The organism is Acidobacteriota bacterium, assembly GCA_016196035.1.
GTDB lineage: Bacteria > Acidobacteriota > Blastocatellia > RBC074 > RBC074 > JACPYM01.
In genome coordinates this window covers 57672-115342 of the sequence record JACPYM010000054.1, presented here as the reverse complement: position 1 = coordinate 115342, position 57671 = coordinate 57672, and the positions used below count along the sequence as shown (strand labels likewise).

29 protein-coding genes and 1 tRNA gene (2 of these 30 cut by a window edge) are annotated in these 57671 nt (G+C 58.7%); 8 read left to right on the top strand and 22 right to left on the bottom strand.

Annotation, left to right across the window (positions count from 1 at the left end):
• On the bottom strand, nucleotides 1-509 hold the beginning of the coding sequence (locus tag HY011_16410) for a TonB-dependent receptor (GenBank protein ID MBI3424517.1). 3328 nt of this gene lie to the left of the window's left edge; 509 of the gene's 3837 nt are visible here — the first part of the coding sequence; it begins with the start codon at nucleotides 507-509; its stop codon lies beyond the left edge, outside the window.
• Nucleotides 510-943: 434 nt separating this feature from the next.
• Nucleotides 944-4174 carry a TonB-dependent receptor gene (locus HY011_16405; protein ID MBI3424516.1) on the bottom strand — a complete coding sequence of 1077 codons (3231 nt, stop codon included), beginning with the start codon at nucleotides 4172-4174 and terminating at the stop codon, nucleotides 944-946.
• 254 nt (nucleotides 4175-4428) lie between these two features.
• Between HY011_16405 and HY011_16400 the strand changes: the two genes are divergently transcribed.
• The 3 genes from HY011_16400 (at nucleotide 4429) to HY011_16390 (ending at nucleotide 9418) form a co-directional block, all read left to right on the top strand.
• On the top strand, nucleotides 4429-7422 hold the full coding sequence (locus HY011_16400; protein MBI3424515.1) for a PD40 domain-containing protein: 2994 nt from the start codon (nucleotides 4429-4431) through the stop codon (nucleotides 7420-7422).
• A gap of 216 nt (nucleotides 7423-7638) precedes the next feature.
• Nucleotides 7639-8775 carry a cellulase family glycosylhydrolase gene (locus tag HY011_16395; GenBank protein ID MBI3424514.1) on the top strand — a complete coding sequence of 379 codons (1137 nt, stop codon included), beginning with the start codon at nucleotides 7639-7641 and terminating at the stop codon, nucleotides 8773-8775.
• A gap of 61 nt (nucleotides 8776-8836) precedes the next feature.
• Nucleotides 8837-9418 carry a hypothetical protein gene (locus tag HY011_16390; GenBank protein MBI3424513.1) on the top strand — a complete coding sequence of 194 codons (582 nt, stop codon included), beginning with the start codon at nucleotides 8837-8839 and terminating at the stop codon, nucleotides 9416-9418.
• 189 nt (nucleotides 9419-9607) lie between these two features.
• On the opposite strand, the gene HY011_16385 is transcribed toward HY011_16390, so the two are convergent.
• The 6 genes from HY011_16385 to HY011_16360 form a co-directional block, all read right to left on the bottom strand.
• On the bottom strand, nucleotides 9608-10159 hold the full coding sequence (locus tag HY011_16385) for an HAD hydrolase family protein (protein MBI3424512.1): 552 nt from the start codon (nucleotides 10157-10159) through the stop codon (nucleotides 9608-9610).
• A gap of 52 nt (nucleotides 10160-10211) precedes the next feature.
• On the bottom strand, nucleotides 10212-10532 hold the full coding sequence (locus HY011_16380) for a hypothetical protein (protein ID MBI3424511.1): 321 nt from the start codon (nucleotides 10530-10532) through the stop codon (nucleotides 10212-10214).
• A 28-nt stretch (nucleotides 10533-10560) separates the two neighbouring features.
• Nucleotides 10561-12996: a tetratricopeptide repeat protein gene (locus HY011_16375; protein ID MBI3424510.1), complete on the bottom strand. Its 2436-nt coding sequence runs from the start codon at nucleotides 12994-12996 to the stop codon at nucleotides 10561-10563.
• Between the two features lie 75 nt (nucleotides 12997-13071).
• The gene (gene kdsA / locus HY011_16370; protein ID MBI3424509.1) at nucleotides 13072-13884 is read right to left on the bottom strand and encodes a 3-deoxy-8-phosphooctulonate synthase; all 813 of its coding nucleotides are present in this window, start codon (nucleotides 13882-13884) and stop codon (nucleotides 13072-13074) included.
• 19 nt (nucleotides 13885-13903) lie between these two features.
• Entirely contained in the window at nucleotides 13904-20077 is a 6174-nt protein-coding gene (locus HY011_16365; protein ID MBI3424508.1) for an SBBP repeat-containing protein, read from the bottom strand.
• A 24-nt stretch (nucleotides 20078-20101) separates the two neighbouring features.
• A complete protein-coding gene (locus tag HY011_16360; protein MBI3424507.1) occupies nucleotides 20102-21760 on the bottom strand; it encodes a CTP synthase in 1659 nt (552 codons plus the stop codon).
• A 929-nt stretch (nucleotides 21761-22689) separates the two neighbouring features.
• Between HY011_16360 and HY011_16355 the strand changes: the two genes are divergently transcribed.
• The 3 genes from HY011_16355 (at nucleotide 22690) to HY011_16345 (ending at nucleotide 27055) form a co-directional block, all read left to right on the top strand.
• Nucleotides 22690-24495, top strand: coding sequence for a CHAT domain-containing protein (locus tag HY011_16355; protein MBI3424506.1), 1806 nt, complete (start codon nucleotides 22690-22692; stop codon nucleotides 24493-24495).
• A gap of 802 nt (nucleotides 24496-25297) precedes the next feature.
• Nucleotides 25298-26590, top strand: coding sequence for a DUF3298 and DUF4163 domain-containing protein (locus tag HY011_16350; GenBank protein MBI3424505.1), 1293 nt, complete (start codon nucleotides 25298-25300; stop codon nucleotides 26588-26590).
• 15 nt (nucleotides 26591-26605) lie between these two features.
• Nucleotides 26606-27055 carry a GNAT family N-acetyltransferase gene (locus HY011_16345; GenBank protein ID MBI3424504.1) on the top strand — a complete coding sequence of 150 codons (450 nt, stop codon included), beginning with the start codon at nucleotides 26606-26608 and terminating at the stop codon, nucleotides 27053-27055.
• Nucleotides 27056-27218: 163 nt separating this feature from the next.
• Here HY011_16345 and HY011_16340 read toward each other — a convergent pair whose 3' ends face one another.
• From HY011_16340 to HY011_16275, 14 genes are all read right to left on the bottom strand, one after another.
• On the bottom strand, nucleotides 27219-31547 hold the full coding sequence (locus HY011_16340; GenBank protein MBI3424503.1) for an IPT/TIG domain-containing protein: 4329 nt from the start codon (nucleotides 31545-31547) through the stop codon (nucleotides 27219-27221).
• 559 nt (nucleotides 31548-32106) lie between these two features.
• Nucleotides 32107-39147 carry a hypothetical protein gene (locus tag HY011_16335; GenBank protein ID MBI3424502.1) on the bottom strand — a complete coding sequence of 2347 codons (7041 nt, stop codon included), beginning with the start codon at nucleotides 39145-39147 and terminating at the stop codon, nucleotides 32107-32109.
• A gap of 614 nt (nucleotides 39148-39761) precedes the next feature.
• A tRNA-Thr gene (locus HY011_16330) sits at nucleotides 39762-39837 on the bottom strand.
• Nucleotides 39838-39986: 149 nt separating this feature from the next.
• Complete coding sequence (locus tag HY011_16325; GenBank protein ID MBI3424501.1) at nucleotides 39987-41825, bottom strand: ABC transporter ATP-binding protein; 1839 nt, start codon at nucleotides 41823-41825, stop codon at nucleotides 39987-39989.
• Nucleotides 41826-41852: 27 nt separating this feature from the next.
• Nucleotides 41853-42077 carry a YgiT-type zinc finger protein gene (locus tag HY011_16320; GenBank protein ID MBI3424500.1) on the bottom strand — a complete coding sequence of 75 codons (225 nt, stop codon included), beginning with the start codon at nucleotides 42075-42077 and terminating at the stop codon, nucleotides 41853-41855.
• A gap of 8 nt (nucleotides 42078-42085) precedes the next feature.
• A complete protein-coding gene (locus HY011_16315; GenBank protein ID MBI3424499.1) occupies nucleotides 42086-42409 on the bottom strand; it encodes a hypothetical protein in 324 nt (107 codons plus the stop codon).
• An 8-nt stretch (nucleotides 42410-42417) separates the two neighbouring features.
• A complete protein-coding gene (locus HY011_16310) occupies nucleotides 42418-44175 on the bottom strand; it encodes an ABC transporter ATP-binding protein (protein ID MBI3424498.1) in 1758 nt (585 codons plus the stop codon).
• Between the two features lie 78 nt (nucleotides 44176-44253).
• Nucleotides 44254-44592: a hypothetical protein gene (locus HY011_16305; GenBank protein ID MBI3424497.1), complete on the bottom strand. Its 339-nt coding sequence runs from the start codon at nucleotides 44590-44592 to the stop codon at nucleotides 44254-44256.
• 288 nt (nucleotides 44593-44880) lie between these two features.
• A complete protein-coding gene (locus HY011_16300) occupies nucleotides 44881-45786 on the bottom strand; it encodes a methyltransferase domain-containing protein (GenBank protein ID MBI3424496.1) in 906 nt (301 codons plus the stop codon).
• A gap of 175 nt (nucleotides 45787-45961) precedes the next feature.
• Nucleotides 45962-49390, bottom strand: a complete 3429-nt coding sequence (locus HY011_16295; protein ID MBI3424495.1) for an SWIM zinc finger family protein — start codon at nucleotides 49388-49390, stop codon at nucleotides 45962-45964.
• A gap of 97 nt (nucleotides 49391-49487) precedes the next feature.
• Nucleotides 49488-50390: a prohibitin family protein gene (locus HY011_16290; protein MBI3424494.1), complete on the bottom strand. Its 903-nt coding sequence runs from the start codon at nucleotides 50388-50390 to the stop codon at nucleotides 49488-49490.
• 146 nt (nucleotides 50391-50536) lie between these two features.
• Nucleotides 50537-52276, bottom strand: coding sequence for an aldehyde dehydrogenase family protein (locus tag HY011_16285; protein MBI3424493.1), 1740 nt, complete (start codon nucleotides 52274-52276; stop codon nucleotides 50537-50539).
• 6 nt (nucleotides 52277-52282) lie between these two features.
• Nucleotides 52283-52702: a clan AA aspartic protease gene (locus tag HY011_16280; GenBank protein ID MBI3424492.1), complete on the bottom strand. Its 420-nt coding sequence runs from the start codon at nucleotides 52700-52702 to the stop codon at nucleotides 52283-52285.
• Between the two features lie 13 nt (nucleotides 52703-52715).
• Nucleotides 52716-53060, bottom strand: a complete 345-nt coding sequence (locus HY011_16275) for a BMC domain-containing protein (protein MBI3424491.1) — start codon at nucleotides 53058-53060, stop codon at nucleotides 52716-52718.
• A gap of 510 nt (nucleotides 53061-53570) precedes the next feature.
• Here HY011_16275 and HY011_16270 point away from each other — a divergent pair.
• Both HY011_16270 and HY011_16265 read left to right on the top strand, forming a co-directional pair.
• Complete coding sequence (locus HY011_16270; GenBank protein MBI3424490.1) at nucleotides 53571-57437, top strand: carboxypeptidase regulatory-like domain-containing protein; 3867 nt, start codon at nucleotides 53571-53573, stop codon at nucleotides 57435-57437.
• Between the two features lie 165 nt (nucleotides 57438-57602).
• On the top strand, nucleotides 57603-57671 hold the 5' end (the start) of the coding sequence (locus HY011_16265) for a hypothetical protein (protein ID MBI3424489.1). The gene runs 2079 nt beyond the window's last position; the window shows 69 of its 2148 coding nt (coding positions 1-69); its start codon is at nucleotides 57603-57605; its stop codon lies off the right edge, out of view.

The following is a 57671-nucleotide window of genomic DNA, read 5'->3' as shown; positions in this document are numbered from 1 at the left end:
TGCAGCGCGACATACGAGAAAGGGTTGTGCGTGATGTTCGGCAGCGTTTGCACGACGCGTTCGTTGACGCTGCCGCCCACAGTGGCGCTGGTCGTTTGCAGCGTTGCCGCATCCGCCGTGATGGTCACGGTGTCATTGGTCGCGCCCGCCTGTAACCTGATTTCGAGTTGCAGGGTCTGCGCGGTCAGTACGTTGACGCCCGTGCGGCTGGCGCGCGAAAAACCCGACGCGGCTTTTTCGACGTTGACCGTATACGTGCCCGGCGCGAGATAAGGCACGTTGAAATTGCCTGTCGCATCGGTGACAGCGGTAGTCGAAACATTGGTTTCGGCATTAATGACAGTGACAGTCGCGCCGGGAATGACGGCGCCCGTCGGGTCAGTCACGGTGCCGGTGATCGCACCCGATTTGATCTGGGCGAACGCGCTGCCAGCGCACAAAAGCATGGCACACAGCACGGCCAAGCTGCCTGCCGCTGCGCCGAAAGGATTCTTTCCAAGGCTCGTCATTTTGTTTTCCTCGTGAATGGGTCTGCGCTACCGGCCTGACCAAATTCGTGCAGATGACTCAGGTCAAGCCGTTCCTGGATTGATTGGGAATTGGTTTTACCACTTGATAATGTTTTTGCCAACCATCAATCGGCATTGTGGCTGTTGTCAGCAGAGGCTTTTTGTAATGGCGCTTGCGGTTGCCAGGTAATGCTGGAACGGTACCGCGCGCGTAAGCAAGCGGCGCATCAATTTTGCGTCATTGGTTGAACCGTTAAACCTCCGCTTGCTCACGCGCGCGGTACCGTCCCGCTGCGGGTGTTTTCCGCCCACCGCAGTGAAAACCGATCTAAAAAGTCAGTGACGTTCAGCGATACTCGCTTGGGCGAACCGCTGAACGCCGCTGGCCGACCTGTTGAATTGATACGCCGCCGCTCAACCTCACCAGTCTGGCCTTAAAACTCCAGCCGCAAACTCATCTGCAAATTGCGGCTGTTCTTGGCCCGCTTGATCGTACCCGCCGTCGCCACGTCAACGTTATTTTCCGGCAAGCCGAAATTCGGATGGTTGGGCAGGTTGAACGCTTCGAGCCGGTATTGAAAAGCTTTGCTTTCGCCAAAGCGGAAGCGGCGCGAGAGCGAAGTGTTGATGATGACGGTGCCGGGGCCGTCCAGAATGTTGCGGCCTGAATTGCCGAAGCGATAGGAACCCGTCGGCACGACGACAAAGGCGCTGCGGTCGTACCAGCGGTCTACGGTCGGATTGTCTACTTTGCCGGAAGCCAGGCGGTCGGGGCGCGTGGCTTCGCCGTTGGCGAAATTCACCGTGGCGACGCGCGGCGTGAAGGGCTGCCCGCTGTAGATATTGCTGGTGCCCGCCAATTGCCAATCGCGCGCCAGCCAGTGTTTCGAGAACGTCGGCGACCAAATGAAGCTGCCCGCAAAGGCGTGGCCGATGTCGAAATCGGAGCGCCCGCGTTCGAGCTTCAAATTGCGCGAGTCCTGCGCGGCGGAAAAGTTGAAGGCAATCGTGCCGCCCGTGTTGGACGATTCGTCAATGGATTTCGACCAGGTGTAAGAAGCCCGCAGGAAGAGCTGTTTTGAGACCCGCCGCCGCACCGTCAACTGGCCGGAGTTGTAAATCGAATTCGAGCCATCGTTGATAATGTTGATCGAACTGAAGGCCGGATAGGGCCGGATGGTGCTGGTCGCCTGCGTGCGGCCCGCTTGGTTCAAATCGTAGCGCCGTTGCAAGTGCGTGCCCTTTGATCCGGCATACGCCACTTCGACTACGGTGCCGCGACCAAGTTCGCGTTCCAGCGCCAGGCTCCACGATTGCGTGTATTGATTGACGGGCGCAGTGCTTTCCTGCCCGAAGCTGCTGGTCACGCCGCTGAAGCCGCGCCGGTCGGTCGGGAACGGATTTGACAGCGTCAAACGGCGCGGATCGGTCGTGACGCGGCTGAACGTTTCGGTCACGCCGAACGGATAGGTGTCGTTGTATTCGTCCATCCGATAGAGCGAACTCGAGCCGTAAAAGATGCCGTAGCCACCGCGCAGCACCGTCTTGTTATTGCCGAAGACGCGCCAGGCAAAGCCGAAACGCGGTGCGAAATTGTTCTTGTCGGTGCGCACGATGGTGTCGGGCAAGCCCACGTCAGCGGTTTTGACGATGTAGGGCGTCAGGTTCGCCGCCGCGATGCGCGCGTTGAAATCGGCTTCGGATAACTGGCCCGTGCCCGCGACGACAATCTTGCCGAGCGCGGGAATGAATTCGGCCAGCGCGTTGTATTTCTCTTTCGGCTGTTTCATCAAGTCATAGCGCACACCGAGATTCAGCGTCAGGTTGCGGCTGACCTTCCAATCATCCTGCACATAGCCCGCGTAATTCGAGACCAGATGATAGGGGCCGGTGGCGTCCAATTGGCGACGGTCGCTGTCAATCCAGCCTAGCAGGAAATCGGCGATGGGGTTGCCGCTGAACCGTCCGAGGAAATTGACGCGCCCGCGCGTGTCGCCGTAACTGCGCGAGAAATACTGCATGCGCAAAAAGTCCGCGCCGAATTTGAACGAGTGCTTGCCGCGAATCCAAGTCAGCGCGCCCGCGTATTGATAGTTGTTGAAGGCCCAGATTTTCGGAATGTCATACGCCGGGCCAAGCGGCAGGTAGCCCGTAAAGACCAGGTAAGGCGGCCCCGCCGCGATCGGATTTTTCGTGCCGCCGTTGAAGCCGGTTTCCGCCGCCCAGTCGCTGTTGTCGGCGCTGTAAGGCCAGACCTCGCGATTGTCGCGGCGCGAATAATTGGCGCTCGCTTCCAGATACATCGTCGGCGTGAAAGTGCGCAGATAACGAATGTAGGTCAGCACTTCGTTCGGCGTATTCGACGAACCGAAAAGGGGCAGCGGCGAACGGCTGCCGTTGACAGGCGTCCAGGTGCTGCGCCCGCGCCAGAACGCGCCCGCCGTCAAGCGGTCTTTGTCGCTCAGGGTGTGATCAATTTTGGCGCTGAAGCTGTCGAAAGAAGACCGCGCATTGCCTTGTGTGACAAAGTTGAACGGGCCGCTACTTAGGTTGGGCGCGGGGAAATACTTGAGCAGTTTCAGCGCGACCGGGTCCATGCGGCTGAGCGGAATCTGGTTATTCGCAAACGGCACTTTGTTCACCGTGTCGGTCAGCACCAGCGGTTTGCCAGCGGCATCGGTGACTTTGGAAAAATCGCCGCGCAACATTTCCGGCGTCGGCGTCAACGCGCGTTCAGCATTGCCGTCAACCTGCCGCAGCGAATCCCAGGCGAACAGAAAGAAGGTGCGATTGCGCCCGTTGTAAATTTTCGGAATCCAGACCGGCCCCGAAACCGTCGCGCCGAATTGATTGCGGCGCAGCTTCAAGCGTTCGGGGTCGAAATAGCCTTTGGCGTCAAACACATCGTTGCGCATGAATTCATAGAGCGCGCCGTGAAAGCGATTGCTGCCGCTCTTGGTCACGGCGGTGAGCATGCCGCCCGCATAACGCCCGTATTCCGCCGAGAAACCCGAGGTCAGCATTTTGAATTCCTGAATGCTCTCAAGCGGCGGATTGATGACCGCGCCCGTGTTGCGCCGTTGCGTGTTGTTCATCCCATCCAGCAAAAAGCCCGTGTTGTCGCCGCGCCCGCCATTCACCGCGAACGAGCCGTCGCCGCCATCGCCACGCGGAATCACGCCGCCCGTCAGCAAGGCCAGGTCGCTGAAGCTGCGCCCATCCAGGGGTAACTCGGCCACCTCGGCGGCGGTCGTGACTTCGCCGCGCGTGCCGGTTTCGGTGTTGAGCGCCGTCGGCGTATCGGTGACGTTGACGGTCTCGGTCGCCGCGCCCACTTCCAGGCGGATGTCTATGCGCAAGACCTGGCTGACCGCCAGCGTGAAACTGTCGCGCCGATACGCGCGAAAGCCGTTGGCGTGCGCTTCGAGCGCATGACTGGCGGGGTTCAGATAAGGCAAGACGAAATCGCCGGCTTCATTCGTCACCGTTTGCTGGCTGATGTTGGTGTCCAGATTGGTGACCTTGATCGTCGCGCCGGCCACAACCGCGCCATTGGCGTCAGTCACGCGGCCCGTCACGCCTGCCGCAGGGGTTTGCCCCGTTACGGTGTTGGAGGCGGTGATTGCCGTCAGCAGCAAGATGAAAGCGAATGCATAGTTTTTCATGACGATCTCCAGTGGAAGGTTTTGACTTCGTGTCGGCCCCATGCGCCAACTGTTTAGTGCGGCGGCGGGATTTTGCTACTGACGGGCGGGCGGCACAAGCGGGGAAGAACAGTCGCACCCAAAAAAATGGCGCGGCGTTTGGCCGCTGCGAGATTGCCTTTCCGCGCCAACGAGGCTAAGTTTCGCCGCACCACAAACCCAATGGGGTCGCGCAGGTTCCCACCTTGCGCCGCTCCCGGTTGAGAAAATCCATGATGAAAAACACACCCCAAACAAAGTTCCTACGTCCTTCAATCATCAGCGCTTTGTTCTGTTTCAGCGCGCTTGCGCTCGGACTGGCCGCCGCACAATCACGCCAGGAAATCAAACTGACGCAAGGCACCAACATCGCCGTGGCGCTGTCGCCCGACGGCAAAACGCTGGTTTTTGATTTGCAAGGCACGCTGTGGCGAATGCCCGCGACGGGTGGCAAAGCGACGGCCATCACCGATGAATTCAACGATGCACGTCAACCCGCCTGGTCGCCCGATGGCAAACGCCTCGCCTTTCAATCTTACCGCGACGGCAACTTTCATCTCTGGACAGTCGCGCCTGACGGCAAGCAATTGACGCAACTCACTAGCGGCACATTTGACGACCGCGAACCGCACTGGTCGCCCGATGGCAAGCGCCTCGCCTTCGCCTCAGATCGCGGCGGCAATTACGACATCTGGACGCTTGAACCGGCGAGCGGGAAGCTCGAACAACTCACGCGCGACACGGCGAATGATTACAACCCCGCTTGGTCGCCCGATGGCAAACAGATTGCCTTTGTCTCTGAACGCAATGCCGGACGCGGCCTTTGGTTGTGGCAGGTTGAGAATCGCCAAGAGTCTTTGTTGAGCAAATCGAATGCGACCCTTGCCGCGCCCTCGTGGTCGGCGGATGGCCAGCAGGTGCTCTTTCAATCCGGCGAACGCACGAGCGGCAAGGCCGAGTTGTGGGCCAAGGCGGTTGGTTCCGAAGAGCAACCGCGCGTGCTCAGCGCCGCCGCTGAAGATGTCTTTCCGTTCCGCGCGGCGTGGCTGTCGGCCAGCGAATTCCTTTACACCGCTGACGGGCAAATCAAACGCGCGAACTTGAATAGCGCGCAACGCACCACGCAGGCCTTTGAAGCGACAGTCAAATTGAATCGCCCGGCGTATGCGCGCAAAAAACGCGATTTCGATTCGACCGCGCCGCGTCGCGTTCTCGGCATTTACGCGCCTGCCGTTTCGCCCGATGGTCAGCGCGTCGCCTTCACCGCGCTCGGCGATTTGTGGCTGGCCGAGATGGGCAAGCCACCCGAACGCCTCACTAACGATGTTTTCGTGCAAACCCATCCGCGTTGGTCGCCCGACGGCACAAAGCTGATTTACATCGCCGACAACCAAGGCGCGATGGATGTGTGGCAGCGCGACCTGAAAACCGGCGCAGAGCGTTTGCTGGCCGACCCGCCACTGGACGCCAACCTGCCGGTGCTGTCGCCCGACGGCAAACGCATCGCGTTCTTTGCGGGGTTGGCGTTGGGCGCGACGTTACAGGTGTTCGACATTGAATCCGGCAAAACCAAAGCCGTGCTCAATCGCTCGATTCAAGCCACCACACTTTCGTGGACGCCCGACGGCAAAGCGCTCGCCGTGCCGATCCTGCATCCGCATTCGACGCGCTACCGCGAAGGCTTTTATCAAGTAGACGTCATCCCGGTAGATGGGCCTGTTGACGGCAGCGCAGGTTACAGCCTCGCGCCCAATCCCGAACGCACGCTGAGTTACGGCACGCTCGCGCCCGATGGCCGCACGCTGGCGTATGTCGAAGACGGCAGGCTGTCGGTCGTCGCGTTGAATGAACAAGGCCGCCTCGCAGGCATGCCGCGCCGCGTCAACGCAGACCTAGCCGATTGGCTGAGTTGGACGGGCGATAGCAAGTCGGTCGTTTATCAATCGCTCGACCGCATCAAAAAAGTCAGTCTCGACACCGGTCGTGTCGAAGAGTTCAACACGCTAATCGAATGGCAACCCGCGCAGCCCACCGGCACACTGGTCATCCACGCCGGACGAATGTTCGACGGCAAGTCATCCGACTATCAACGCAACGTGGATGTCATCATCGAGGGCAATCGCATCAAAGAAATCGTCGCACATAACGACGCGCGGCACACTGGCAACGTCATTGACGCCAGCGACAAGACGGTCATGCCCGGCTTGTTTGAGATGCACGGACATCAAAGCCTCACGCTCGGCGAAAAGCTCGGGCGCACCTGGCTCGCCTTTGGCATCACGTCGGTGCGCGAACCCGGCACTGATCCGTATGACGGCGCCGAGCGCCGCGAAGCCTGGGCTGCCGGACAACGACCGGGGCCGCGCAATTTTTTCAGCGGACGCCTGCTCGATGGCAACCGCGTTTATTACAGCATTGCCGAGGGCGTTGCCACAGAGGCGCATTTGGATTTGGTGTTGCAGCGCGCGCGCGTGCTTGAGTACGACCTGATTAAGACCTATGTGCGCATGCCTGACCTGTGGCAAAAGAAAATCGCGGCCACGGCGCATCAGATGGGCGTGCCGACTTCATCGCACGAACTCTGGCCGGCGGCGAGTTATGGCATGGACGCCGTCGAACATCAGAGCGCCACCAGCCGGCGCGGCTATTCGCCGAAGCTCAGTTTGATTGGACGCGGCTATGACGACGTCGTGCAGATCCTGGCGCAGACCAAGATGAATTACACGCCGACGCTGATTTTGTCGGGCCTGTCGTATCAACTCGCCGAACAGCCGGAGTTGCTGACGAACAAACAATTCGTTGCGCTCAACGGGGAAGCAGGCGTGCAGGCCTTGCAAGCACGCGCCGCCGCTGGCCGCTCGCCCGTGATGCACGACCTCGTCGCCACGCAAGGCCAGGTCTCGCTCGCCGTGCTCAAAGCCGGAGGCCGCGTCACAGCGGGCACCGATTCGCCGATCATTCCTTACGGCTTTTCGCTGCAACTCGAATTGCAGATGTTCGTGCGCGCGGGCTTCACCCCGGCTGAGGCCATTCGTTCGGCAACGCTCTGGTCGGCGGAAGCGGTCGGTGTCGGCAACGATCTGGGCAGCGTCGAGCGCGGCAAGCTGGCGGATTTGGTGATTGTCGCAGGCGACCCGTTAAAGAACATTGCTGATACGCTGAACGTCGCCGTGACGATCAAAAACGGCAGAGCCTATACGCTTCAAGCGTTGTTGACACAGCCGCGTTGAGCGGCAATTTGACGCGGGGACAGTACCGCGCGCGTGAGCAAGCGGAGCGTTTAACGCTGGGACAGTACCGCGCGCGTGAGCAAGCGGAGCGTTTAACGCTGGGACAGTACCGCGCGTGAGCAAGCGGCGCGTTGGCAGTCCAACCAATGACGCAAGCTTGACGCGCCGCTTGCTCACGCGCGCGGTACTGTCCCGCAGTTTGGCAAGGAATCTTCGATGCAAAAACAACTCATTCGGACTGTGTTGTTGCTGTTGCTGTTGATTGGCGGCTGTTTGTCTGTCGTGGCGCAAGCAACCCGTTGGACGGAAGCGCAGGCGCAGGGCTGGTACACGCGCCAGCCCTGGCTGGTCGGCAGCAATTACACGCCGGCCAACGCCATCAACCAACTCGAAATGTGGCAGGCCGATTCGTTTGACCCGGCGACGATTGATAAGGAATTGGGCTGGGCCGCAGGCTTGGGTATGAATACGATGCGCGTCTTTCTGCACGACTTGCTGTGGCAGCAAGACGCCGCTGGCTTCAAAAAACGGCTCGATCAATTCCTGCGCCTCTGCGCAAAACACAAAATCAAACCAATGCTCGTGTTGTTTGATTCGGTGTGGGACCCAAACCCGCAACTCGGCAAGCAGCGCGCGCCCAAACCCGGCGTACACAATTCGGGCTGGTTGCAAAGCCCCGGTGCGCAGGCCTTGCAAGACGCCATGCAATACGCGCGGCTGGAAGCTTATGTCAAAGGCGTAGTCGGCGCGTTTGCCAAAGACCAGCGCATCCTCGCCTGGGATGTCTGGAACGAGCCGGACAACATGAACGGTTCGAGTTATGGCAAGCTGGAACCGCCCAACAAGATCGCGCTGGTCGCAGCGCTCTTGCCCAAGGTTTTTGCCTGGGCGCGGGCGGCGGGCGCGCGGCAACCGTTGACGGCGGGCGTCTGGAAGGGCGATTGGTCAACGGACGCTAAGCTGAGCGCGATGGACAAAATCATGCTCGAACAGTCCGACGTGATCTCGTTCCACAGCTATGAAGACGGCGCGAAATTCGAGCAGCGCATTCAATCGTTACAACGGTTCAAACGCCCGCTGCTCTGCACCGAATACATGGCGCGCGGCGCGAAAAGTACGTTTGAAGGTTCGCTGCCTGTCGCTCAAAAATATCGCGTCGCCGCGATCAACTGGGGCTTCGTGCAAGGCAAGACGCAAACGCATCTGCCCTGGGATTCGTGGCAAAAGCCTTACGTGGATCGCGAACCGGCGGTCTGGTTTCACGAGATTTTCAGGCCCGATGGCTCGCCCTATCGCGTCGAAGAGGTCGAACTGATTCGCCGGCTGACCGGCCAAACCGGCGCAAGAAAATGAAAGGCCGGTACGGCCGTTCGACAAGTTTCCGGTTAAAACTCATTCTCGGAGGATCAAGAACATGAAAATTACAGTTTTATTCGCACTCGTCCTGCTTTCGCTGCCGGCTTTCGCCCAAACGATTCCATCAGCGGAAGAACAAATTGCGGCGACGATTCAGGCCGCCCCTGAAGAAATGCGCGCGGGCGCGGCGGTGCTGGGGTACAACGCCGAAGGCAAGCTGATTGAATTGCGTAAGGGTACGAATGAATTGATCTGTCTTGCCGATGATCCCAAAGACGCGGCGCGCTTCAGCGCGGCCTGTTATCACAAAGACCTCGAACCATTCATGGCGCGCGGGCGTGAGCTGACGGCGCAAGGCATCACGGGCGGCAATCGCAACGCCGAGTATCGCTGGAAGGAAATCAAAGAAGGCAAACTGAAAATGCCGCGCGAACCGCGCATGCTCTATGTGCTCTCCGGCAAAAGCTACGACGCGGCGAGCGGCAAGGTGGTGGATGGGCAGGTGCGCTGGGTGATTTATGTGCCGTTTGCGACGGCGGAATCCACCGGGCTTTCGACCAAATCCAAACGCGGCGAACCGTGGTTGATGGATGCGGGCACGGCGGGCGCGCACATTATGATTACGCCGCCCGCGAAGTAGCTGAATTTCTCGCATTAGATCAGTTTGCAATTGCGTATACGGGGCAGCGTGTGGAGACGGTACCGCGCGCGTCAGCAAGCGACACAGCGTCGTTGCACCAGTGGTTCAACGGCTCAAACACCGCTTGCTGACGCGCGCGGTACCGTCCCGCCGCTCAGTGTTTTCCCGTACACCGAAGTGAAAACCGATCTAGGTTGGCAGGAAGCCGTGTACAGCGGCATCCCAGCGATTCTGTGCCTTGAGAATCAATTCGACGGCTTCGCGCACGGCGCCGCGTCCGCCGGGCTTGGCGGTGACATAGTGCGCGCGTTGCAAGACATCGGGCACGGCATCGGCTACGGCAATGCCCAACCCGGCGCGCAACAGCGGCGCGAGATCGGGCAAGTCGTCTCCGATATAAGCGATCTGTTCATCGGTGAGTTGTTCGGCCTGGCGTAGTTGTTCGTAAACGCTGAATTTGTCGGCGACGTTTTGATAGAGATAGTCGAAAGCCAATTCGCGCGCGCGTGTCTCAAGCGCCCGCGACGCGCGCCCGCTGATGAGGCCGAGTTTCAAGCCGGCTTGCCGGGCCAGCCGCAAACCTTGGCCATCGTGAATGTGGAAGACCTTGGTCGTTTCCGCCGCGTGGCCGTCGGTTACTGAATAAATGACGCTGCCATCCGTCAGCACGCCATCACAATCCAGCAGCAGCAAACGAATGTGGCGTGCCCGTGCTTCGATTTCAGTCAGAGGAAGCGGCATAAAGGAACAGTCAATGTTGCTCTTTTCTCAGGGTGATGTTGAGCTTCGATTGTTAATCTGCCCAGAAGGCCTCGCGATTAAAGAGAAGCAGGTAGAATAGAAAATAGGCCAATAAGGTAAATAGACCCCATTCGATTTTGCCCAATATGACGACCCAATAACGAAGGCGGTCTGCTTGTGCTGAAAGTGGCCCATGTTGAAGCGTGATTTTGCCACCAACGTAAAGCGCTAATGGAATATAGAAAGCCATTCCTATGAGCCAGATTGCCATTGCCGATTCTCTAAATGAGGTAAACAGTAACAGCCAAAACAGCGGAATTGCCACCAACGTGAATAGCCATTTGAGCAGTAGATTTTTGGACGATTCAGCCATCGCTAAAACGCAGGATAGCCCAAAATAATCATTGCGTGCCCCCGGTGACCTTCACATCAAAGATCGGCACTTCGCTGAGCAGTAGTTTGCCGCTGGCGCGATTGAGCACGTAAACGGCGCGCCCGGCGTAATCTTTGCCCTCGATTCTGATTTTCAACAGCACGTCCACCGCCAGGCGATTGGCGTCCCACTCTTCGCTGCGCAGCGCTTCGGTCGTCCAGACGGTCGGTTTGCGCAACACCAGCCGTTGCGAGAAGCCTTTCAAATTGCCGAGGTCGAGCAGGGCGCCGACTTGGTCGGATGTGCCGCTGACCACCACAGAATCGAGATTTTTCAGAAAGGCGCGCACTTCTTCGGGCAGCTTCACCGCATTGCCGCCGCGTTCGGCTTTGAGCGCGCCTTCGCGGGCGCTGAGCGTGGTGCCCGGATCGAGTTCGGCGGCGGCGGCGGCGCGATACTGCGCTGCGGCCTCAGTAAAGTTGCTCTGTTGCAGCGCCAAGTCGCCCAGCCCAAAGTGCGCGTAGGTGTAAGCCTGAATCGGCAAGGTGTCGCTTTTGAGGATGGCTTCAAACACCTGCTTCGCTTCGGCCCCTTTGTTTTGGGCCAGCAGCACGCGGCCCAGGAAGGCTTGCAGCGTCGGTTGATTCGGCTCGTTGACGAGCGCCTCGCGCGCTTTGGCTTCAGCCGTGGCGAAATCGTTTTTGCCGAATGCCGTGTTGGCTAAGCCGAAAGCCTCCGCCGCATTGGCACGGCGCGGAAACACGTCGTTGGTGTAATCCTTTTGCACGTAAAGTTTGTTCGGGTCGGCTTCGATAGTTTTGATCACCGTGCCGGTGGGGAAGGTGACGGTACTGTATTCGCCTGCTTTGAGCGCCACCTGCTGGCGCAACGTTTCATTTTTGTCGGTGGTCGCGACGATTTCGATGGTGAAATCACCGTTGCCAAAATTGGCGATGGTGGATTCGACGCCCGCAGCGGTCGGTTGCGGCTGGCCGACGACGAAATCAGGCAGCACGGCATTCTCAATCCAGTTCGTGAAGAAATCGCTGACCACCTGTTTGTTGGCGCCCGCGTTGAGCAGCAGCATGCGCACATCGGCACAGCGCGACAGATTGCAGAGCGGATGCGGTGGCCGCCGCGTGGTTTGCGTATCGAAGAAACCCGCCAGCGAGAGAATGTCTACGCGCTGGCGATTGAGCGCGGCGCGCAGCAGGTTCTCGAACGACGAACGGCCCAGCAACAGTTCCAGCGTGCGCCAGACCAGCGCGCCTTTGTTATAAACGACGGTGGTGTAGCTGCGATCCAACACGCTCTGTGTCAGCAAAGGCGCGTCCGAACGGGCGACGGTGATATAGGCGCGGCGATAACGATCATAGGCGCTTTCGCGTTGGGCCGCGCCAAAGCGTTCGCCCAGATATTGCGCCGTCAGATAAATCGGCAAGGCATCGCGCAGCAGCCCTGCGCCGCGTCCCCGCAAGAGCACCTGGCCGTCAATCCACGAACGCGCGGCGGCTTGCGCGAGAAACTCAATCGTGCCCAGGTCGAGCGCATCGCGGCGAAAGACGCTGTCATCCAGCAGCACCGCGCCCACGGTTGAGAAAGCGCTGTCGCGGGCTTGCGAAAGCTCTTCGGTCGAAGTCGAGCCGAGTTGGCGCGCTTCGGTCGAAATGATGCGGAAGGGGCCGTTGGCCGGGACGCCAAAGAACCTGGCGTAAAACGCCAGCATCTTTTCGGCCTCGGCGGCCAGCCGTTGCGCTTGGGCTTTGCCGGCGGCGTTCAAACCGCGCGGCGCATAAACTTCAACGGGTAAGCTGTCGCCGCCGCGCGCCGTCATTTCGTAATCGCCCGCGACAAAAAAGGGCTGCGCCGCCAGCGGCTGTTCAAACACTGTGTCGCTTTTGCGAATACCATTCGAGACGACTTTGAGATTGCCGGGCACCGTGACGGTCAACGTCAGTGGCCCCGTGTCGGCGCTGTGTTCAGCATAAGGCGTATGCACAACCGGTACCCAGAAACCGGGCGGCAGCGCAAACGATTCGTTGGCCGAAACGTGCAGCGAAGAATTGCGTTCCGGCGAGGGCAAGGTGTAAACGAATTCAACATCGAATTCGCGCGCCGCAGCCAGCGTCGCGGTCATCTCGGTCGAAACACGCAGCAAACGGTTGCGCGTGTCTTCGGTCGTCTTGGGCGTGACAGCAGCGCCATTGACCGTCAGCGTGCCGAGCTTGGCTTTTTCGTTTAGGTAAAACGACATGCGCGGCTTGTTGTCGGTCGAGAGCAGAATCTTGTCAGCCAAATCGGGTGGCGAGAGATTGACCAGCCGCAACTTGGCGGTCATTTCCAAGCTGCGCGTTTCGACGTTGACCTTGGCGTTGACGTCGTACTTTTTGATCTCGAATTCCTGCGCGACCGTCACGGTGCAGCAAAACGCGAGCATTATCAGTGCGAAAGAGAGTCTTTTCATCTTGGGCAATCTATCCTTTGGTTCTGCCATTGTTGGGCTATCGTCCTGGCCATCATTCATTGCGGCTTACAAAAACTATGAACGAGCCAGCGCGTGAAGCTTGAGCAATTTTTCCAGCAACGGCTGCAGTTTGTCGAGCGGGAATTGCGTCGCCGCATCGCTCAACGCCCGTTCGGGCTGATCGTGAACTTCCATAAACAAGCCGTCAACCCCACACGCCACCGCCGCGCGCGCCAAGTGGGGAATGTATTCGCGCAACCCACCTGTCGCCGCGCCCGCGCCGCCGGGCAATTGCAAACTATGCGTCGCATCGTAAACCACCGGATAGCCAAAGCCGCGCATTACCGGCAAGCCGCGCATATCCACGACCAGGTTGTTGTAGCCGAAACTTGATCCGCGTTCGGTCAGCATGATCTCGCGGCAGTTGTGAGCTTCCAGCTTCTCGACGATGTTTTTCATTTCCCAAGGTGAGAGGAACTGCCCCTTCTTGACGTTGACGATGCGTCCGCTGTTGGCGGCGGCGCTCAGCAGATCAGTTTGGCGGCACAGGAAGGCGGGGATTTGCAGGATGTCTGCGACCTCAGCAACGGCGGGCACTTGGGCGGATTCGTGCACATCGGTCAGCACGGGGACGCCGATCTCGCGCTTGATCTTTTGCAGGATGCGCAAGCCTTCGTCCAGCCCCAGGCCGCGAAAGGCCGCGCCGGATGTGCGGTTGGCTTTGTCATAAGAGGCTTTGAAGACGTAGGGGATGTTCAGCCGTTGCGCGATGTCATTGATGGCTGCGGCCATTTTCAGCGCGTGTGATTCAGATTCGATGACGCAAGGGCCGGCGAGCAGAAAGAGTTGTTCAGGCGTTTGTTTGAGCCGTTGATAAACGTTATCCATAAAACTGCGTTACTTGCCGTTACTTGATTGCGATTTGCACAGTATTGGCGACGCGCCCTTCGACAGTCAAAACGACGTCCACGACGCCGCGTCCGGCTAGGTTTAGCGGCAAGGCTAGGTTGAGTTGATCCAGGCCAGCCAGCGAACCTTGTGCGCCAACAAAGGTGGCTTGAGCTGCGGTACCGCCGATTTTCAAGCTGAAGTCAGGCGGTGTGGCGCCAGTGTCGCGCGCGTAACGGAAACCAGTGCCGAACAGCACGAGTTCAGGCGCGAAGGGTTGCGAGATGTCTATTGGGATCGGTACGAAACGGTTTAGTTGCGGATCGAAGCGCGCGACCGGGTCATATTGCAATTGCCCGGTGACGGTCAGCCGCGCTAGCAACGCTGCCGCGACGCCGCCTCCACTGGCATTGGCCGCAAAGAAGCCAGGCGCGTTGCGGCGAATCAGCGCCGTACCGGCGGCAACGATGCGTTGATTCTGCGTGACGGTGAAACTGGCCGTGCCAACGCTCGTGCCAGCGGGTAACAGGAAGTTGAGTTGCGTCGGCGCTACGAAAAAGAGCGGGGCCGGGCGTTCGACACCTTCATTGTCCTGCACCGTGAGTGTCACGCCAGCCAGGCTCATCGGCAGTGGCGTGGTAGTGGCAGTTTGCAGCGCCGTTGCCAGGCCTGTGCCAAAGGCGGCGATGATCGAATCCTGCCCTAGCATGGTTTGATAACTGGCGGCGGAGATTGCCGTCAGCACACCCGCGCCAGCCGTGAAATTCACGTTGCGGTCACTGCGCGGTTGGTTCAGCGCGCGGCTGACAGGAGCAAAGCGCAGTCCGGCTTTCTGCGGCGTCAGCGTGTAATCGGCAGCTTCGACCAGATTGGCGAACGCATAATTGCCTTGTGTGTCTGTGGTGGTCGTCAATGGCTGGCTGCCGCCGCTCAACGTGACTAGCACACCCGCACTGGGCGCTCCGCTCGCCTCGGCGATTTTGCCGCGAATGGTGAAGGGCTGATGGCGGGTGCCGGTGAAATTGGCTGTGAAGTTGCGATTGAGCGGCTGGATGCTGGCAATACGCGGTTGAAAGTTGGCGATGAAGGTGGCCGTGGGCGTGACGATATAGCCTTCGCCGCCGGGCAAGCCCGCGAACGTATAGCGGCCTTCGGCGTTGGTGGTCGTGGTGGCGAAGGTCGTAAACAACGGGCTGGCCGTCAAGGTGACTGCGACACCAGCCAACGGCGTGGCAGCGGTGTCGGTAATCAATCCGCTGATGCTGTAGGTGTCCCGCGCCGCGCGGAAGTCGGCCACCGCGTGCTGGCGCAAATTCTCGAAGCTGCGTGCGATGGGATTAAAGGCGTAGGTGATGCCGCGACTGGCGGGCGTCACTGTGTAATGGCCGCCCGCGGGCAGATTGCCGAGCGTGAACGAACCATCGCTTTCGGTGGTGACCGTGCCGTCGCGTGTGCCAGTCAGGCGCACCAACGCATTGACTGGTTCGGCGTTGGCTGTGTTGGTCGTGAGGCGTCCACTGATGGTGTAAGTCTGCGGCAGCGGGCCAGGCGTGAGGGGAGTATTGGCAGGCAACGGCTGCCAATCGCAGGAACTGGCGGCACGAAAGAGTGTGAGATTAACCAAGCCCGTGCCGTCCAAGTTCATGCGGTAAAGCTGTGGTGTGCTCGTTCCACCTGGCAATTCGGCGGCGACGAAAGCGATCTGCGTGCCGTCGGGCGACCAGACCGGCGTGGCGAAATACGTCCCGCCATTGACCATGCGCTGTGGATCGCTGCCATCGGCGTTGATGCGGTAGAGGGTGTAGAAACTAGAACCGGGCGGTAGGCCGACAAAGAGCAATTGCCGGCCGTCGGGCGACCAGCGTGGCGCGCTTTCTTCACCGGGCCAGTTGGTAAGTTGCTGCCGTCCGCTGCCGTCAATGTTGATGGTGTAAAGATCGCCCGCTTGTACAAAGGCGAAACTCGAGCCATCCGGAGACCAAGTTAAATGCGCGAGCGCGCCGATGCCGGGCAGCAACAGCGTTTCGTTGGCGCCTTCCTGGTTGACCACGAAAAGGTCGCTATTGCGAGGAAAGGCGAGCCACTGACCGCCGGGCGACCAGGTTGGCGATTGGCTGGAACTGCTCGCGGCCAGAAGCCGGCGCGCGCCAGTGCCGTCGGCATTCGCTATCGCCCAACCGCCGCCGTACTGGAAAAGCAGTTGCGTGCCGTCGGGCGACCATAGGGGTGCGGAGCCGAATTGAATAGGAGTGTATTCACCACCGCCTGGAGGTGTGGTGAGGATTTGAGAGTTTTCGGTGTAGGCAAACTTACCGTTGTTTTTGAGGGACAGTAGCGTGGCCGCCACCGTGCTGCCGGCGCTGGCCGTGTTGTTGCCCGGCGCGGCGTCAATCAGCGTAGCCGCAACGTTGGCTGGGTTGTTGATAACCGTGCCTGACGGCACATTGCTGTTGACGGTCGCAGTGATGAAGGCGGTTCTGCTCTCACCGACAGGCAGCGTGGGGAATGTAATCATGCGCGTGTTGCCCGTGCCACCGCAGACACCGCCATCCAGTGAGCGGCAAGAAGCGAAGGTCAGTTGCAGCGGCAGTGTGTCGGTGATGACGACATTGCTGGCCGTGCTGCCGCTGTTGTTGGTGACGCGCAGCACATAAGTGAGGCGGCTGCCCGGTGCGGCCAGGTTGTAAAGCAAACTGTTTTGCAAACTCAGTTCGACAAAATCCACTTCGGAACTGGCGGACGCATTGTTGTTGAGCAAATTCGCTTCGGGTTCATTGGCGCGCACGCTGGCGCTGGCCGTGACGGTGCGGACGGCGGGCGGTTTGACGATGATAGTGATGGCCGCCTGTGCTTCCGGGTTCAATTCACCGAGAGTGCAATTCAACATATCGTTCGCGGTGTTGCTACACATGCCCTGACTTGCGGCCGCCGAAACCGGTTGCGCCCCAGCGGGAGGCGTGAAGGTGGCGCTGACGCCTGTCCCTTTGTTGTCGCCATTGTTGGTGACGGTCAGCGTATAGCTCAGGTTATTGCCGAAGGTGACGGGGTTGGATGCGGCAGTCAGGGTGATTGCCAGTTCAGGTGCGAGCGCGAGTTTGGCGACAAAGGCATCCGTGGATTGCGCTTGAAAGATGGGATTGACGTAGGGAAAGACGGTCGCGCGGCCCGTAACGTAAGCTTGCCCAAGCGCATCCACGGCAATGGCTGCACCAGTGTCGGTAAAGACGCCGCCAAGATAGGTCGAATAGAGGAACGCCGTGCCCGTGCGATTCAAGCGCGTCACAAAGGCATCCGTCCGCACCGTATTGTTGCCGAGATTCAACCGCTCCGAGATTGCTCCGCGCACCGGGAAGTCGGCGGAATCCGTGGTGCCGATGACGAAAGCCTGACCTTGTGCGTCTACGGCAATGTCAGCGGCTGTGTCGGTGCGGCTGCCGCCCAGATAAACCGCGTAGTCCAGCGCGGAGCCATCAGCCTTGAGCTTGGCGGCAAATGCATCAGTGGTCAGCGGCGCATTCGCCGGACGCAGCGTGCGCGAGGCAGGGAAGTCGGTCGAATTCGTTGTGCCCGTCAGATAAACATTGCCGTCCGCATCCAGCGCCAGCGCCGCGCCGTCATCATTGCCCTGGCCGCCGAGGAAGGTTGAAAAGGCTAGATTGCCTGTCGCGTCGAGCTTGCTGATGAAAACATCGTCGCCTGCGGCTTTTTGCGGATGCAGCGCATTCAGGGTGGGGAAGTTGCTTGAGTTGGTGGTGCCCACGAGCCAGGCGTTGCCGCTGGCATCCGTCTGCACATCGTTTGCGGTGTCAGATTCGGCTCCGGCCAACACCTTGAAATAATCCAGCCCTGTGCCGTCGAGTTTGAGTTTGGCGACAAAAGCATCCGTGCCTGCGTCGGCACCGGCGTAAACACGCGCCGGTTGTTGCGCGACGGCCAGCGTGCGAATGGTTTGCGTGGTCAGGCCGTTGGCGCTCAAGCTCCAATTCGCGCCGCCATCGCTGCTCTTGAAGATGCCGAAGCCGTCCGTGCCCGCATACAACGTGTTCGGATTATTCGGATCAATTGCCAGCGCGCGCAGGGACGGGCTGCTGAGCTGATTGCCGTTCAAACGTTCCAGCCCTGTATCGCTGCGCGCCCAGGTCAGGCCGCCGTCGGTGGATTTGAGCAGTTGGGGCGGCGCATTCGAGGCGGTGAGCAGGTCGGCATAAATGGTGAGCGGCGCTTGGGGGTGAATGGCGAGGACGCGATTGCCGCCGGTCAAAAGCTGTCGCCAGCTCGCGCCGCCGTCGGTCGTTTTGAAAACGCCATAGCTTGAGCCAGCGTAAACGGTTTGCGCATCGGTGGGATCAAGCGCCAGCGCCACCACATTGAGCGGACGATTGGCGACCAGCATGCCGTTGTTGGCGGGCGTCCAGAACTCGCCGCCATCCACGCTTCTAAAGACGCCCTGACTCGTGCCCAGGTAGAGCGTTTGCGCATCGGAGCGCGCCACCGCCAGCGTGTAATAGGCTCCCACAAAGCTGTTATTCGGCCCTACCAAGCCGATGGTTTTCAACGCGAAGTGTTCGCCGCCGTCGAGGCTCTTGTAAACACCCAAGCCCCCGCTCGCATAGACAGTTTCCGCATTGAACGGGTCAACCGCCAACGCGCGATAGAAGAGAAAGCGCAGATCACGCAACTGTGGCGCTAATTGCCGCCACGTTGCGCCACCATCCAGGCTTTTGAATAGACCCGCAGAGGTGTCGGCGTATATCGTCTGGCCCGTGTCCGGGGCGACGGCCAAGGTGTTGACCGAACCGGGCGTCAACGTGCCGCCGCCCGGCGTCCAATTGCCGCCGCCATTGCCGCTGCTAAAAAACGGCTGGCCGCCGCGCACCGTGACGTCGCTGGCGAGCGGCGCTTCACTCGCATCGGTCGAACCGGCGACGAAAGCGCGGCCTTGCGCATCCGTCGCGATGCCCCAGCCCGTGCTGTTGTTGTTGCCGCCCAGATAGGTTGAATAAAGCAGCGCGTTGCCGCTGGCGTTGAGCTTGGTGACGAAGGCGCTGTAATCGCCAGACAGCGTGGTTTTCAGTGCGCCCGGCGTGCGCGGGTAATCGGGCGAAAAAGTCCGGCCCGTCAGATAGACGTTGTTCTGTGCGTCGAGCGCCAAGCCATTCGCATGTTCGACATCGCTGCCGCCGATGATGGCTGCAAAGACTAAGGCGTTGCCGGCCGGATTGAGCTTGGCGACAAACACATCTCCAAGTGCGCCGCGCGCGCTGGGCAAACTGTTGGGGTAAGGGAATTCGGTGGAACTGGTCGCGCCCGCGACATAAGCGCTGCCCTGCGCATCCAGCGCCAGCGCATAACCTGCCGCGCCGAAATTCCCGCCCAGCGGCGTGGCGTAAATCAGCACCGGATCAATCACCAGCGGTAAGCGCCGGTCATACTTGCCGAACGCAAAACCGACTTGGCGTTTGCCGAACAGTTGATAACGCGCACGCACGCGGCGTTGGCCCTTAGCTGTTGGCTGATAGACCGCAGGCGCGCGCATTTGCACCGTGCCTGCGCGCGTGCGCAGCGACAGATTGCCTTGCCGGTCAATCCGTAACCGGCGAATTCCATCAAATGCCAGCCGAATTTGGCGTGGGTTTGCGCCAGACGCGACAACGAAGTCGTATTCGAGTTGCTGTTGTTGACCGTAATAAACAAGGTCAATGCCGGGATAGACTGCTTCATATTTGACGCGGCTGAAATGACGCAACCCCGTGCGCCATTGGCTGGGATCGTGGCCGTTGAAATAACTCGTCTGCCCGCCGGTGGCATTCAATCCGCTGATGCGGGCTGAGGGATTCGCGTGGCGCAACCGCCAGCGCAAAGTCGCAGGCACATTGGCGGCCTTGTTTTGCTGCCCGTTCACCACACGCAATACGGCCTCATCCGCCGCCAGGAAGAACATTGCGCCCGGCCCGCGCGCCAGAAAGCGCACACGCGGATCGGTCTGGCCGCGATTCTCTTCAAAGCTGAGCGGCCATTGATAGAGCTTGGAAGCCGGCGGATGTTGTCTGTCGAGGGTGTTCGCTGTGATTGGCGGAGGCGCAGCGAAGACAGCTTTTCTGAGCCGCAAGGCGCTCGGCTGACTAATGACGGCGCATACGACAAAGAGTGAAAACCAGGCAAAAGGACGTGAGAAAGCACGTTGAAATGGCATGGGCACCTCGCAGGGCCAAGGGCGTTAATCGCTGGCGCTTGTCAGCAATGCTTCGCCTTCTTTTTTGACCTCACCCGCTTCATCCTGCAACCGGTGTTCGTGCGCGGCCTTGATAAAGCTGACGAAGAGCGGATGCGGCGCGAGCGGTTTCGATTTCAATTCGGGATGAAATTGGCAGCCCAGAAACCAGGGGTGATCGGGCAGTTCGACAATCTCTACGAATTTGCCGTCAGGGGATTTGCCGCTGAAGACGAGGCCGTTCTCGGCTAGCGGGTCAATGTAGGCCGGATTGAATTCGTAACGATGGCGATGGCGTTCGCTGATTTCATCTGTGCCATAAATGCGTTGCGCGAGCGAGTCCTCGCGCAAGTTGCAGGGATACGCGCCCAGCCGCATTGTGCCGCCGAGTTGGTCTACGCCCAGCAGGTCGCGCAGTTTGAAGATCACCGGATCGGGCGTGTCTTCGGCAAACTCGGTCGAATCGGCCTGTTCCAAGCCACAGACATTGCGCGCGAATTCGAGCGAGGCGCATTGCATGCCGAGGCAGATGCCGAAAAAGGGTTTGTGATACTTTCGTGCAAAGCTGATCGCGCGGATCATGCCGCTGACGCCGCGTTTGCCGAAGCCGCCAGGCACCAGGATGGCGTCAAGTTCGCGCAAACGGTCTTCCCAGCGTTCGTCGGTCATCAACTCATCACTTTCGATCCAGTTGAATTTGACCTTGACGTGATTGGCGAAGCCGCCGTGATGCAGTGCTTCATTCAGGCTCTTGTAGGAATCTTCGTAACCGACGTATTTGCCAATGATGCCGATGGTGACCGATTCGCGCAGGCTGCGAATGCGGCTGACCAGCGCCGCCCATTGACGCAAATCGGTATCACCAAGTGGCAAGCGCAACAAGTCTACGATCAATTGATCGAGACCTTCGCGGTTGAACATCAATGGGATTTCGTAAACGGTTTTGACATCGGGCGCGGTGATGACGGCGTCTGTCGAGACGTTGCAGAAGAGCGCGATCTTGGCCTTCATCTCACTGGGCAATTCGCGGTCGCAACGGCAAAGCAGAATGTCGGGCTGAATCCCGATGGTCAGCAGTTCTTTGACCGAATGCTGCGTCGGTTTGGTTTTCAGTTCAGCAGAAGCGGCGAGGTAGGGAACCAGCGTCAGGTGCACGAAGATCGCGTTGTGGCGTCCGACTTCGTTGCCCATCTGGCGGATGGCTTCGAGGAAGGGCAGCGATTCGATGTCGCCGACGGTGCCGCCGATTTCGACGATGACGATGTCGTGGCTTTGGGCAACGGTTTTGATCGCGTCTTTGATTTCGTTGGTGATGTGCGGGATGACTTGGATCGTCTTGCCCAGATAATCGCCGCGCCGTTCTTTCTCGATGACGGAAAGATAAATACGCCCCGAAGTCCAGTTATTGGCTTTGGTCAACCGCGCGTGCGAGTAGCGTTCGTAATGGCCCAAGTCCAGATCGGTTTCCGCGCCGTCATCGGTGACGAAAACTTCGCCGTGTTGGAACGGCGACATCGTGCCGGGGTCAACGTTGATGTAGGGATCGAACTTCATCAACGTGACTTTCAGACCGCGCGCTTCCAGCAACGCAGCAATCGAAGCGGCGGCGATGCCTTTGCCCAAGCCGCTGACCACTCCACCAGTTACAAAGATGTATTTCGGCATGCGTTCTCTCACCAAAGAAGGTCGCAACCGCATTGTGCGCCTGCGGGGTAATTCAACTGCTTTCGGATTGTGACTTGGAAGTTGTTTGTCTTGAGGTAAGCCGAAGAGTAAACATTTCTCGCTAGAGCGTCAACTGTGGGCAAGATTTTGGGGTTGCCATCGGCCATGTCTTCTGTGATGCCAAAAAACGTCTCGTGATGAAACCTGGAAAGTTGGGTCATCGGCATTTGGAAGGAGAAGACTTTACGACTTGCGTGAATGAGATGTTACCGCTCCTCGTAGTTCGACCACAAAATGACTGGCCAAATAATGGTATGTCTTTTGTTGTTCTATGGCCAGAAAACGCTACCTCTGTTATAAATGTAGCGAAGATGAAATGTGATTGCCGGAAAGAGATAGGTTTTTAGAAATGTCCTTGGTTATTCTTGGCACATTGCAGCTATTGCTCAAGTTTTTTCTAGCAAATAATCACAGTCTTATGCTATACAGTCGGTGAAGTTCTTCGATGATCCATTAGTCCCTCACAAGGTCAAGAGCGTCCCCTGCGTCTGGATTATCGGCAATCTATTCAGGAAATTTTTGAAGACATAAAGCGAATAGCCTTCGCGGCGCGAGTGTGCGTGCGGCACAGCGGTGGTTCTGTGGGTGTGGTCTGGCAAGGTGTTAGGACCACCGCCATTTATTGACAGAAGCCGATGCTAGTTAGGACGGGTGTAGGTGCTGGACGGGGCAATCGGCTCTTTGGGTGTGGTCTGGGTCACTTTTCAGACTGGCTCCAGGTGTTGGTGAATGGAAAGCAGTTGCTGGCCGTTAGCAAAGCAGTTCCTGCTAACGGCCTTTCTGTTTCTGGTGCATTGACGCAAGGCCGCATTGGCGTCGTGATGGGTTAGGTCTCAGGCGTTAGGAGTACGCGGAGAGGAGCGTGGTGCATGAAGTTGGGACGTTCAGGAGATAAACGCGCGATTCGGCAGCGATCAAACGGCCTTCTTTTTTTCATCTTGTTGGTGGGGGCACTAGGCTGGCTGTTCAAATCGGAAAGCAGTGTGCGTTGGTTTGAACAAACCACGCGGCGGGGTGTGGCGTATGCCGAAACGCTGGCCACGCACACGCAAACCTTCCGGCTCATTCCGGATAACACGGCGGCCTTGGCGGCCAAACACTTTCAACAGGCGCAGGCCGCGCTGGCGACAGCCGCTTTAGCTCCGGCGCAGGCCGAATTGGAAAAGGCGCTTTCCTTTGCCGAATTGGCCTTGACCCGCACGACCACTTTAGCGCAAGCGGACGAGGATTTGCAGTTGGTACGCCAGTACTACCAAGTGTATTTGGGCGTATTGTTACAACGCCATCAGTTGCAACCCGAAGAAGGCTTTGCGACGCGGGCTTGGGAAGCTCATGACAGATTGCGCTGGCTGCTTTCCCAGCAAGCGAAAAACTCTTCGCGAGCCGTGTCCAGAATGCTCACGGTGGCCGAGGTGCAACAGCAACTGCTGGATGAGCAAAGCCTGTTGCTCGAATACGCTTTGGGGGAAGAGCAAAGTTATCTCTGGGCTATTACGAAAATTGGGTTTGCCTGCTTCACCTTGCCGGGCCGGGCAGTGTTGGAACCCAAAGCCGCCCGCTTGCACGAATTGTTGAGCACACAACCGGATCAAGCGATAGATGACCCCAATGCGGAGTTCGATACGTTGGCGCGCGAACTCAGCGGTTGGTTGTTAAAACCGGTGGCCGCACAAATGAGGCTGCGCCAACTGCTGATCGTCACGGATGGAATTTTGCAGCAGGTGCCGTTTAGCGCTTTGCCTGTGCCTGAAAGTACGGTTGCCAAGAACCGGCCCGCACGTTTGACCGAGACCTCATTATTGGCGCAACACGAAGTCGTTAATTTACCGGCAGCCGCAACAGGCGTGTGGTTGCGCCAGCGTCATCCGCAACCCGCTTCGCCGCCGCAGACAGCCGAGCCGTTCGCTGGTTCCGTGGCCGTTATTGCTGATCCGGTTTTCGGTAAGTATGACGAACGCGTCCGCGTGCAGCGCGCGCCCGCAGTTGAAACACCCACGCCCGCCACGTTTCAACTGGGTGGTTTGGATGGCATGCTGACGCGCTTGCGGTATCTGGATTTGCGACAGGTTTTTGCCTCGGAAAGCGAGGTACAGCAGATGTTGCTGGCTCGGTTGCCAGCCGCCCGCACTGAAGCCGAGGCGATTCTCAAACTGGCTCCGCACAGCGAGAAATGGCTCGATTTTGAGGCCAGTCGCAGTCTGGCGCTGAGTGGCAAACTCGCCGCCTATCCGGTGCTTCATTTTGCCACGCACGGCGTGCTTGATCCCGCCGACCCGGCGGCTTCCGGTTTATTGCTTTCCCAAGTGAACGAGCGCGGCGAGGCGGTGAATGGCCTGCTATTAAGCCGGGAAATCAGTCAACTGAACCTGTCGGCAGAGTTGGTGGTTTTGAGCGCTTGTGAATCGGGCCTGGACGAGTTGGCGTCTGATCGCCCATCGCACAGCGTGGCGCAAAGCTTCATGCAAGCGGGCGCTCATCGCGTGGTGGCGAGTCTGTGGAAGGTCAATGATGCCGCGACGGCGGAATTGATGCAGCGGTTTTATGCGAAATTGTTTGGCGCTGCGGCCCTGCGTCCGGCGCAGGCCTTGCGCGCGGCGCAACTGGAACTGGCGCGTGCTGGCCGCTGGCGCAGGCCCTTTTACTGGGCAGGATTCGTTTTAGCAGGCGAAGGCTGAAGGGCAATTGACAGTGTTGTCCGGGCAGGGAGTGCCGTTTCAATGACTTGGCCCTCCTCGCCTAAACTAGCAGTGTAATGTTTCCGGCGTTCGTACACTTCAGGGCGTAACAGAAAGCCTCGAACAATTTGGGGGGATTGGTGAAAGCGCTGCTGGCAGAAAACTGGCTCTCGGAGTTGCCGGTTCAAGCTCTAAGCGTTGCGACCAAACCCGGTGTTTTGGTGTATTGAAACGCAGTTTCTCCACAGGTGCTGGTCAGGCGTTTTGGTGTGGTGTTGAGAAGCTGCTGGGAATGTAGGTGGCCGTTGCGGCCAGTCCCCTTGTTTTGCTTTCTCCTTGCCTGAATGATTGCCTGAATGACCGAAAGATAAATTAGCTAGAGGTGGTAGCCGCTGAGCTGGGCGTTGGTGCTGGTGGTTCGTCGGAAAATCAGCGTCATTTGTTTCGACAGGTGCGCTGGTTTGGGCGGGCATGAAAATGGTGTTGGATAACAAGATTCCGCGGCTATCACCCCTGGCTAATTGCTTTCCCCCCCCGTTGAACCCCGCAGGGTTTTGACAACGCGTGAATGCATCGCTTGAACAGGTCGGCCAATTAAGCAGTACCGGGCCACCTGGTTCGCGGTGCTGGCGAGCCTTTGATGTTTAGGGGCAAGCGCGCGCGTTGACAGCGTCCTGCGGGGTTTCTGCTTCTTTCTTCCTTTCTTTCCCCACTTACAATCCGCGACGTCCAATAGACCTTGTTTGCCCGGGCGTGCATAATGCCTTTCCAGTCCATCTTTGATTTGACTCGCGAGGTACAAATGAAATTGAGCAGCAACTTATGGTTGTTGGTATTGGCTGCCCTTTGCGCCGTTCTGGGCGCTTGCCAAAAAGAGTCCAACCCAGCCAATGAGCCTGGTTCGCCGAAAGCTGAAACGGCGGCGCGGGTCACTCCCGAACCAGCGCTGTTGGCCATGCCTGAACTGGTCAGCGCCGCGCCCACGGAATTCAAAAAAGTCTTGACCGGCAAGCTGGACAATAAGCTTGCCTTGCACGTGGAGCTTGAACGCAAAGGCGCCAAGCTGACCGGCAGCTATTATTATGAAAAAGTTGGCGCGGCCAATGTCGCGGAAAAGCTGCTTTCGCTGGCGGGCAAGATAGACAAAGAGGGCAAGGTCACGCTGGTTGAAACCGCGTTCTCGGGTGATAAAGGAGACGAAAAAAGCGGTGAGTTCAAAGGCGCGCTCGACGGCGTGACGATCAACGGTGAACAGACATTACGCTTCCTGGGCGTCTGGACGGATGTGAAGGGCAAGAAGTCGCTCCCGGTGACGTTGCAAGAATTACGCTATGACTTGGGCGGGCTTAAATTCAGCGAAAAACAAATTCAGGAAACGAACAAGAAGGCGCGGCTGGAAATCACGGCCAGCGTTCCGCAACTGAGCGGAGACGCGGCGGGCGCTGAAGCCTTCAATAAAACCGCGCTGGCGCTCATCACAAAAGCGATTGCCCAATTCAAGAAAGATGCCGCCGAAGCCGTTAAAGCCGAACAGGAGGCCGCGACCTCGGAACAGAAACCCCTTTCTCAGCAAGCCACGGCCGCTGCTGAAAAATCTGGTGCAGGCCAATCCGCTGCTCCTGCGCTGAAAGAAAATAAGCCTGCGGAGTTGCCGCCGCTCACCTTTGATAGCGGTTATGAAGTGGTCTACGCTAATGCCGAGATGGTGAGCGTGTTGTTCAGTTACTCGACCTATTTTGGCGGCGCGCATCCGAATCGTTCCTCGCTGGCGTTCAATTACGATCTGAAACGCGCCGCTGAAGTGAAGCTGCCGGATTTGTTTGCGCCCAAAGCGGGCTATCTGAAAGTCATTGCGGATTACAGCATCAAAGAGTTGAAGAAGTTGCATACTACCGACGGCGTAGCGGAAGGGGCTGCCGCGAAGGCTGAAAATTTCAAACGTTGGAATGTCACGCCTTTAGGCTTGCGGTTCACTTTCGATCCTTATCAAGTCGGCCCTTATGCGACAGGCGAGCACGAAGTCACAGTCCCTTACGCGCTGTTAAAATCGCTCGCCAATCCGGCAGGCTGGTTGGCGAAGTTGGCGAACGTCTGAGGCTGCCAACGAACCATGAAGGCTGAATTCAAACGCGCCGCGCTGGCTGATGTCGAAGTCCTGTTCGGCATGATGCAAGACTTCTATGCGCACGAAGGGCTGGCGCTTGACGAAACTAACGCGCGGCGCGCCTTGTTGGGACTCTTGCAAAATGAGTCTTATGGCTTGGTCTTGCTGATTGTGGTTGGTGCCGACGTGGCTGGCTATACAGTGCTCACGCTGGGCTACAGTTTGGAATTCGGCGGGATGGACGCCTTTGTAGATGAATTGTATTTGCGCGCGCCCCATCGCGGGCATGGGTTGGGGAAAGAGGCGTTGGAATTTTTAGCGCAGATGTGCATCGGGTTGGGTATACGCGCCTTGCATCTGGAAGTCGAGCGCGCCAACACACGTGCCCAGGCGGTGTATCGTCAGTTCGGTTTTGTTGATCACGACCGTTACCTGCTGACGAAGTGGCTGGCGTAGCGGTTCGAATACATCTACGGCATAAGCTCTCCTGCGAGCGCAAGTGAGGACGTTTGTGCCCACACGGTTCTTTGCCGAAGCTCTAAGACACACAAAAGCGGGCGCGTGTGAGAGTTGAAGGTCTCACGCGCGCCCGCTTTCGTTTTAGGTTAATTCGCCGCAGTTAGCGAATGTTGAGTTGCACGGTGTTCGCGGCTTTGCCATCCACGGTGATCACCATATCCACCGGCCCGCGGCCCGCCAGGGAGCGGGGCAACGGCCCAATGTTTAACTGATCGAGACCGAACAACCCGCCTTGCGCCGCCGCAAACGGGACATCCACACCTGCGCCGCCAATCGTGCAGGTGACTGCCGTTGGCGAATTGGCGTGCCCGCGAACGCCGGTGCCGAAAGCGATGATCAGCACAACATCACCTGCCGGGCCTAGATCAAGTGGTCTGGGCACCAGCGTGCCGCCTTGCACTTGCGTGATTTCTTCGAAGGTGACTTGGCCGTTGGCCTTTTGCCGGTACAGAATCGCTGCCGGGACACCCGCGCCATTGGCGTTGGCCGTGAACAGGCCTGGCGAAACAACTTGGATGTCCAGATTGCTGACCGAAAGTTTGCCGTTACCGGCGGTAACGATGGCCACAGCCGGCCCCACCGCAGTGCCTGCCGGTACCAAGTAGTTGATCTGGCCAGCCGAAACGAAGAAGAGTGGCGCCAGGCGTTCTGTTCCCGCCACGTCACGGATTTTTACTGTCGTGCCCGCCAACGTGGTTGGCAACTCCGTGCCAGTCGCGCTCACCGTGCTGGTCGCCATTTCGACGCCGAACATTGCCACGATCATCTCGGCGGTGGCGACATCGCGTTGGAAGCTGGCCGCCGAAAGACTGACCGCCAAGGCACCCACGGTCAATGTTGCCGCAGATGTCACACCTCCACCCGGCGTAGGTGTAAAGACGGTGATCTGCTTGGTTCCCGCCGCCGCAACATCAGCGGCTGGTAGCGCTACCGTCAATTGAGTGTTGTTGACGAAGGTCGTCGGGCGATCCTGGCCGCCTAAACGCACAACGGAATTAAAGGCGAAGCCCGTCCCGTTGACCGTCACCGTGACCGGTTGATTGCCCGTCGGCACGAAGCTAGGCGTGATATTGGTCAGCGTGGGCGCGGGGTTCTGGGCAATGATGGTGAACCGTCCCAGGTTCGACGTGCCGCCGCCCGGTTCCGGATTCACCACCGTAATATCCGCCACGCCCGCCGTTGCCAAATCACTCGCCGGGATTTGCGCGCGCAAGGTGTTTTCGTTGACGAACGTCGTGGTGCGATTGTTATTTTCCCAACGCACGACCGAAGAGTTGATGAAGCCTGAGCCGGTTACCGTGAGCGTGAAGGACGTTCCCACCGCCGCCGTATTCGGCGCCAAGGTGTTGATGGTCGGCATCGGATTGAGTGGCTGCACCGTAAAGTTCAGCCCTGCCGAAGTGCCGCCGCCCGGGGTGGGATTGAAAACCGTCACCGTGAAGCTGCCAGCGGTGGCGACATCCGCCGCCGTAATGGCCGCCGTCAATTGGGTTGGGCTGACATAGGTGGTCGGACGCGCCGACCCGACCCAGCGCACTTGCGAAGACTGCGTAAAGCCCGTGCCTGTCAGCGACAACGTGAAGGCGCCTTGGCCCACGCCGCGCACATTCGGCGTGAGGGTAGTTAAGGTTGGCGCCGGATTGTCGCCGCCGCTGATCGTGATCGTGCCCGTGCGCACACAGCTTACTTCGCCTGTGGCAATGCGGCGCACGCGGTTATTGCCGACGTCATTGAAGAAGATTTCTCCGGCAGCATTGACGGCGATGCCGTCCGTCACATCCACAAAGATGTTGGTGATCGTGCCGATGCTGATGGGCGTCGGCATGATATTCAGCTTGGCGCTGGACGCTGAACCGTTATCGCCGTCAAAGCCCTGGGTCGTGCCGGCGAGTGTCGAAACCTGCCCGCCGGAGGTGATGCGGAAAACCTTGTGGTCAGCGCTGGTGACATAGGCATTGCCGCCCGCGTCCACCGCCACGTCCAGCGGTTTGGACACCGTCGCCAAAACCGAAAACGTGCCGCCGCCCGCCGCGTTCTCACGCAAAATCTGGCCGTTGTCATTGTTGACGACAAACAGGCGACCGCCGCTATCCAGGGCGAGACCGGTGTATTCAAATGCCGGTAAACTCAAACTCGAAACGATGCCGGTCAAACCCGCGATCTTGCGCACCGCCTTGTTGCCGACATCGGCGACGAAAATATCGCCGTTGGCCGCAACCACTACATCCGCCGGCGCGATGAACTTGGCATTCAACGCAAAGTTGCCGTTGCCGATGCTGCCACCGTCTTCGCTGCCGCCGGCAATGGCGCGAATGAAACCAGGCGGCACGACAATCGGCGCGCCGCCGCCGCTTGCATTGGGAAACAGCGTCACACCAGTGGAAGTCGTGTTGACGAAGCGAATCAGGCCGGCTTTACGTGCGCCTGGGGTACCCGGAGCACCGGCCACGCCGCCATTCCGGGAGTCGGCGATGAAAACACCTTGGGCGTTGACGAACAAGCCTTGAGGCGTTTCAAAACCGGCTTGATTCACGCTGGTGTCATCGGTGGGGCCTGCCCCCACGTCCTTGTTGACCGAAACGATGGCGCCGCCCGCGACCACTTGCGAGGCGGGTGTATTCGCGAACAGCGTGATCGAGGTCGCGCCGCGATTCACGAAACGCAGCCGATTGACGCTGGTATCCGAAATCCACAAATTGTTGTTGGCGTCCACCGCGACCCCGTTGGCCACCGCGAGCGCGCCAGACTTGGCCGGCCCACCGTCATACGGCGGTGTTCCGCCGCTGCCGATGATGGTGTTGACTTGATTCGGGTTGATCGTGGTGCCCAGGATGGTGACCGCCGCACCCGACAGATTGAGATAGCGAATGCGGCCCCGTTGGATGCTGCCCTGGTCGGGAATAAAGATGCCTGTGTTGTCCGCTTCGATATGCGAGAGGGGCGGTGTGCCCGAACTGCCCAGCATAAAGAATCCGACATTGTTCACGCCGGTCGCCGGGCCGCCATCGCCGCAATTGTTTTGCGAACTGGCATAGTCGCACGAGACGCCGTCGCGGCCCGCCACAATCGCCTGGCCATTGGTCAGCCGCACGATCGTTTGCGCATTGCCCAGGGCGGCGTACAAATTGCCGTTTAACCAGGCCAACCCATTCGGATACGTCGGGCCGATGCCTTGGTCAGGCTGAGCGAATTGCGTCACGAGCGTCGCATTGCCGGAACCGTCCACGCGGATGACGCGCAAATGGCCGGAATCGGCGATGTACAAATTGCCACTTGGATCAAGTTCGACGGCGCGCGGATTCAGCAATGCGATGTTGTTGGCCGGGCCGGCGCTGAACGCGTCTTTGACCGAAGTCACCGCGCCGTTGCCGGCAAAGTTCGAAACGCCGCCCGCCGCCGTGATCTTATAAACACGATTAAGGCCTGTGCCTGCTGAGGCGACAAAAGCGTCGCCATTGGCGTTGACGGCGATGCCATTCAGGCCGTCGCCATTGTTGATTGTCGCCAGCGTCGCCACATTGCCGGGGCCAACGGTAATACCGCCGCCGATAGATTGGTTCGTGTTCGAGACATTCAACACGCGCACGCGCGCCGGTTGCAGGGCCGTGAAATAAACTAAATTGCCATTGGGGTGCACAGTCAGGGCGTTGCTGTCGAAGAGGGACACTTGCGGACCTGGCACATTGTCGCCCAAATCATCATTGCCTAAACCTGCCAGCAACCGGTTCGTGCCAGCGGCGATTTCACGTCCACCGATGGTCACCGCCGCATTCGTCGTGTTCACGAAGCGCAGCACATACGAGCCGCCGCCTTGATCCATAATATAAAGGCCGCGATTTTGCGGGTCGCGCGCCAGGGCAAACGGCGTGTTGTAAGGTGATTGCCGCGCTGGAGCCTCTTCGCCCACGCCGCCGGCCACCGTGCTGATGTTAGTGCTGCCCGAGCCTGCGCTCACCGTGAGGCGCCAGTTGAAGGTGCCGGGAGCCGCGTAAGTCTTGCTCGGGTTTTGCTGCGTTGAACGCGCCGTGCCGTCACCGAAGTCCCAATCGTAGGTGGGTTGTGTCGCACAACCAGCCGGGGTTGCGGTGGCGGCAAAAGCGACCGCCTGGCCGGTCGTGGCAGTGGCTGGCACCGTTGCGCCACAGCCGACGGTGCAGCCCTGTTGTTGTTCCAGATTGTCTTGGGTCAGAGTTGGTGTGAAAGCGGAAGCTTGCGCCGCGCGCAGCGTCGTGATCGTCGTGACGGGTGGCGTCACTGCGGTGGTTTTAGGGATTTGGGATTTGAAATTGGTTTGGGAAGCCGTTGCGTTGGAAATGAACTGCCAGTTCGTAATCAACAGACCGCCCAACACCAGGCTCAGCAGTGTGAGTAATGTGTTAGCCCGGCGTTTGTGCAACAGGCTGCGCGTGAAGTTCAAAGATCGAAACATTGGTAAATTACTCCCTTTCATCAGTGCGTGACGTGAACCGGTATGATGTGTAGCCCTGGCGCGCGGGCCGCCAGCGGTTCCGTCACTCTCAGTTATGGTTGCGGGGGAAAAGTGATACCGCCTTCTGCATACGTGAGGCACAGCTATTTAGTGCTGAAGCCGGAATCCGAATCAAAACGGTTTGGGGGCGGGACTGAGTACGTCCCTTTGTACGAGTCCTGGTAGCGCTTATGGCACAAAAATCTTTTTGTAAATCCAGGCGAAATCTTTTGGGAAAAAACGCGGGTGAAGTTCGCAAACCAGCCATTCGTTTCAAGCAGTTCTTCAAGGATGTTTTCTTCAATAATGTTAGGGCTTGGCAATCAAGGCTCTTTCACGCCTGAGGTCGCCATCGGTTTCGTAATTATTTCGCCGAGCCAGCGTTTTTTGTGCGCCGCAACTCCGCAGATTCTTGCTTGGAGCAATGATCAAAGAGCATGGAGTTCAGCCTCAGGCTAAACTCCATGCTCTTTGATTCCCATGCGAATGGAAGTTTGTGGCCCGAACCCGTCAGTGCCCTTTACCGAATGTTGAATTGCACTACGTTGGCGGCTTTGCCATCCACCGTAACGAGCAAATCCACGACGCCGCGGCCCGCCAGTGAACGCGGTACCGGCCCCAGATTCAACTGATCCAAGCCCGCCAAATCGCCTTGCGGCCCCGCCGAAAAGACCGGCAGATTCACGCCGCCCAGCGCCGCCGTGACCGCATTGGGCGCGCTGCGTCCGCGCACGCCGGTCGCAAAGGTGACCAGGAAGACCTGCTCGCCCGCCGGGCCTAGATCAATCGGCACCGGCACGAAGCGGTTGGTCGTCGGATCGAGTTGCGAGGCGACCTCGAAGACCTGCTCGCCGTTCGTCCGCACGCGCAAGACCACGGCGGCGGCGACACCTGCCCCGTTGGCGTTGGCCGTGAAGATGCCCGGCGCCGAAGCGCTGACCAGCACTGTGCCCACCGACAGATCGCCATTGCCGGAGGTGATGGTAATGGTCGCCAAGCCGGAGGCCGTTCCCGCCGGCAGCAGATAGTTCACCTGGCCCGCCGCCACGAAGAACAGTTGCGCGAACCGTTCAGTGCCCGCGCTATCACGCACGCGCACGGTCGTGCCGCGCAAAGTCGTCGGCAACGGCAACACCATGCTCGACTCGGTGCCGGTCGCCAAGTTCGTGCCAAAGGCCGCGATGATGGATTCGGGCGCGAACATCTGCGCCAGATAGCTGGCCGCCGAAACGTTCGCCAACGCTCGCGCGATGGTCAGCGTGATTTCGTTGGAAACTCCGCCGCCTGGCGTCGGGTTGACGACCGTGATGCGCGCCGTGCCGGGATTGGCAATCTCAGCCGCCGTGATCTGCGCCGTCAATTGCGTGGGGCCAGCCAATACCGTTTCGCGCTCCGTGCCATTCCAGCGAATGCGCGAAGTGTTGAGGAAGCCCGTCCCATTCACGGCCAGTGTGAACGCCGCCCCGCCCGCCGCGACCGGGTTGGGCGTGATCGTCGTGATGACCGGCGTCGGATTCAAACTGGCAACGCTGAACGGCAGCGCGTTTGACGGCCCGGAGGTCGGCGCGGTATTGAGCACGGTGACTGGCACGATGCCCGTCACCGCCACATCGGCGGCGGTAATTTGCGCCGTCAATTGCGTCGGATTGACGAAACTGGTCTGGCGCGCACTGCCGTTCCAACGCACGACTGCGCCGTTGACAAAGCCTGACCCGTTGACCGTCAGCGTGAAGGCATTGCTGCCCGCCACCGCTTGTTGCGGTGTCAATGACGTCAGCGTGGGGACAGGATTGTTTTGCGTAATCGAGAACAACACTTCATTGGAAGTGCCACCGCCCGGCGCTGGATTGACGACTTTAAGGCCCGCCGTGCCCGCGTTGGCAACGTCAGCAGCAGGCACCTGAATGGTCAGCGTCGTGGCGTTGATGAAATTGGTCAGCCGGGCAAACCCATTCCACCAGACGGATGAAGAGTTGAGGAAGCCGGTGCCGGTGATCGTCAGCGTGAAGGCCGGGCTGCCCGCCAAGACGGAATTCGGCGTCAGGCTCACAATCGCGGGCAGCGGATTGGGCTGCACAATCGAGAAGCCTAATTCTGCCGAAGTCCCACCGCCCGGCGCGGGATTGAAGACCGAAACCTGCGCGGTGCCGGCGCTGGCGATGTCCGCCGCCGTGATTTGCGCGGTCAGTTGCGTGGCGCTGACAAACTGCGTCGCGCGCGCGCCGCCGTTCCAACGCACCACCGAACCGTTGACGAAGTTCGCGCCATTCACCGTCAGCGTGAAGGCCGCGCCCGTCGCCAATGCCGTGTTGGGACTCAAGCCGTTCAGCGTTGGCACCAGATTTGGTTGGGCAATCGTGAAGGATAAGGCGTTCGATGTGCCGCCGCTCGGCGCGGCATTGAAGACGGTGATTTGCGCCGTGCCTGCGCTGGCAATATCCGCCGCCGGAATCAACGCGAGCAATTGCGTGGCGCTGATGAAATTCGTCGTGCGCGCATTGCCGTTCCAACGCACCACCGAACCATTGACGAAGTTTGTGCCGTTGACCGTTAAGGTAAAGGCCGCCGTGCCGGCCTGGGCTGAATTCGGATTCAAGCTGGTCAGCGCCGGCACTGGATTGTTAATGGTGAAGGTCAGGGTATTGGAATTGCCGCCGCCGGGCGCGGGATTCTGCACCAACACCGCCGCTGTGCCCGCATTGGCGATGTCCGCCGCGCCGATGACGACCGTCAGTTGCGTGGCACTGACAAACGTCGTTTGCCGCGTGTCGCCGTTCCAGCGCACCACCGACGTGTTGACGAAGTTGGTGCCCGACACCGTAATCGTAAAGGTCGCGCCGCCCGCCAAAGCTACATTTGGATTCAGCGCCGCCAAGGTCGGCACCGGATTGCCGTTGGCGATAGTAAAGGGCAGGGCATTTGACGCTCCGCCGCCGGGCGCGGGATTGAAGACCGTGATTTGCGCCGTGCCCGCATTCGTGATGTCCGCCGCCGGAATCTGCGCGGTCAACTGCGTGTTGCTCACGAAGGCGGTCGCGCGGTTCTGGCCGTTCCATTGCACCACCGAAGCCGGCATGAAATTCGTGCCGTTGACGGTCAGCACAAAAGCCGCGCCGCCCACCGAGGCCGAAGTCGGATTCAAACTGCTCAGCGTCGGCACCGGATTGGGTGCGACGATGCCGACCGTGGCGTTATTGGAAGTGCCGCCGCCCGGCGCGGGATTGAAGACGGTGATGGTCGCTGTGCCCGCCGCCGCAATATCCGCCGCCGCAATCTGCGCTGTGAGTTGCGTGTTGTTGACGAAAGTCGTCGTGCGATCCGCGCCGTTCCAACGCACGACCGAACCGTTGATGAAGTTCGTGCCGTTGACCGTCAGCGTGAAGGCTCCACTATTCGCCGTCACCGAGTTCGGACTGACGGTGGTGATGGTGGGCGACGGATTGGTTTGCGTAATCGTGAAGTTGACCGCGCTGGACGTGCCGCCACCCCCGCCCGCCGAAGCGGCATTCAGAACGGTGACTTGCGCCGTGCCCGCGCTCGCAATATCCGTCGCGGGAATCTGCGCCGTCAGTTGCGTGGCGCTGACAAAGGTTGTTGTGCGCGTCGCGCCATTCCAGCGCGCGACCGAGCCATTGATGAACCCCGTGCCCGTCAGCGTCAACGTGAAGGCTGCGCTGCCCGCCAGCGCCGAATTGGGATTGAGACTGGTCAGGGTCGGTGAAGGATTCGGCGGCACGGTGATGTTGAAAGTGCTTGCCGTGGAAGTTCCGCCGCCGGGCGCGGGATTAAACACCGTCACCTGCGCTGTGCCCGTGTTGGCGATGTCGGCGGCGGTGATTTGCGCCGTCAATTGCGTCGCGCCGACAAACGCAGTCGTGCGATCAGCGCCATTCCAGCGCACGACCGCGCCATTCACGAAATTCGTGCCGTTGACCGTCAAGGTGAACGCCGCGCCACCCGCTGCCGTCGAATTCGGATTCAGGCTGGTGATCGTGGGCACGGGATTGGTCGGCGTATTGATGGTAAACGTCAGGGCCGCCGTCACGCCGCCGCCGGGGGCGGGAGTGAAGACGGTGACTTGGGCCGTTCCGCCGCTGGTTATATCGCTGGCCGGAATCGCGGCGGTGAGTTGCGTGCCGCTGCCAAAGGTTGTCGTCCGGTTGTTGCCATTCCAGCGCACCACCGAACTGTTCGTGAAATTCGTGCCCGTGACCGTGAGCGTGAAGGCCGCACCGCCCGCCGTGGCTGCGTTCGGATTCAAACTGGTCAAGGTGGGAGCAGGGTTTGTCTGCGTGATGCTGAAACTCACGCCGTTTGAGGCGCCGCCACCCGGCGCGGGATTGAAGACGGTCACTTGCGATTGCCCGGTGCCGATCAAATCGTTCGTCGTAATTTGCGCGGTTAATTGCGTCGCGCTGACAAACGTTGTCGTGCGTGGTGTGCCGTCCCAACGCACAACCGAACCATTGACGAAGTTTGTGCCGTTGACCGTCAGCGTGAACCCCGCGCTGCCTTCAAGGGCGGAATTGGGGCTCAATCCGCCTGTCGTGTTGATCGTGGGCACCGGGTTGGGCGCGGTGATCGTGAAGGTTTGGGCGGCCGATGTGCCGCCCACCGGAGCCGGGTTGAAAACGGTGATCTGCGCCGTGCCCGCATTGACGATGTCCGCCGCCGGTATTTGCGCCGTCAGTTGCGTCGCGCTGACGAAAGTCGTCGGGCGATCCGCGCCATTCCAGCGAATCACCGAAGCCGGCACAAACCCAGTGCCTGTGGCCGTCAAAGTAAGTGCGCCTGACGCCTGTAAAGCCGAAGTCGGGTTGATGCTGGTCAGTGCCGGCGTCGGATTCTGACCAGCAATCGTGATCTGGCCGGTCTTGGTGCAAGTGGCGAATGATGGGCTGAGCTGGCGCAGGCGCGCATTGTTCGAGTCGGCAAAAATGACTTCGCCGGTGGACGTCGCCGTAATTCCTACGCCCAAGGGCGTCACCACCTGCGAGATCGAATTGATGGTCAGATTTGACGGCGCGACGTTGATTTGCGCGCTGCTGGCCGCGCCGCCATCCCCGCTGAAGCCTTTGGTCGTTCCAGCGAGCGTCGTGACCGTCCCGTCCGTCGCCACGCGCATTACACGATGGGCGTTGGTGCCGGGCGAACCGGCTGACACTTCGCTGTTGACGACATAGGCGATGCTGTTGGCGTCCACCGCGACATCGCGCGGACGATTCAACATCGAGCCGGTGTCGAGCCGCGTAAACGTGCCGCTGCCCGCGCTATTCTCACGCAAAAGCTGGCTGTCATCGTAGTTCGTGACGTAGAGGCGACCCGTCGTATCGAGCGCCAAGCCGGTGAAGCGTTTCGTGCCGCTGCCCGCCAGCGCGGTCAGGCTGGTGACAACACCGGTTTGCGGATTGATGCGGCGCACCAATTTGTAACCCGGATCAGCGACGTAAATCGTACCGTCGTTGGCGACGGCCAGATCGGTCATACCGATGAATTGCGCGTTGAGCGCGAAACCATTGTCGCCCGCTCCCGAATCGCCATTCTCGCCCACGGCTTTGCCCGCGATGCGCGTGACATTGCCCGGCGGCACAACGATGGCGTTGGCCGAGCCGGGGTAGAAAGTAATATCGCTGGCCGTCGTATTGATGAAGCGAATCGTGCTGGTGCGGCGGCCATTCGTTGGGCTGTTGCCCGGCACTGTCGGCCCGCCGGTTGAATCGGCAATGTAGATGCCTTTGTTCGTGATGAATAGCCCTTGCGGATTATTGAAGACTGCGCGGCTGGCGGGTACGTCATTGCCCGGCCCGCCGCCGTTGACGTCGCGATTGATGCGCGCCACGTTGCCCGGTTGGACGGTCAATTGCGCTTCGGTGCCCGCGAAGAGCGTGACCGGCGTCGTGCCGCGATTGACGAAGCGCAGATGACCCGGCCCGACATCGGTGAAATAAAGATTGCCATTCGCATCCAGCGCCACACCCACAGGCGTAGAGATCGAAGCGCTGCTCGCCAGGCCGTCATCATACGGCGCGACCAAACCATCGCCCGCAACCGTGTCAATGTTATTGCTGCCCACGCTGACCCCCGCGACGGTTGCGGCGCTGTTCCCCAGATTGAGAAAGCGCAAGCGGCCCCGGCTGCTGGGGCCTTGGTCGAGCAGGTACAGCCCATTCGCATCCGCTTCAAGTCCGGTGATGGGTTGCGGCGCGGTGCTGCCGGATAATGAGAAGCGTCCATTGGCGATGGCACCGCCGTCCCCGCAATTCGTCGTCGTGTAATCACAGGTCGTGTTGATCGCGCCCGCGATGATCGGCGTGCTCGCGCCATCCACGCGCACCAGCGTTTGCGCATTGCCCAGCGCGATGTAGAGCTTGCTGTTGAAAAAGGCCAGACCTGCCGGATAGGGTGGAGTGTTATACGGCGCAATCACCACCGCGCCGCTGCCCGAACCGGCGCTGAATTGCGCGACGAGGGTTGCTTGGCCGCCGGTATCAATTTTGATCACGCGGCCATGCCCGGCATCGGCCACATAAAGATTGCCTGCCGGATCGAATTCGAGCGCGCGCGGATTGGACAGGGAAATCCCCGTCGCCGCGCCTGCCACGAACGCCGCGTTCGCGGCGGTGAAGACGCCGTTGCCGGCAAACACCGTCGCCGCGCCCGCCAGAGTGATGCGGAAAATACGATTGATGTCTTGCGTGGCATCCGCCACAAAGAGGTCGCCGTTCGGTCCCACCGTCATGACGCTCAACCCGTTGCCCAAGGCCGGGCTGGCCGCTACCGGGATCGTGCTGATGCGGCCCGGTTGAATCGTCAAGCTGCCCAGCGTAACCGCATTGGGCGAGACGTTGACCGCACGAATGAGCGGATCAGGCCCCAGCGTGAGCGCCAGGAACAGAACGTTGCCGTCATTGCTGACTGCGAGGCCCGTGACATTTCCCAAATCCGTTTGCAGCGCCGGCACATTGCTATCGGTTTCCAGGCCGCCGCCCGCGACAAAGCGCGTCGCTCCCGGCGCGACCGTGCGCCCAGCCAGATTGAACGGGGTCGTGCTCGTATTTACAAAACGAATAAAGCTGTTGCTGTTGATGTAATCGTAAATGTACACCCCGCGTCCCAGCGGGTCGCGCGCCAACGCCAGCGGCGTATTGAAAGGAGCCTTTAAGGCCGGATTGCCTTCGCCCAGGCCGCCCACAATGGTGTCAATGCCGGTCGTGCCCGTGCTCGCGCGGGTTGTCAGCGTCCAGTTATAAGTCCCCGCCGCCGTGTAGCTGTAACTCGGATTTTGTTGCGTCACTTTGGCGGAACCATCGCCAAAGTTCCATTCATAGGTCGGCGTGCTCACACAGCCCGTCGCGGTGGCCGTGGCCTGAAACGCGACCGGCGTATTTAGCGACCCCGTCGCCGGCACAGTCGCGGTGCAATTCAGTGAACAACTCTGTTGCTGTAAATCCTGCTCTGTCGCTGAATTGATGTGATAAGGCGGTTGCGCGGACAGTGGCGCTGTTTGCGTTGCCGTGGAAACACGGGCGGCCAATCCATAACGCAAGGGACTTAACCACATCACACCTACGGCAAGTAGACAACCGAAGGCTAATATGCGAAGAGTTTGGAAGTGACGTGCAGGAATGGAACGCACGGTTGAACGCAAGGTTATTTTCAAAAGACCCCCCAAGGCAAACATAGCTAGATGACTCCTATAATCGCGGGCAGCGCGCTGCCGATGGTTTCTACGGGGTGTGAGGATCGCGGCGCTTGCCCCTGGTTGAAACTTTCCTCATTCGTAGGAAAACCGGGACAGGCGCGGAATGAAGTTCGCAGCTTAATAGGCACAGATGTGTGTGGAATTGTGTTCGCCGCCAAACCAGCACACTGCATTTGGCGGTGGCGGTGTATCTCTTGTTTTTCAACTGGGGCTAAAAGCGGGACATGACACGGGATCGAAATCGCCGCAGCGATTCGCTGGGGGTTGGAGCGGGATGTACGCAGCCAGTGAGTTCATCACTTCAACCGATACTCCTCAAGCTTTGGCGTCGGGGTAATGGATGCCAAAGCGGCGCAATTACTGCTGCCCTAACGCGCCCTGCTCGCCTATTTGACCAGCGCGTGTCGGGGCATTGCTGGAGGTTCAAAATCTGCCTCAATTTCCAAATGGGAAGATCAAGGATTTAGAAGAGATGGAGCCGACTACCAGACTTGAACTGGTGACCTACTGATTACGAATCAGTCGCTCTACCAACTGAGCTAAGTCGGCCCAATATGCCTTGCGCAGGAGCAGCAGCGCCAAGGCCATCTTTAACTGAGAAGCGCTGCCGATTTGTTCAATACGTCAAAAAAGCAAGGCGCATCTTACGCAGCGACTATTGGGTTGTCAAACGGGAAGCGATCTTCTTCAAGCGCCTGTCAATCCGCCCTTCCATGCGCCTGCGCGACAGCTTCTTCCTTGTCTTGCACCTCGTATTGGAGTTGATATAAACGGTGATAAATGCCGCGCTGCGCCAACAATTCCTGATGGCTGCCCAACTCGCGAATCTCACCCTTGTGCAGCACGATGATCTTGTCTACGCGCTGAATCGTCGAGAGCCGGTGCGCGATGACCAACGACGTGCGTTGGCTCATCACCGTTTCAATCGCCGCCTGAATGAGTTGCTCGGTTTCCGTGTCAATGCTCGATGTCGCTTCATCCAGAATCAGGATGCGCGGATCGAACGCCAGGGCGCGTGCGAAAGAAATCAATTGCTTCTGACCCACCGAAAAGCCCGCGCCACGTTCCCGGACTTGGGTGGCATACTGATTGGGCAATTGATTGATGAATTCGCTCGCACGGACCTCTTGCGCGGCCCATCGGATGCGGTCATCACTGATCGCGTTGTTTCCTAATCTGATATTCCCGGCCACATCGCCGGAGAAAAGAAAGACATCTTGCAAAACCACGGCGAAATTTTCGCGCAGCCGCCGCAAATCCCAGGCGCGAATGTCCACACCGTCTAATAAAATCGTGCCGCGCTGAATGTCATAAAAGCGCATCAACAGATTCGTAATCGTCGTTTTGCCCGACCCCGTCGCCCCGACAAAGGCCACCGATTCGCCCGGCTCAATCGTGAACGAGACGTCTTTCAACACCCACTCTTCACCTTTGTACGCAAACCAAACGTCGCGAAACTCAATGCGCCCCTCCGCCCGTTGCTGCGCCGCCGGTAAGGTGGGCGAAGCAATCGCGTCCGGCGTGTCCAGCAATTTGAAGACGCGTTCGCTGGCGACGGCGGCGGCCTGCAAAACGTTGTACTTGTCGCTGATGTCCTGAATCGGCTGCCAGAGTCGTTGGGTGTATTGCAGAAAAGCGACCAGCGTCCCAATCGTAATGGCATTTTGAATGACCTGGCCGCCGCCGTACCAAACAATCGCCGCGATGCCCAGTGCCGAGATTAAATTGACCAGCGGGTAAAACACGGCGTAGTAAAAGATCGTGTCAATGTTCGCCTGCCGGTGCGCCGCATTGATCTCGCCGAATTGCTGCAAAGCTTTCGCCTCGCGATTGAACAACTGCACGACCGGCGCGCCCGCGATGTGTTCCTGCGTGAAGGCATTCAAGCGCGCAATCTTGGTGCGCACCTGCCGGAAGCCTTCGCGTGCCCCTTTGCGAAACCAGATCGTCGCCACGATCAGCAGCGGCACCACGGTCAATGAAACCAGCGCCAACTGCCAGTTGAAATAAAACATCATCCCCAGCGCGCCCGCGATCAGCACCACATCACCCAGGACTTCGACGATGCCCGACGTGAATAACTCATTGAGCGAATCCACATCCGTCGTCAGCCGCGTAATCAACCGGCCCACCGGATTGTGGTCATAAAACGCGACCTCGATGGTTTGCAGCTTTTGGAAAATCTCGGCGCGCAGGTCGTACATCACACGCTGCCCGATGGTGTTGAGCAACACATCCTGAAAGTAGCCAATCCCCAGCGTCACCGCCAGCGAGAGCAGATACGCCAGCGACAACCACATCACGCCATCGAAGGCGGTCTGCGCGGCCAAGCGTCCCTCGCCCGCCGGTTTGATGTAATCGTCGAGCGCCCACTTGACCAGCAACGGCCCCACCTGGCGTACCAGATTGAGCACGATGGTCAACGTGAGCGCGATCACCACCAGCCGTTTGTATGGCGCTAAGTAGCGAAAGAGACGGCGCGCCGCGTGGTTGTCATAAAGTTTATTGAGTTGTTCTTCTTCGTGATGAGTGGACATCAATTAACAGGCCTATTGCGTTGATGGTCATGCCGCACGCTTTTTCTGCTTGGGTTTAGCGAATGACGGTGAATGCGCTTGGATTTTGCGCATTGCTTCAGGGTCAAACACTTTTTCGCCGCAAGCCGGGCACTCATGAAACTCCAGCGCGGGCACGGTGTACGCGACCCCTTTGACCGCCCGTTCCAGATCGCGTTTGACAGCTTTGATTTTGTCGCTGCCGCAGGTGGGGCAATAGCTCAGTTTCAACATGGGGTTTCTCAATAAACAGACCTCTTCGCCGAGATCAGGAAGTAGAAAAGCTCAGTGTCGCCAACGCGCACAAATTTGCCTTTCGTGTAGATAAAGATGCCATCCAGATTGGTGCTCTGAATGACATAAAGATACTCAGTCTGTTGGCGCAGCGGGCTGCGCGAGCGAATCTTTTTATGGATCACCATCGCATTGGCAATGGCTTCGACTACGTCAATGTCCTCAAGACCGTCGGCTGCCAACTCCATTTGAGCTTTATCGCTAAACGAATAGCGCCCAGCCAGCACGGCCCGTTTGATCTTTATCAAGACATCGCTCTGCTCTTTGCTCATAGCCAATGTTAAACCGCCGCCAACTCCTCTTCCAACAACTGCCGCTCATACAAATCTGCGTATGCGCCGCCCAAACGTAACAACGCTTCGTGCGTGCCGCGTTCGATGATCTGCCCTTCGTCCAACACGCAAATCAAGTCGGCGTCTTTCACCGTTGAGATGCGATGCGCCACGATCAGACAGGTGCGCCCGCGCATCACTTGGCGCAATTGCGTCAGAATCTTTTCTTCGGTGTAAGTGTCCACCGCCGAAAGCGCATCGTCCAAAATCAAAACCCTGGGTTCGCGAATGATGGCGCGCGCGATGGCCGTGCGTTGTTTTTGTCCGCCCGAAAGGGTGATGCCGCGTTCGCCCAGAATCGTTTCGTATTGCTTGGGGAATTCGCGCACATCGTCGGCCAGACCGGCGCTGGCAGCCGCTTGCTCGACATTTACAGTATGGCCGTTGTGAATGCCGAATTTGATGTTTTCGGCCAGGGTCTCGCTGAATAGAAAAGTTTCTTGCGGCACATATCCAATGCTGGCGCGCAGTTGTTGCAGCGGGATTTCACGAATCGGCTGGCCGTCAATCAGCACCATCCCCGGCGCGGCATCAAGCAGGCGCGGCACCAGATTCATCAACGTGGATTTGCCAGAGCCGGTACGCCCGATGAAGGCGACCGTCTGGCCCGGCTCAATCATCAGGTTAATGTCGCGCAGCACTTCCGGCGTGGTTGCTGAATAGCGATAGGTGAGATTGCGAAACTCGATCCGGCCTTGAATAGTTAGCTCGCTTTGCCGCTCCATTTCCAAATCGCGAATTGCTGGTTCAATCGCCATGATTTCGTGCATGCGTTTCAGGCTCGCCGCGCCGCGCTGCACCATGTTCGTGATGTAGCCCAGCGCAATCAGCGGCCAGATCAATTGTTCCATGTAGAGAAAGAAGGCGGTGAATTCGCCCAGGGTCATGACGCCGCGTGCTGTTTCGCGCCCGCCATACCAGAGAATCGCCACTTGGGCCAGGCCGATTGTAAACGTCATCAACGGACGGAAAACCGCGGACAGGCGCACTAATCCCAAATTACGTTCGACGTATTCGTCATTCAAACGAGCGAATTCGCGCTGCTCGGCTTCTTCCTGGGCGTAAGCCCGCACGACGCGGACGCCGGTTAAGTTTTCCTGCGCGCGCGCGGTGATGTCCGCAAAGAATTCCTGAATCTTCTCAAAGCGCACGTGAATCTGCTGGCCGAAGTATTTGACCGTCACCGATACCAGCGGCATCGTCAGCAACAGCAGCAGGGTCAGCTTCACGCTCACGGCAAACATCAGCGGCAGGATGATCAGCACGCGAAACAAGGTTTGTTCGCTGTACATAATCGCCGGGCCGGCCAGCATACGCACGGCGCTGAGGTCGTTGCTGGCGCGCGCCATCAAATCGCCCGTGCGATGTTCCTGGAAAAATTGCAGTGGCAGCTTTTGCAGATGGCCGTAATAATCCTGGCGCAGATCGTATTCGATATACCGCGACATATTGATCAGCGTGCGGCGCTGAAAAAACAGAAAGATACCGCTGACTAATTGGGTGCCGAGGATGAGCGCGACACTTTGCAAAATCTTGCCGCGCGTCACTCCTTGCCGCGACAGGTCGTCAATCGCGTGGCCCACGAAGCGCGGCATGAACACGCCGAGCGTGACGGCCACCAGCACGAAAAACGTGCCCGTGCTCAAATGACTGCGATACTTTTTGAAATAGGCGAACAGCCAGGCTTTACCGGTTGGATAGTTCATAGAGGCTGGGGGCTGGGGATAAGGGACTCGCGGGAGCATAAAACTAACCCCTAGTCCCTAATCCCAAGTCCCGCGAATTCAATGTTCTTTCAGTGAGCGCGCGACCAGACCGAGACCGCTCGCCAGCAGGGTAAAGATGATTAGCGTGTTGAACAGGCTGGTGGATTGCCAATACACCGTCAGATTCGCAATGATGCCGATGACAATGATGACTGCGCCGCCAAAGGTGAGCAGCCAACCGGCCTTGGAACGCCCGTTGAAAAAGAGCAGGCCGATGCCGATCAAAAGTGGCAGCAACGTCAACCCAAACGCGTTATAACCCCAGAGCGTCCAGAAACTGCTGGTAACGGTGACTTGATTCATAAACAGGTAGCCGCCGCCAATCGCCAGCGCCAGACCCAGCAGGAATTCAAAAATGCCACCCGAAGTGCCGCCCGCGCCACGCGCTTTACGCTCAAGTTCGCCATACGCCGTCGCGTCCGCAAAATCATCATGGCGGCGGCGCTCTTTTTCATCGGTCTGCCAATTTGAATAGCCCATCAGTTTTACTCCGGGTTGATTGTTAATGCGTGTTGCAACAGGGACGCATTCTACTGCCTGCTTGTAACGGCCAGCAAATTGACCATTAGCTTGCTTGTATAGATACGCCGCGATCTCTGTTGAGGCTAACGGCCAGAAAACTTAGTTACCGGAGTACCGAGTAGCTCACCCGTAAAATTTCGACTCTTTACTGACACAGACGTACATCATCATATTCGCTGCGGCCCAGCGCATAAACTTAACGCTCCAACCTAAAACCGGAAGCGCGTCGTCTTCATTTACGGCAAGGCGTTTTGCGAACGAAGCGGGCCGGTCTTTGATTAGTTCGTCAAGGTTGACTGCTGTCACAGTCTTTCTTATGGGCAAGGCAGAAACGGGAGCGGGAGTTTTGTTTTGGGTGTTGCGCTTGAGAAACGGCAGTTCATAAAGGCCCCACAAAATGGCATAACCCTGTTTTTCGAGGACTTTCAGCCCTGCCGCGTCCAGCATTTTTTCAAACTCCGAAGGACGATAGGCGTATTGAAAAAACTTCTTTCCGCTGAAAAACTCTTGTTCGTCTGTTGCCGCTTCGCGCACCACACGCCAATCGCGTTGGCGAAACGGCGCGAGGACGCGGCGCAGCGGATTGTAATAGGGAACGCTGATGAGCAGGACGCCCTCGTCCTTCAACACGCGCCGCGCTTCCGCCAGAGATTTTTCCGCGCCCGCCTCGAAATGCTCGACCACGCCGCCCGAGTAATAAAGGTCGAAGGTTTTGTCGGCAAACGGCATTTGCGCAACATCGCCGCAGGAAAGCGGCAGTTGCGGCTGGCGTTTGTGCAGCGTTTTTAGGGCTTGTTCGGCAAAATCCAGCCCCACCACCGAGAAACCGCGCGCGGCGTAATAGGCGAGGTAATGTCCCATCCCGCAGCCGCCTTCGAGCATTAGCGAAGCCGGGCGCAGGTATTTTTCAAAAAGCGGTCGCAACGGATCAACCGCGCAAAATCTGACCGAGTCTTCAAACTGGCCGGCCGCCCAATTTTCCTCCCAAAAATCAGGTGTGCTGCCCGCGTGATTTTGATTCCCATACATTTTGAGCATCGCTTTTTATCTCAACAACTCCGCAGGCCTTTGGCAAAGTCCTCAATACGCCCGCCAAAGACACTACCCTGACTCCTGCTAGCTTAATAATGTCGGCTGATTTTCAAGCTAGCAGGAGTCAGGAATCAGTCAAGCCGCTTTAGGCAGCGCTCTTGCGTCACGGCTTCTACGATAACAACAATTCCAAATCTTCCTTGCCCAGATTCCGAATCAGGCTGTTGTCGGCATTGATGATCGCATCCGCCAAATCGCGTTTGGTGTTTTGCAAGGCCAGCACTTTCTCTTCGACCGTGTCGCGCGCGATGAGGCGATAGGCGAAGACTTGATTCACCTGGCCGATGCGGTGGGCACGGTCAATCGCCTGGGCTTCGACCGCCGGGTTCCACCAGGGGTCGAGCAGGTAGACATACTCTGCCGCTGTCAGATTCAAACCGAGGCCACCGGCTTTGAGACTAATCAAAAACAACTTGCTGTCAGGGTTGGTTTGAAAGCGTTGGACGAGCGCCTGCCGTTCGTTGGATGACGTCTTGCCGTCGAGGTATTCATACTCGATGCCGTCCTTGTCGAGATGGCCTTTGACGATGGCGAGCAGCGAGGTGAATTGCGAAAAGATCAGCACCTTGCGGCCTTCGTCGAGCACGGCGCTGAGGTTGGTCAGCAACAGATCGAGCTTGGCCGACGATTCGTCAATGCGTTTTTTGTCAATCAGGCCGGGATGGCAGGCGGCCTGGCGCAGGCGCAGCAGGGCTTCCAAAATTTGAATCTTGGATTTCTTGAGGCCGACGACATCGAGGCGGTTCAACAGACTGTTGCGGTAATGGTCGCGCAGTTCGTTGTAAAGCTTGCGCTGCTTCGGCTCCAGTTCGCAAAAGAGCGTTTGTTCGAGCTTTTGCGGCAAATCTTTGGCGACCTGTTCTTTGGTGCGGCGCAGGATGAACGGGCGCAGCGCCTGGGCCAACATCTTGCGCGTTTCTTCGTCAGGGTTGCGCGCGGCGGCGCCGGTGAGTTTGAAGACCGACGCCGCACCGAGCATGCCGGGGTTGAGGAACTCGAACATGCTCCACAATTCGCCCAGATGATTTTCAACCGGCGTGCCGCTCAGCGCGAGTTTGTGATTGCCCCGCAACAGGCGCACGGCTTTGGCCGAAGCGGTGTCGGCATTTTTGACGGCTTGGGCTTCGTCGAGAATGATGTAGTCGAACTGCAAATCCTTGAACGTGACCGCGTCGTTGCGCAGCGTGCCGTAGGTCGTCAGGATCACGTCGTATTCGCCAAAGTTCTCGCCCTCTTTGTTCCGCGCTTGGCCGGTGTGATCCAGGATGCGCAACTGCGGCGCAAATTTTGTGGCCTCCTGCCGCCAGTTAAAGACCAGCGATTTCGGCACGACGATCAGCGAGGGCACGATGCCGCCGCCCTTTTCGCCATCGCGTTCGGCCCGGCGCGCTTCCAGCAGCGCCAGCACCTGCACGGTTTTGCCCAGGCCCATGTCATCCGCCAGGCAACCGCCGAAATTGAAGCCGCGCAGGAAGTGCAGCCAGCCCAGGCCTTCGCGTTGATAGCCGCGCAACTCGCCGATGAAGCCAGGCGTGGGGTCTACGGGTTCGATGCCGTTGAAGCGTTGCAGTTGATCGCGGGCGTGTTGAAAGACTTCGTCGGCGCTGGCTTTGGGTTGCGCCAGCAGCAAGGCGTCGAGCACGCCGATTTGGCTTTTGGTGAAGCGCAGATGATCGTCTTGCGCCTTGCCCAAACCGGCGAGCAGGCCGAATTTGCCGAGCCATTCTTCGGGCAGCAGGCCAAAGGTGCCGTCATCGAGTTTGACCATGTTGTCGCCGCGTTGCAGCGCGGCGAGCAAGGCGGGCAGCTTGATCGAGAGCGCACCGTAATCCACCGTGCCGTGCAATTCGAACCAGTCAATGCCCGAACTGACTTGAATCTTCATCTCGCCAGGACTGTGAAAGACTTTGCCCTCGGCTTCGACGTGCCAGCCCGCGCCGATTAAGGTGCGCACGGCGCGCGGCAGTTTGGACGGAGCCAAATCCCAACCGGCCTCTTTGTTGTAATAATCGCTTGGTTTGAAGCGGAAACCGAGGTCATACAAGAGCGTCGCGGCCTGTTGTTCAAAGGCGCGGTCACGGATGAGGAAGCGGCCTTGTTCGGACTGATAAATGCCGCGCCGCGCGTCGTCGGTCGCGACCACCGCGCCGTCGTAATCAAAGGTCAGCTTGCCGCGCAAGCGTTCCTGATTGTTGTTGTATGGTGTTTTGTTCGGTTTTCTGATGGTCAGCAAGGGGCGCGGCGTGAGCGAGACTTCCTCGTATTTGAAATCTTCGGGCAGATCGAGCGGGGGCAGTTCGGGATAGCGCAGCAATTCTTGCAGCAACTCTTCGCGCTGTTCGTAAGGGATCACGACGCGCTCGGCTTTGCGCAACAGCGCGATCCACTGAAAGGCGCCGCGATCATTCAAGCGCGCGGCGTGCGTGCGCGTGAAGACGAACCCGCTCTGATGTAAGAGCAGCGGTTCTTTTAATTCCATTTGCGTTGCGTCGCGCCGCAACACGCCTTTCAATTCCCAGCCTTCGGGCACGGGCGCGACTTCCAGGCGGAATTCCCATGGCACGCCGTCATCCCAAGCAATTTTGAGCCAGGTGTGTTCCTGCGAACCCGGCGTCAAGCGCAAGCGGCAACGCCCCGATTGGCAAATCACCGGCAGAATCATGTCGGGCAGCGGCTCGGGCAGGCGCACCTGCGTGGGCATTTGATCGTAGCTGCCATAGTAGCCGTAGCTGTAATAGCCGTGATGTTCTTTGGCGCCGGCCAGCAGGGCGAAGACCTGGCGGTCGCGCGGATCGTTGATGTGGGCGAGCACGGAACGCGCGAAGCGTTTGGATTTAGTCGTGCCCCAACTGCCATCTTTGCGCTGGTCGCGGTAAAAGATTTCGAGCACGAAATCGTGGCCGTTGAGCGTGGCTTGCACGTCCAGCACATAAATCACTTCGCGTGTGCTGGGCCAATCATTCGTGGGGACGATGACCGGCGCCCCCGCCGGTGTTTTGCCCATCGCGGCCAACTGCTCTTTCCAACTGGGCACGCTGGGCTTGGGCGGGACGGGCGGAACCAGCGTGGCAGGTTTCACCGGTTGAGCGGGCTTGGCAATGACCGATTTGAGCATGGCCAGCGCGCTGCGCAGGGGGCCGCGCGGCAATTCGTCAGCGTCGTCTTCATCATCAAAATCGGCGAATTCCTCGTCTAATTTCTCATCGAGGTCGCCCTCATAACCGGCTTCAGTCAACGTCACCGGGCGGTATAACCCGTCGCCAATCAAGTAACCGTAGTTATCTGCCGTGAGCAGCACGGCCCAAATATGTTTGCACGGCCCGCGATCTTGAAAGTAAGGGCACGCGCACCGCACCTCGATATTGTCGTCTTCGCGTTCGAGTTCGATCTCGTAATTGTCGCCGCCGTGCACCTGGGCCGCGACGTGCCACATATCGCCACGCTTGATGCGCACGGCACTTGATCGTTTATAGGCTTCACCGCGCCCGCGCACCCCCGGATCGAAGTACTCGGCCAACTGTTTCTCAAGGTATTTCTTCATCGTGTAACAACACAAAAACAGGATTGGTTAGGCTGCCGGGATTTTCGCGGCGGCTCCCAATCCTGTCAACTCAATGTGTTCTAAGGCAAGCGGGCAATTACTTGCCCTTGCCCCCGTTGCCGCGAACTATATCGCCCAAGCTCAGGATGGATTTGCCATCGGTGATGATCGTTTGAACACCCGGCGTGATTTTCTGGACGTATTCGTATTGGATCAGCGCCGGATTGCGCGAGAGCGCGTCGCCGCGCAGCTTGATCGCCTCGGCATCGCCTTCGGCGGCGACGATCTTGCGCTCTTTTTCGATCTTCTCTTTTTCGAGTTCGTACTTCTTGCGCTCGGACTCCTGTTGCGCAATCTGCTTCAATTCGATGGCCTTTTTGAATTCGGGCGAAAAGTCCACGTTGCGCACCAGCAGGCTATCCAGGATCAGGTAGCTTTTATCGAAGAGCACCTTCAGTTCCGTCTGCACTTCGTTCTGAATTTCCGAGCGCTTTGCCCCATAGACATCAATCACGGCGTATTTGCTGACCGAAGTGCGCGTGACGCTGCGGCCCGAGGGGCGCACGATTTTGGCTTCGTAATCGGGGCCGATCTCGCGGTGCAAGAGCACAATCTTGGTCGGGTCGGGGTGATAAAGAATCGAGACATCCACCGCGACTTCCTGCCCATCGCTGGTCAGCGCTTGCACCGAATCATCGCCCCGCACCTGCCCTTCGTTAGTCATCCGGCTCATCGTGTAGGTTGAGGTGCGCACATCATAGAGAGTTGCGGTTTGCGTGAAAGGAATCAACAGCGTCAGGCCTTCGCCCCGCGCGCCCAAGCCGCCGGTAATGTTGTTGAAGACCACCGCGCGATACCCCGCCGGTACTGTTTTGAAGGTGGAGAAAAAGACGATCAGGAGGAAAAACCCGAGCACCAGGTAGACGAGTTTGCGCAACCCGCCGCCGCCCAGATGGGCCTGTTTGCCGAAGTTTTCAAAATTGGAAAAGTTTGCTGACATAGACACCTCTTATCAAGGTTGGAGGGCAATGCCGATGGGGGGGCCATTTATTCGCTTGAAGCAAGGGCGTTCCATCAGCTTGCCGCGTTGCTCAATCGTGTTTGGTTAGGTGAGCGGTACCAGCAAACGTTACGCGTCTGCGCGAACTAGCCAACGGTCTTAACGAAGATTTCACGCTCGTTGCCCACATCGCGGGCGGCGGGCGTGATGATCGTCTTGGCGTTGACAAAAATCTTCTCGTTACGAGCCAGCGCCCGTTTCACATCCTCTTCGCAAACAAAGTCCACGGCTTTCGGCTTCGGCTTCTCGGCGGCCTCTTTCTGCGTTGCCTTGGCGGGTGCGGGCGCGGGCGCGGGCGGCACGACAACAGGAGCCGCGCCTGTGCCCGGATGAGGGTTTGGCTTGGCATTCGCCGGTGGCGCTGGCGCGGCAGGCGCGAATTGGCGCGCCGCAAACAGTTTATCCACCAACGCCGCAATGACCGATCCATCAACCTGCGCCGCCGTAGCCGCCGTCAGCGGGGCATTTGTTGCGCCTGATGTGACAGGCCGCGTCTCAAACGCCACGCGTTTGATGTCCATCAAATGCAGCGGCGAGATGTTGTCGGAAGTCACATTGCCGCCCCACGAACCGCAACCCAAGGTCATCGAAGGCGCCAGGTCGGTCGAGAATCCAATCGCCCCGTGCGTCGAAGGCGAATTGACGACCACGCGCGCGGCGGGCATCAACGCGCCGTACTGCAACGCCGCCTCACGATTGCGCGTGTGGATCGAAGCCGTATGCCCCATCCCGCCGAAATGCAAAATCTCATCGCAGAGCTTGCTGCCCGCTGCCAAACCATCCACCACGTAATAGGCCAGAATCGGCGAAAGCTTTTCGATGGAAAGCGGATAGTCGCGCCCCACGCCGCCGCCCTCGGCAATCAAACAGCGTGTGTTTGACGGCACGCTAATGCCCGCCCACTCGGCCAACAAGGTCGCCGGTTTGCCGACAATCTTCGGATTGAGATGGCGATTTGGGCCAACCACGAGTTTGGCCAGCGCGTCAGCCTGCGTGGCATTCAAGAAACAAGCGCCTTGTGCGGCGAGTTGGGCGCGCACTTCCGCATCGAGCGGCGCGTCCACCACCATCGCTTGCTCAGAAGCACAGATCGTGCCGAAATCAAAACACGTCCCGGCCAGAATATCGCGCACAGCCTTGGCCGCGTCCGCCGTGCGTTCGATCAGCGCGGGCACATTGCCGGGGCCGACGCCAAAGGCCGGTTTGCCGGACGAATAGGCCGCGCGCACCAGCCCTAACCCACCGGTCGCCAGAATGACGGCGGTGTGTTTGTGCTTCATCAGCGTTTCGGTGCCTTCGAGCGTGGTGAGTTCGATACAGCCGATGGCTTCGGCTGGCAGCCCGGCTTGTACCCCGGCGGCGCGCATCACGTGGGCGACTTCGACAACGCAGCGCGTGGCCGAAGGGTGCGGACTGAGCACGACCGCGTTGCGCGATTTGATCGAAATCAGGATTTTGAAGATCGCCGTCGAGGTCGGATTGGTCGAAGGAATGATCGCCGCCACCACGCCGCGCGGGGCCGCGATTTCAACCACGGAGCCGTTATCGCGCACGACGCCGACGGTTTTCAGCCCTTTGAAATAGTTGTGGACGTTGACGGCGGAAAAGAGATTCTTGACGTGCTTGTCCGCCGCGTTGCCATAGCCGGTTTCATCGTGCGCCAGTTGCGCCAGCCGCATGGATTCGCGTTGCGCCGCTTGCGCCATGACTTCGCAAATCGCGTCAATGCGGGCTTGGTCAAAGGTGGCGACAACGGCTTGCGCGCGGTGTGCTGCTTCGACCAGATCGCGGGCGGCTTGAATGGATTGCAGGTCTTTGTCGGGCATGCGCGTCTAGTAAAATTTGAGCAAAGGCAAGATGGGTGATTCCGGGCGCGGAACGAGTTTCTGTTCAGCGCAATCCACCAGCAAATCCATTACCTCAAGGGGAACTTGTCCCAATAAAGCTTCGCAAGCTAGCGGGCGTATCACGCATTCCACGTTTGCCTGGCGGTTATTGACCGTCACGGTGACGATGCCTGCCACGAGACGTTCTTCTTTACGCTCATCCGCATACTTCACAATAGCTTTGCGCATTTCTCGCAAACCAAGTGCTTCCACTTGCTCTTGCGGTAGCAGCAGCATTCGCGCTCCTGAATCAGCAATAGCGGGGGTCTCCAACTCACGTACTTCCTCTTCTTTGATTAGACCTCGTCTAGCTAACTCCCGATCCACCGCATTTTCGAGGTGCAACTGCACGACCACTTCGCCCATAGAAACCTCCTGACTACTGCTTGCCCGCGCCGCCATCGCCGAGCGCTTTCGGTTCGCCGCCCGCCAATTGCGAACCGGCTTTGTAACCGCCCGGCAATACGCGCTCGACTTCGATATGCGGGCGCGGAATGACGTGCACCGAGACGAGTTCGCCGACGCGCCGGGCCGCCGCCGCGCCCGCATCGGTGGCCGCTTTGACGGCGCCGACATCGCCGCGCACAAAAATCGTGACGAAGCCTGCCCCGATGTATTCTTTGCCAATCAAGACGACATTGGCGGCTTTAACCATTGCGTCGGCGGCTTCGACCGCGCCAACAAATCCTTTTGTCTCGACCATGCCGAGCGCTTCCATACTCATGGTGACTCCTTCGGAAAGTAGCCGCGAAGATGTTTTCGCGGGAATAGCGAGTTACTTGAATTGCCTCTTGAATTGCCTCTGAATTGTGATGAAGCTGAATCAATGCGGAGAGCATCATAATCGCAGCCCACCCCCGGCACAAGCGGCACGCCAATCCTCTGCAAGAAGATTAAAATCAATGCCTTCAGCACATTAAAATCCCCGTTCCAAGCTGAAATGTGTAGACGCTTTAGGATGAAATCCGTAGACTACGGCTCGCGACGTAATTCCCGCGATCCCTTTTATTCCGGCAGCTAATTTCAGGCTCAACAGCTATTTGAGCGTGCTTGTGGATCGCGGTCGGCTGGGTTCCCCCGTATCAGCCGTGCCCCTCAGTGCTTTAGTAACAACCCCGTATCAATTGATAACTCAACGCTAGCGAATTGTCAGCGCGCTGCCTCACTGTTCGTGGCAGGGGAGTGCGTGCGCCTGGCTCGGCACGTGTTTGTGCTTCAGGGAGATCATTACGTGATGGCCGTCAGGTTATTTTCCAGTTTGTTTCAACCGCGTCCCTTACCGGCCCGTCTGTGGCGTGGCGCCTTGTTGTTTGCATGCGCCCTGTTGATTTTTGCCTTTCAGCAATCCTCGCAATCCGCTAGTGCTGGCAGCGCCACCGGGAAGAAAAAACCGCGTGAAACCGCAGTCAATGTGTGCGGACAGATTCTCAGCTATACACCGGCCACTTCCACCACGCCAGGTTCGTTACGCATCAATAACACCACTTATGCTCTCGCGCCCGGCATCGTGATCGGCGGGCAAGCTCTGATCGCCGTCAATGCGGTGCTCTGTTTCGATCTCACGTTCGACAATGCCGGGCAGGTGACGTTGCCGAGTGCGGTGACGGGCTCTGTCGTCACGCTGTGCGGCGGTCTGGAAGAGTATCAAGCCGCCACGTTCAACGCGCCGGGGGTGTTGAAGATCGCGGGACAGTCCTTTCAAATCATGACTGACACGACCATTAAAAGCGAAGCCAGCCTGGTTGCCGGCGCGAACATCTGTTTGACCGCCACGCGTAATGCCCAGGGCCAAATCGTGACGCCGAGCGCGGCCATCGTCAATTTGCCGAAACAACTCGCTGTCTGTGGCAATGTCAATGCTTATACGGCGGCCACCAGTAACACGCAGGGTTTGCTTAATCTCGGTGGCATCTTCCTAACGACTGCACCTGGCACGACCATTGGCGGGTTAAGCGTTGGGCAGAATCAATGTATGCTGCTCTTTCAGGATGCCTTTGGGCGCGTGATCAACCCGGCCTCTGCCGCGCCAAATGGTGATGGAAAATTGCGCGTGTGCGGCGTGGTCAGCGAATACCGCAAGAGCGATTTATCCAACGCCGGGTTTATCCGCATCGCCGGCGCCGCTTTCCCCATTGCCGCAAACAACATCATCACAGACGGAAATCTGATTCAACCCGGCGTAGACGCCTGTCTTGAATTGGTGCTGGTCAACGGCCAAATCGCTAATGGGTCGGCGGTCAAAAACGGCATTGGCGAATGCCCGCAAATTACCGTGCCGACCGTTGTGCACGGGACGATTAACGATACGAATGAGGATGACACCTTTTTCTTGCCGCAACTGTCGGTCTTTACGGTTTCGGCCTCCAATGCCAGCGGCGTCGGGGTGTTGCCGTTGAGCGGCGTGCTCAATCAATTCGGTCTGAGCAATGTCAAAGGTCTGACGGCCTCGGCGCCCAATACCACGGTCACAGCGCTTTCTTGCTCAGACAGTTTTTGGGATTTCATCTTTGCGCTGTCGGCCAAGGGAGCGACGGACGGCGACATGGTTAAGCTGTATTTGCAAAGCCCGAACAGCGCCAACCCGCAAGTGATCGCGATGTTCACAGTGCAAAACGGCGGCTTTGTCATCAACTCCGTCAATCCGTTTGTGTCGCTTTACGTCTCGGGGAATGGGTTGTCGCCGGGTTATTTCATTCCTTCATTGCTGTCCCTGGGCAATGCCGGCATTTTCACGCCGCCGATCACGATCATCTTTTCGATGGATCGCCGCACGCCGCTGGACGGCTGTTTCCAACTTGGCATTGACCTGAAACGGACGGGCGGCGCGGGCATGCTGAGTTTCGTGCCGCTGCAAACCGTGGTCAAACGCCTGCCCAACACGGTTGCGGATGGCACAGGCATGCAAACGGGCGGCTTGGGCGTCTATCCCACCGGCAAACCCTGCGGCGCGGTTTGCACCCCTTGCAATCAATTGCCGCCGCCCGTCAGCTTGGCTGGCTTTGCGTATTGCGACAGCAACAACGACGGCATCAAGCAGGCAGGCGAAGTTGGACTCGCGGGCGTCACGGTCAAATTGACTGGCACCGATACGAATGGCGCCGTCAGCTTGACGACTACCACGGATGCCAACGGCGCCTACAGCTTCAATACGCTCAAGCCTGGAACCTATGCCATCACCGAAACGCAACCGGCCGGGTACGTAGACGGTTTGGACGCGGTCGGCACTCTGGGCGGAACGTTGGGCAATGACGTGATTTCCAATATCCAGGTCAGCACCACGAGCGGCGCTGATTACAACTTCGGCGAAAGCTGCAACGGCAGTCTGAGCGGGTTTGTGTACTGCGACGGCAATAACGATGGCGTGAAACAGGCGGGCGAAGCGGGCCTTCAGGGTGTGACGATCACGCTCACCGGTACGACCGCGCAAGGCAATGTCAACTTGACGATGGCGACCGATGGCAACGGCGCGTTCGTCTTCGGCAATCTGCAACCGGGCACTTACACGGTCACCGAAACCCAGCCGGCTGGTTACGCCGATGGCAAGGATGCCGTGGGCACGCTGGGTGGCACGCTGGCGAATGATGCCATCTCGGCCATCAATGTGAATAACGCCGTCGGCCAGAATTACAACTTTGGCGAAGGCTGCAACGGCGGTTTATCCGGCTTTGTGTATTGCGACGGCAATGGCGACGGCCTCAAACAAGCGGGCGAGCCGGGCATTGCAGGCGTCAAGGTCACGCTGACCGGCACGAATGCGCAAGGCCCCGTCAACGCAATGGCGACGACCGACGCGAACGGTGCGTACAGCTTTATCAATCTGCAACCCGGCACATACACCCTGACAGAAACCCAGCCCGCCGGTTATGCCGATGGCCTCGATGCCGTGGGTTCGCTGGGCGGCACGCTGGCGAACGATGCCATCTCGGCCATCGTGCTCAACAACAACGGCAACGGCATCAACTATAACTTCGGCGAAGGCTGCAACGGCGGCTTATCCGGCTTCGTTTACTGCGACACCAACAATGACGGCGTCAAACAGGCGGGCGAAGGCGGCGTGCCGGGTGTCACGATTCAATTGATGGGCACGGATTCGCAAGGGCCGGTCAATCTCTCGACCGCGACCGACGCCAGCGGCTCGTACAGCTTCTCAAATCTGCGTCCGGGCACGTACACCATCAAAGAACTGCAACCGGCAGGTTTCACCGACGGACTCGACGCTGTCGGCAGTTTGGGCGGCACGCTGGCGAACGATCAAATCTCAAATATCACCCTGCCGCAAAATGGCGTGGGCGTGAATTACAACTTCGGCGAAGGCTGTTTGGGTAGCCTGAGCGGGTTTGTGTATTGCGATTACAACGGCGATGGCCTCAAACAGGGCAACGAAAACGGCATTGCGGGTGTGGCGATCACGCTGACTGGCACTGATGCCAATGGCGCGGTCAATCGCCTGGCGATCAGCAATGCGACTGGGGCTTACACCTTCCCCAATTTGTTGCCCGGCACTTACAAGCTGACCGAAACGCAACCGCCGGGCAATGTGGATGGCGCGGACATGGCGGGTTCACTGGGCGGCGTGGTGACGAACGATATGATCGCCAACATCAATGTCAACGCGAATATCGGCGTTGATTACAACTTTGGCGAGCAGTGCATGCCGATCAAATGCGACACGATCTGTTTCCGCGATGCCCGCGATTGGCTCTTCCGGCTGAATCGTTTGCCCAACGGCACGCTCATCATCATGGGCTTCAATTTCAACAACCCTGTCAGCATTCAACGCAACGTGCAGGCAATTCAAAATGCTTTGCAAAGCGGCATTACGCCGATGCAGCAGCTCAACCGCGAATTCATCGCCGTGCAATTGAATTTGGCCAATGCGGGCGGCACCAGTTCGCCGGTGGTGTTCAATTCGTATTGGAGTCCGTTGCGCTGCTCCGGTTTGAATTTTACCCCGGTAACATTAACTAATGGCTTTGTCTTCACCCCGGAAACGCTGCTCAATGACTTGATGTTACAAGTCCAGGCCGCCATCCGGGAAAACCGGTCAGCCGATTTTCAAGCGCTGGCCAATCTACTCGCTCAATTGAATGGCAGATGCTGAGAAAAGTTGTTGGTTGTCGGTTGTCGGTTGTCGGTTGTCGGTTGTCAAAGCGCCAAAGTAAAAATTGTGGCAATGGCGGCTAACCCAAATGTCTAAGGCTGACTACTGACTACTGACTACTGACAACCGACAACCGACTACCGACTTACAGGAGTTAAGAATTAAATGAAAGCACAAACTACACTCTTCACCGCCGCGCTGGCGCTATGCTTAACCTTGCTGGCTTTGGCCCCA

Coding starts and splice junctions, on each gene's coding strand:
- HY011_16300 (MBI3424496.1), bottom strand. CDS start 45,786: ATGTATGGGAATCAAAATCACGCGGGCAGCACACCTGATTTTTGGGAG.
- HY011_16365 (MBI3424508.1), bottom strand. CDS start 20,077: ATGCCATTTCAACGTGCTTTCTCACGTCCTTTTGCCTGGTTTTCACTC.
- HY011_16355 (MBI3424506.1), top strand. CDS start 22,690: ATGAAGTTGGGACGTTCAGGAGATAAACGCGCGATTCGGCAGCGATCA.
- HY011_16280 (MBI3424492.1), bottom strand. CDS start 52,702: ATGGGCGAAGTGGTCGTGCAGTTGCACCTCGAAAATGCGGTGGATCGG.
- HY011_16285 (MBI3424493.1), bottom strand. CDS start 52,276: ATGCCCGACAAAGACCTGCAATCCATTCAAGCCGCCCGCGATCTGGTC.
- HY011_16395 (MBI3424514.1), top strand. CDS start 7,639: ATGCAAAAACAACTCATTCGGACTGTGTTGTTGCTGTTGCTGTTGATT.
- HY011_16320 (MBI3424500.1), bottom strand. CDS start 42,077: ATGTTGAAACTGAGCTATTGCCCCACCTGCGGCAGCGACAAAATCAAA.
- HY011_16390 (MBI3424513.1), top strand. CDS start 8,837: ATGAAAATTACAGTTTTATTCGCACTCGTCCTGCTTTCGCTGCCGGCT.
- HY011_16340 (MBI3424503.1), bottom strand. CDS start 31,547: ATGTTTCGATCTTTGAACTTCACGCGCAGCCTGTTGCACAAACGCCGG.
- HY011_16275 (MBI3424491.1), bottom strand. CDS start 53,060: ATGAGTATGGAAGCGCTCGGCATGGTCGAGACAAAAGGATTTGTTGGC.
- HY011_16290 (MBI3424494.1), bottom strand. CDS start 50,390: ATGTCAGCAAACTTTTCCAATTTTGAAAACTTCGGCAAACAGGCCCAT.
- kdsA (MBI3424509.1), bottom strand. CDS start 13,884: ATGGATAACGTTTATCAACGGCTCAAACAAACGCCTGAACAACTCTTT.
- HY011_16360 (MBI3424507.1), bottom strand. CDS start 21,760: ATGCCGAAATACATCTTTGTAACTGGTGGAGTGGTCAGCGGCTTGGGC.
- HY011_16400 (MBI3424515.1), top strand. CDS start 4,429: ATGAAAAACACACCCCAAACAAAGTTCCTACGTCCTTCAATCATCAGC.
- HY011_16310 (MBI3424498.1), bottom strand. CDS start 44,175: ATGAACTATCCAACCGGTAAAGCCTGGCTGTTCGCCTATTTCAAAAAG.
- HY011_16375 (MBI3424510.1), bottom strand. CDS start 12,996: ATGAAAAGACTCTCTTTCGCACTGATAATGCTCGCGTTTTGCTGCACC.
- HY011_16295 (MBI3424495.1), bottom strand. CDS start 49,390: ATGAAGAAATACCTTGAGAAACAGTTGGCCGAGTACTTCGATCCGGGG.
- HY011_16345 (MBI3424504.1), top strand. CDS start 26,606: ATGAAGGCTGAATTCAAACGCGCCGCGCTGGCTGATGTCGAAGTCCTG.
- HY011_16405 (MBI3424516.1), bottom strand. CDS start 4,174: ATGAAAAACTATGCATTCGCTTTCATCTTGCTGCTGACGGCAATCACC.
- HY011_16315 (MBI3424499.1), bottom strand. CDS start 42,409: ATGAGCAAAGAGCAGAGCGATGTCTTGATAAAGATCAAACGGGCCGTG.
- HY011_16385 (MBI3424512.1), bottom strand. CDS start 10,159: ATGCCGCTTCCTCTGACTGAAATCGAAGCACGGGCACGCCACATTCGT.
- HY011_16350 (MBI3424505.1), top strand. CDS start 25,298: ATGAAATTGAGCAGCAACTTATGGTTGTTGGTATTGGCTGCCCTTTGC.
- HY011_16380 (MBI3424511.1), bottom strand. CDS start 10,532: ATGGCTGAATCGTCCAAAAATCTACTGCTCAAATGGCTATTCACGTTG.
- HY011_16335 (MBI3424502.1), bottom strand. CDS start 39,147: ATGTGGTTAAGTCCCTTGCGTTATGGATTGGCCGCCCGTGTTTCCACG.
- HY011_16270 (MBI3424490.1), top strand. CDS start 53,571: ATGGCCGTCAGGTTATTTTCCAGTTTGTTTCAACCGCGTCCCTTACCG.
- HY011_16325 (MBI3424501.1), bottom strand. CDS start 41,825: ATGTCCACTCATCACGAAGAAGAACAACTCAATAAACTTTATGACAAC.